The sequence below is a fragment of the Arthrobacter sp. ASL1 genome, assembly GCF_056680475.1.
On record NZ_CM155284.1, the window covers coordinates 3099927 to 3155037 of the forward strand.

Genomic DNA, 55111 nt, shown 5'->3' on the forward strand with positions numbered 1-55111 from the left:
CACCGACCGCGAGCAGGATCCACCATCGCGCGTCCGGCAGGTACCTGCCCAGCAGCAGGTCCAGCGCCAACCAGAGGCCCAATGTGGCGAAGATGCCCGACGCCGTGACCAGGTGGGCCCGTCCCCAGGCTCCGCGCACCTCGCGGGACTGTTCGACCACGGTGTCGGAGATGTCGTAGACGACGGCGGGGGGAGGGGCCTCGCTATTGCTGATGAGGGTGAGCCGGGCGCCGTCGTGGACCTGGGCCTGCGACAGTGACTCCTGGGCGGCGATGGGCTCGCCGGCAGCCGTCAGCAGCACCTTGGTGGAGACCCCGTCGCCGGGGGAATCCCCGAGCAGGTCGAGGATCTGGGGCATCAGTGTCCCCACGGCCTCCGTAGCCGGAAGGAGCAGATCGGCATTGCGGCGCTCTCCGACCAGGGTCACGCGTGTATAGGGCAGGGCCATGGCGGGTTAGCTCCCCATCCTTCCGGGGGTCGGGAAATCTGCCGGCAGCTGGTACCGGTCCGGCAGGACAAGGGTGTGGGCGGAGCGCTGCTGCAATTGCTCCTGCTGCTGCTGCTTCTCTTGCGCCCGGGTGGCGAGGAGGTTGGAGATGAAGGAGACCCCGACGCACACTGCGGTGATCAGTGCAGCGGCGACGAGGCTGAACAGGAACTGCTTCGTCGTGGCCTTCCAGCGGCGTTCGGTGGGGTTCGCTCCATAGAGGAGCGCGTCCGTCACCCGGTTGCGGCGGACGGCGACCGACTCGATGAGTTGGCTGTCGAATTCTGTCGCCACGTGGTCCTCCCAGTCGGCTGCATGGCTGTTGTGGGTCCATCATGTCAGGTCGATGGATGAAAAGTCGTCGAAACCCCCGGGGATGGGTAGTTCTCCCCATGCTGGACGCTTGACCGTGTTTGCCGCCGTGGCGTTAGCTGGTGATGAGCCACGGGGGACGGGACCACCGCCCCGCATCGACGAAGGGAAGAGGATATGAGCTTCAAGGGAAAGATGGACGTCAACGCCATCAACGACGCAGCCCAACAGTCCAGCGGTTCGGGCGACGAACTGGTTCGGCTCGTCGAGGAACTGGTCGACGGGGTCGAGGACCTGCGAACGACCTTCAAGGGCGCAGGTGCTGCCTCCTACCAGAACTTCATGGTCGAATCGCAGCGGGTCCAGAAGGACCTGATCACCGCACTGTCCGGCATCTCGCAGGGCCAGGCCCAGTCCGCGAAGGAATACGTCACCATGGACGACACCATGGAAGCCGGCGGCAAGGACGCCGAGGCCGTTGCCTCCGGTGCCAAGACCTCCTCCTTCAAATTCGGCCAGTAGCGGCTTCCGGGGCGCGCCCGAGCGGGCCCACCCCACGGCGCGGTAGCGCCCCACCACCAAGACCGGTCCACGCGGACCACCACGGAAGGATCTGAACATGGCAACAGGTAACGACGACGTCATCCAGTTCGACAGCGACCACGCCTCGCGGATCGAAGGCGACATCATCCGCATCGCCGGGCGCATCGAAAGCATCATCGGTGACCGCGAAGGTCAGGTGAAGTTCGTCAAGGACAACTGGGACGACAACAATGCCGGCGACACTTACTCCAGCGTCGAAAGCGACTGGATCGACGCAGCGGACGAGACACTGCAGCTCGTGCACAAGGCGCGCAAGCTGCTGGGCGAGAACAGCGTCACCGCCAAGGACGCCGGCGGCAGGGTCGTCGGCATCTGGAGCTGACCTCCAGCGCTGTGGGATACGGCGCGAGCCCGCATGAACAACCGCCAACGGGGCGGACGGCCAGCACGGCCGTCCGCCCCGTCCGTGTGTGCGCTCCCACAGGAATGCGCCACGCGGCCACGGTGCAATTAGACTAGGTGGCTGTGCGTTAATCCCCTTCAGGTCTGGCGCACCCCGTGGAGTACCGCCGAAAGGAAAACCAGTGTCCAACCCAGCTGCAGACCGTCCGCTGCGCGTCGCCATCATCGGGGCCGGCCCGGCGGGCGTGTACGCCGCGGACATCCTCACGAAGGCCGAGCGCGAATTCGAGGTCAGCATCGACCTCTTCGACGCCTACCCGGCACCCTACGGGCTGATCCGCTACGGTGTCGCCCCCGACCATCCGCGTATCAAGGGCATCGTCAAGGCACTGCACAAGGTGCTCGACCGCGGCGACATCCGCTTCCTGGGCAACGTCGCCTACGGCCGGGACATCACCCTGCGCGACATCCGCGACATGTACGACGCCGTCATCTTCGCCACGGGTGCCATCAAGGACGCCGACCTGTCCATTCCGGGCATGGAACTGGAGGGGTCCCACGGGGCCGCGGATTTCGTCTCCTGGTACGACGGACACCCCGACGTCCCACGCGAGTGGCCGTTGGAGGCGAAGGAGATCGCCGTCATCGGCAACGGCAACGTCGCCCTGGATGTCGCCCGCGTGCTCTCCAAACACGCCGAGGACCTGCTGGTCACCGAGATCCCCGAGAACGTCCATGCCGGCTTGGCCGCCTCGCCGGTCACCGACGTGCACATCTTCGGCCGCCGCGGCCCGGCCCAGGTCAAGTTCACCCCGCTGGAGCTGCGCGAACTCAGCCACTCCCGGGACGTGGACATCGTGCTCTACCCGGAGGACTTCGAGTTCGACGCCGCCTCCGACGAGACCATCAAGACCAACAACCAGGCCAAGACCATGGTCAACACGCTGACCAACTGGCTCGTCGAGCAGGAGGACCGCGAGGAGCAGGAAGAAGCAGGCACCCGAACCCCGGCCTCGCGCCGCCTGCACCTGCACTTCCTGCACACCCCGGTGGAGATCACCGGTGACGACGGCAAAGTCGAGGGCATCCGCTTCGAGCGCCAGGAACTCGACGGCACCGGCAACGTGCGCGGCACCGGCGAGATCGTGGACTACCCGGTCCAGGCCGTCTACCGCGCGATCGGCTATTTCGGCTCCGAATTGGCCGAGGTCGGATTCGACCCGCGACGCGGTGTCATCCCCAACGACGGCGGGCGGGTCCTCGGCGACGAGGGCGAACACGTGCCGGGCCTCTATGCGACCGGCTGGATCAAGCGCGGCCCGGTGGGGCTCATCGGCCACACCAAGGGCGATGCGCTGGAAACGATCGGCAACCTGCTCGAGGACCGGCTGGACCTCCCGGTGGCAGCACACCCCGACGAACAGGCGATCATCGACCTGCTCACCGAACGCGGTGTCGAGTTCACCACCTGGGAGGGCTGGATTGCGCTGGACGCCCACGAACACGCCCTGGGCGAGGCGGCCGGCACCATCGAGACCGCAGCGGGCCCGATCACCCGCGAACGCGTCAAGGTCGTCGAACGCGACGAGATGGTGCGCATCTCCCAGCAGTAGAGTGGCTCAACGCAGCAGCCCGGCCTCCCCACGGAGGCCGGGCTGCTGCGTTGTCACCGGAACGTTCCGGCGGCGGGGAGGCTAGGCCTTGCCGGCCATCTCCGACGCGCCATCGGTCGTCCCCAGGGCGCCGGCTGCGAAGCCATCGCGCAGGAGCTGGCCGAGGTTCGCGTCGACGTTCGTCCAGTACTGGAAGAAGCGCTCACGGATGTCGTCACGGGTGATGCCGCCGACCTGGCCGAGCAGGTTCTCGTGGAACCGCTCCTTGGATTCGGCGCTGAAGACGTCGCGGTACAGCGTCCCGGCCTGCCCGAAGTCGCTGTCCTCGGAGTGCAGGGTCTGCGCGGCGCGGACCATGGCACCGTCCGTTTCCCAGCCGCCCTCGGCGCCACGCACCGGGTCGGCCGCCGGGCCACCGTAGGAGTTGGGGGCGTACACGCGGGCGTCGGCACCGTTGAAGTGGTACTGCATGTTGCCCTCGTGCTGGTAGGTCTCCACGTGCGCCGCGTGCGGCTGATTCACCGGCAGCTGGTTGTAGTTGCTGCCGATGCGGTTGCGCTGGGCATCCGGGTAGGAGAACACGCGGGCCATCAGCATCTTGTCGGGGCTGATGTCGATGCCGGGAACCAGGTTCGACGGCGAGAAGGCAGCCTGCTCGATCTCGGCGAAGAAGTTCTGCGGGTTCCGGTTCAGCGTGAAGTGGCCGACCGGGATCAACGGGTAGTCGGCGTGCGGCCACACCTTGGTCATGTCGAAGGGGTTGAAGCGGTAGGTCTTGGCGTCCTCGTACGGCATGACCTGGACGAAGACGTCCCAGGTCGGGAAGTTCCCGGCTTCGATGTTCTCGTACAGGTCGCGGCGGTAGTAGTCGGCGTCGGATCCGGCCAGACGCTCGGCTTCCTCGTTGCCCATGTTGTGGACGCCTTGGCGGGACTCGAAGTGGTACTGCACCCAGAAGCGCTCGCCTTCGGCGTTGATCCACTGGTAGGTGTGCGAGCCGTAGCCGTTCATTTCGCGCCACGACGTCGGCAGGCCGCGGTCGCCCATGACGTAGGTGACCTGGTGGGCCGTCTCGGGCGAGAGGGTCCAGAAGTCCCACTGCATGTCGGCGTCGCGCAGGGCGGAACCGTTAAGGCGCTTCTGCGAGTGGATGAAGTCGGGGAACTTCATGGCGTCGCGCAGGAAGAACACCGGCGTGTTGTTGCCGACGATGTCGTAGTTGCCCTCGGTGGTGTAGAAACGCAGCGCGAAGCCGCGGACGTCGCGCCAGGTGTCGGGGGAGCCCTGTTCGCCGGCGACCGAGGAGAAGCGCGCCAGTGTTTCGGACTTCGCGCCGGGCTGGAACACCGCGGCCCGGGTGTACTTCGAGACATCTTCGGTGATGGTGAGTTCGCCGAAGGCGCCGCCGCCCTTGGCGTGGGGGTTGCGCTCCGGGACACGCTCGCGGTTGAACGAGGCGAGCTTCTCGACCAGGTAGCGGTCGTGCAGGGCGGTGATGCCGTCCGGTCCGGACGTCAGCGAGTGTGCGTCGCTGGCGACGGGGGAGCCGCTTTGAGTAGTGGTGAAGTTCTCAGACACGAGGTTCTCCTTCAGATGGTGGTTTGCTGGCTGGCTGGCTGGGTCTCAGGCGACGCGTTCGCGGGCCGGGGCCCGGGAAGCGGCGGCCTCGGCGGCCTGCGCCGCCTCGCGGCATGTGGCGCACACCCCCTGGTAGACCACGTCGGCAACCTGGATGCTCATGCCGTGCGAGTCGGAAGGCGACAGGCAGGGTGCGTGGCCAACCGCGCACTCCACGTCTTCGATCCGACCGCAAGACATGCACACCGCATGGTGATGGTTGTCGTCCACGCGCGTCTCGTGCAGAGCTGCGGAGCCTGGCGGGGTGAACCGCCGTAGCATCCCCAGCGCCGTGAGGTCGTTGAGCACGTTATAGACGGATTGCATGGACATTTCCGGCAACTCATCGCGCACCCCGGACACCACGGTGTCGGCGGAGGAATGCGGATGTGTCTCCAGGAAGCGGAGCACGCCCAGGCGCTGGCGCGTGACGCGCAGCCCGTGGTCGTGCAGTTGCTTCGTGTAATCCATGTCTCCCATTCAACGCGTTATTTTGATGAAGTCAAGATAGGGCAGGCTAAGTTTGCGCTCGGGCAAACACCAGGCGATCCGGCCCCGGGCCCGCCCGCGGCGCCGGCGTTGACGCGGCTACAATCATGCGGTGGCCCGACTCCTTGCCGACCTCGCGCCGTTGCGCGTCAGCCCCGCCTTCCGACGGCTGTGGCTCGGCAACGCGCTCTCGGCCGTCGGCAGCCAGTTGACGCTCATCGCCGTCAGCCTCGAGGTCTACAAGCTGACCTCGTCGAGCTTCCATGTCGGCCTGCTCGGGCTCTTCGCCCTGGTGCCGCTGGTCCTCACGGGCCTCTATGGCGGGGCAGTTGCCGATGCGTACGACCGGCGCAAGGTCGCCCTGGGCTCCGCAGTCGTGTTGTGGTTTGCGACGGCGGCCATCGCCGCCCAGGCTTGGCTGCAACTGGACAATGTGTGGCTGCTCTACGGGTTGATCGCCGTGCACTCCGGGGCGACCGGCATCAACCAGCCGACCCGGGGCGCCATCATCCCCGCACTGCTGGGTGCCAAGCTGCTTCCCTCGGCCAACTCGTTGAACATGGTAACGTTCGGCATCGCGATGATGGTGGGGCCCCTCCTGGGCGGAGTCCTCGTCGCCCAGGTCGGTTATGCCTGGACCTACACGATCGACGTCGTCACATATCTGGCGGCAGTGGTCTCCGTCTATCTCCTTCCGTCCCTGCCGCCCCGTGGCGGGGTTTCCCGGGCGGGCTTCAAATCCGTGGTCGAGGGTTTCGGCTTTTTGGCCGGCCAACCGAACCTGCGCATGACCTTCCTGATCGACCTGACGGCGATGATCCTCGCCGCGCCACGTGCACTGCTGCCTGCCATCGGTGCAGTGCTGATCGGTGGAGGTGCGACCACCGTGGGGATCCTGCTGGGGGCCACCGCGCTCGGTGCGTTCCTGACCGGGCTGTTCTCTGGCCCCTTGGCGTCCATCCATCGCCAGGGGGTTGCCGTCTTCTGGTCCGTAGCCGCCTGGGGGATCAGCATCGCGGCCTTCGGCGCGGTCGTCCTCGGTGCCGTCCGCGCGGGACCGGCCCCCGCGGATGGCAGTTCTTCCGGATGGCTCTGGGCTGCAGCCGCCTGCATGGCTGCGGCAGGCATTTCGGATGCGATCAGTTCCGTCTTCCGGACCACGATCCTGCAGACGGCAACACCCGACCACCTCCGCGGTCGCCTCCAAGGTGTCTTCATCGTCGTCGTCGCCGGCGGTCCGCGCGTCGGCGAATTGTTTTCCGGAACGCTGGCCGGTGGCGTGGGCGAGGGGTGGACGTTGCTGGCCGGCGGCCTGGCCTGCGTGCTGGTGGCCACGCTGCTGATGAGGTTCACCCCGGGCTTCCTGCGCTACGACGCGCGGAACCCGGTGCCATAGAATGGATGGGACCGGTGCCGCCGCGTCCCCGGTGCGGGTGTGATCCGCGGCGCAACCGGAACACCATGCGCGCATGAGTCGTTATGCAGGGAACCCACCGTGATCACGGATGGGCGGAGCACTACCAAGGAGTGGAACCCGGTGCACAACCATTTCAACGGTGTCAAGACTGCAGCCCTGCTCGGGGGCATGTTCGCCCTGCTGCTGGTCATCGGATCGCTGATTGCCTCCGGGACCGGAAACTCGGCATTCATCTGGATCTTCGCCCTGATCGGGCTGGGCACGACGGCCTACGGTTACTGGAACAGCGACAAGATCGCCATCAGGTCCATGCAGGCCTACCCGGTCTCCGAACAGGAACAGCCGGCCATGTACCGCATCGTGGGTCAGCTCTCGCTGAGCGCGGGCCAACCGATGCCGCGCCTCTATGTCTCACCGACGGCCGCGCCGAATGCGTTCGCCACCGGCCGCAACCCGCAGAATGCCGCCGTCTGCTGCACCGAGGGCATCCTGAACCTGCTGGATGAACGCGAACTGCGCGGTGTTCTCGGCCATGAGCTGATGCATGTCTACAACCGTGACATCCTCACCTCCTCCGTGGCCGCCGCGGTGGCCGGCGTCGTGACCTCGGTTGCCCAGTTCATGCTCTTTTTTGGCGGTGGAGACCGCCGCAACGCCAACCCGCTGGCCATGATCGCCACCGCCCTGCTGGCACCCCTGGCTGCATCGCTGATCCAGATGGCGATCAGCCGCACCCGCGAGTACGACGCCGACGAAGACGGGGCGACGTTGACCAACGACCCGCTGGCCCTGGCTTCGGCCTTGCGCAAGCTCGAGACCGGTGTCCAACGGGCGCCGCTGCCGGAGGAGCAGCGCCTGGTCAACACCTCGCACCTGATGATCGCCAACCCGTTTCTGGGGGGAGCGAAGAAGCTCTTCTCCACGCACCCGCCGATGGCCGATCGCATTGCCAGGTTGGAGAAGATGGCCGGCAGGCCGCTCGGCTGACAATTCGCGGCCAGAACACCAGCACGCCCCGGAGGAGGAGCCCGCGGCCGGGCCGTGCCACCGTCGCAGTCGTGCGGAACGGCGGATCGGCCGGCCCCTTGCCTGTCCATTCCCACCATCGCAGGAGGTGTGACGCGGCACGACATTCATTTGGTCATTGCGCAAGACGGGCGTAACGTCAGCAAGCAAGGCAAGCCTTGCCTGAACCTGACCGACCACACGGAAGCCCACCATGATCGCGAATTTCCTGATCGGCCTGCGCGAAGGACTAGAAGCCGTCCTCATCGTGGTCCTCTTGCTCGCCTACCTCCGCAAGACCGGCCGCCAGCATCTGGTTCCCCGCATCATGCTCGGCGTGGCGGTCGCCGTGGTCGTTTCCCTCGCCTTCGGTGCGCTGCTGACCTTCGGGCCGCGGGGCCTGACCTTCGAGGCGCAGGAAGCCATCGGCGGAGGGTTGTCCATCATCGCGGTCGGATTCGTCACGTGGATGATCTTCTGGATGGCACGCACCTCCCGCTTCCTGGCCGGCAATCTGCACCACAAGGTCGATGCCGCAGCCGACGGTAGCGCCTGGATGCTGGTCATCGTTGCCGCCTTGTCCGTCGGTCGCGAGGGCTTGGAAACGGCGCTGTTCATCTGGGCCGCAGCCCGGGCCACTGGCGAGACCTGGCAGCCGATCGTCGGCGCCGCCGCCGGCCTGGCCATCGCCGTCGCCGTGGGGGCGCTGATCCACCGCGGCGCCATCCGGGTCAATCTTTCGGCCTTCTTCACCTGGACCGCCGCGGCGCTGATCATCGTCGCGGCTGGCGTGCTCGCCTACGGCATCCACGACCTCCAGGAAGCCGGATTCCTTCCCGGCCTCAACCACCTCGCCTTCAACGTCTCGGCGGCCATCCCGCCATCGAGCTGGTACGGCACCCTGCTCAAGGGCATCTTCAACTTCTCCCCGGCGACCACGTGGCTCCAGGCCATCGCCTGGACCGCCTACGTCGTCCCCGTGTCCTATTTCTACGTCCGCGGTTTGCGTGGCCGGACGTCATCCGTCCGCGGCATCAAGACGGCCGCCAACGCCTGAGCCGCCGGCCCACCCACCGAACCACCACCACCACCACCGAGGAACCCCATGACCCGAAACCGCCCGCTGACCGCCCTGGCGGCCCTCGCCGTGGCCTCGCTGGCCCTGGCCGGCTGCACCGACAACAACAGCGCCGACGCCGCCGCCGACGGTGCCATCGGTGTCAGCAGCACCGCCGATGCCTGCACCGTCAGTACCGACACCGCACCGGGCGGGACCATGAAGTTCACGGTAAAGAACGAGGGCACCCAGGTCACCGAGTTCTACCTGCTCGCCGAGGACGGGCTGCGCATCGTGGCAGAAGTCGAGAACATCGGCCCGGGCCTGAGCCGCGACCTGGTCGCCACCGTGCCCGAAGGCAAGTACTTCACCTCCTGCAAGCCGGGCATGGTCGGTGACGGCATCCGGTCCGTCTTCACCGTGACCGCGCCGCCCGCCGGCGAGGAGGTCAGCGCCGACCGCGCCGCACTGCAGAAGACGGCGACGACCCAGTACGCCAGCTATGTGAAGGACCAGTCCGAACAGCTGCTGGCAGGAACCCGGAAATTCGCCGCAGCCTACGCGGCGGGGGACGAGGCGCAAGCCAAGGACCTCTACGCCACCACGCGCACGCACTGGGAACGCATCGAACCCGTTGCCGAATCCTTCGGCGACCTCGACCCCATCCTCGACGCCCGCGAGGCGGATCTTGAAGACGGTCAGAAGTGGACGGGCTGGCACCGGGCCGAAAAGGACCTGTGGCCGCCGAAGACCGGGTACACCGCGCTCAGTGCCAAGCAGCGCACCGTGCTGGCCGAGCACCTGGTCGCCAACACCGAGGAGCTTACCCACCGCACGAAGTCCGTCGAGTTCTCGGCCGACAAGCTCGCCAACGGCGCCAAGGCCCTCCTGGACGAGGTCGCCAGCGGCAAGGTCACCGGTGAGGAGGAGATCTGGTCGCACACCGACCTGTGGGATTTCCAGGCCAACATCGACGGCGCGCGCATTGCCTATGAGGACCTCCGTCCGCTGCTGGCCGAGAACGACAAGGACTTGGACGCCACCCTGGAGAAGAACTTCGCCCAGCTGCAGGAACTGCTCGACCAGTACAAGCAGGGGGACGGCTTCGTCTCCTACACGGACCTCAGCAAGGCCCAGGTCAGGGAACTCAGTGCCGCCGTGGATGCCCTGGCCGAACCGTTGTCCCGGCTAACCGCCGCAGTCGTGAAGTGACCATGGATTCCCAGCACGACGGCGGAACCCCCTCCGCGGAGCCGGCTCCATCGCGGAAGGGACTGAGCCGCAGGTCACTGATCACCGTGGCAGGCATCGGCGGCGTGGTCGGCGCCGCCGCAGGTGCGGCCGGTGCCGAGGCCCTGGACCGCCGGGCCGCAGGGCAGCCGGCCAACGACATCGTGCCCTTCCGCGCGGAGCACCAGGCCGGCATCGACACCACGGCGCAGGACCGGATGCACACGGCAGCCTTCGACGTCAGCGCCCCGGACCGCGACGGGCTCATCTCATTGCTGAAGGACTGGACCGCGGCCATCGAGCAGATGACCGCGGGCCAGCCCGTCGGCGGGCCCGGAGGGGCGACCGGCGGAGTATACGAGGCACCGCCGGAAGACACGGGCGAGGCGCTGGGTCTCTCGGCCAGCCACCTGACGGTCACCGTCGGCTTCGGCCGGACGCTGTTCGCCCGGGACGGCAAGGACCGTTTCGGAATCGCCGATCGGCTCCCCGGGGCGCTCATTGACCTGCCGCACTTCCCGGCGGACGCGCTGGAGGAGGCCCGCAGCGGTGGTGACCTGGTGGTGCAGGCCTGCGCCGATGACCCGCAGGTCGCCGTGCACGCCATCCGCAACCTGGCCCGGATCGCCTTCGGCCGGGCGACGGTCCGCTGGAGCCAGATCGGCTTCGGCCGCACCTCCTCGACCTCCCGTGACCAGGCCACCCCGCGGAACCTCTTCGGCTTCAAGGACGGAACGGCGAACATCAAATCGGAGGACTCCGAGGTGCTGGCAGAGCATGTCTGGGTCTCCGGTGCCACGGGCGCCGAGTCGTGGATGAACGCCGGCACCTACATGGTCGTCCGCCGCATCCGGATGCACATCGAAACCTGGGACCGCACGTCGTTGCGGGAACAGGAGCAGGACATCGGACGGACCAAACGGGACGGGGCGCCGCTGTCGGGCGGCACGGAATTCACCGAGCCCGACCTGGCCATGCGGGGCAACGCTGGGCCGCTGATCCCCGCCGACTCCCATGTCGCCCTGGCCCATCCGAGCCGCAACAAGGGTGTCCAGATGCTGCGCCGGGGCTTCAACTACACGGACGGGTCCGACGGGCTGGGCAGGCTGGACGCCGGGCTGTTCTTCATTGCGTTCGTCGTTGACCCCCGGACCCACTACGTGCCCATGCAAACTGCCATGGCCAAGCACGACCTGCTGGCCGAATACCTCAGGCATACCGGCTCCGGCCTGTTCGCCGTGCCACCGGGCCTGCCCGGCTCTGGCGGCTACCTGGGCGAGACGCTTTTCGCGGCCTGATCCCGCCGTCGCCGCACTCCCCGGCCAGTTCCCCAAGCGCGAACACCGCGCCCCGAGCGCGGCGCGGTGTTCGCGGGTGGAGCGGTGTCCGGTTCAGCGCATGTTCACGAATTGCAAGTCGGCATCCTCGAACTTGCGCAGCAGCTCCATGGTCGCCTGGAGGTCGTCCCGGGACTTCGAGGAGACGCGCAGCTCGTCACCCTGGATCGTGGACTTCACGCCCTTGGGGGCCTCATCCCGGATGAGCTTGTTGATCTTCTTCGCCACGTCCTGGGCAATGCCCTCCTTGATGGAGGCCTCGATGCGGTACTCCTTGCCGGAGGCAAACGGCTCGCCGGCATCCAGGGACTTCAACGAGATCTTGCGCTTGACCAGCTTGGACTGGAAGACGTCCAGGACCGCGTTGACGCGCTCCTCCGAGTTGGCCTTCATCAGGATGGTGTCGCCGCTGAAGTCGAGCTCGGCGCCGATGCCCTTGAAATCGTATCGCTGGGCGATTTCCTTCTGGGCCTGGTTCAGTGCATTCGAGACTTCCTGGCTGTCGACCTTGCTCACGACATCGAACGTGGATTCGCTGGCCACGGGTCCTCCTCGGTAGGTTGCTGTTTGTCCAACAGCCTATCCGCACCGCAGCACGCGGGCACGTCCGGCTGCGCGACGACGTCCGGCATGGGCGGGCACGTGGCGGTTCGGGCGCCGATTCGATTCCTGGCCAAAACTTCGGTAAAGTTTCTACTCGTTCCACGCGGAACGTTCGGCAGATTACCCGAGCGGCCAAAGGGGGCTGACTGTAAATCAGCTGGCATTGCCTTCACTGGTTCGAATCCAGTATCTGCCACACCCGGTCCCGGCCAGGACCGACAAGAACCCCGGACTCACCAGTCCGGGGTTTTTGCTTGCCCGCCGGACGGTTCAGGCGGCCAGTTCATTGCCGACCTGCCGGACGTAGACGTCCCACAAGATCAGGTGCGCATCGCGCGATGCATTCATGACGGCGTCGTAGTGGGCCCACTGCCACGCGGTCGCCCCGTTCGAGTCCGGGGGAGCGGACGGGCAATCGCCGGGGGTGCGCCACCCCGCCCCCGTCCAGATCGCCTGGATCTGGCCCGCGCTCGTGGCGGCGGAGGTGGCATCGTCCAATGGGCGCGGCAACCGCATGCGCCGTTGGATACGCGGAGCCTCACCCACTGCAAACAACTCGGAAGCCGATACCTCCATCACGTTCGGCAGCAGGCGCTGATAGGCATCGGCCAGGTCCAGGCTCATCCGGATGGACTCACGCAGGAGCTCGCCCTCGATCACGAACAACAAGGTGCAGCGCGGCATGTGGTCCTCCTCAGGTGTGCCGAGTGTGCATATGCCGAGCCTAGGCGGGCCTCCAGGCCGCGCGACAGGGGCCCGCAGCACTGTGGATAACTGCGCGGGAGAGGCCGCGGCGGGAGACATGAAGCGGTAGGGGCGACTACCGTGGAGGCATGGCTACCATCGACATCACCGAAGACCAGTTCCAGCAGACCATCGAAGGCAACGACATCGTCTTCGTCGACTTCTGGGCCTCCTGGTGCGGACCGTGCAAGCAGTTCGCGCCGGTCTTCGCCCAGGCAGCCGAAAAGCACGCCGACATCGCCTTCGCCAAGGTCGACACCGAGGCCGAGCAGGGCCTGGCCGCCGCGGCCGGCATCACCTCCATCCCCACCCTCATGGCCTTCCGTGACCGTGTGCTGGTCTTCTCCCAGCCCGGGGCCATCGGTGCGGCGCAGTTCGACGACCTGATCGAGGCCGTCAAGGGGATCGACATGCAGGAAGTGCACGCGCAGCTGGCCGATCAGTCCCAGGGCAACTAGCCGGGCACCAGGGGGCGCACCGCCGTCGGAACCGGGCCCGGACGGCTGGTATGTTGTGGATCACATACCTGTTCGAGACCCATGAAAGGTGCCATCCATGTCCCCTGAAGACAACGTGGCAAATGTTGAGTCCTACACGCATGGGGGAACTGATCCCGGCGTCCTGACGGAGACCATCGGGGCGAACTTCCGGGCGACGGCTGCCCGTTTCCCGGACAGCCAGGCACTGATCGAGGTGGCGACCGGGCGTAGCTGGACCTATGCGGAACTGGACCGCATCACGGACGAGGTAGCCCGCGCCCTGATCGGTATTGGTGTGGGCCCCGGTGAGCGCGTGGGGATCTGGAGCCCCAACTGCGCCGAGTGGACGATCCTGCAGTACGCCACCGCCAAGGCCGGGATCATCCTGGTCAACGTGAACCCGGCGTATCGCCTCGAGGAACTCTCCTTCGTGGCCGCGCAGTGCGGGATGCGCGCCCTCGCCGTGGCTCCCTCGGATGCGCAGAGCGACTTCACGGGCATGGCTCGCACCGTCGCGGCCCAGGACAACCCGCTGCGCGAACTCATCCATTTGCCGGCGCCCGAAGGCCATGCCGCGGGGCAGACCGGAACGGTGGGCGGGGACGTGCGCGAATTCGACTGGGACGAACTGCTCGACCAGGCAGCAGAGGTGTCGGCGTCCCGGCTCGAGGAGGTCCTGGCCTCCCTGGACACCCACGACGCCATCAACCTGCAGTACACCTCGGGCACCACCGGCTTCCCCAAGGGTGCCACCCTGAGCCACCACAACATCCTGAACAACGGCTTCCACATCGCCGAGATGCTCTCCTACACCGAACGGGACCGCGTCGTGCTGCCCGTGCCGTTCTTCCACTGCTTCGGCATGGTCATCGGCAACCTCGCGGCGCTCTCGCACGGGGCGGCCACCATCCTTCCCGGACGATCATTCAAACCAGCGGAAACGCTGCGGGCCGTGCAGGAACACCGCGGAACGAGCCTGTACGGGGTGCCGACGATGTTCATCGCCGAGCTGGCCCTGGCGGACTTCGCCGACTACGACCTCTCCACGCTGCGCACCGGGGTGATGGCCGGATCGACCTGTCCCGTGGAGGTCATGGAGCGGGTCATCTCCGAGATGAACATGGGTGAGGTCGCCATTTGCTATGGCATGACCGAAACCTCCCCGGTGTCCACCATGACCCGGACGGACGATTCCCTGGAACGCCGGACCCAGACGGTGGGGCGGACGATGCCGCAACTCGAATCCAAGGTCGTGGACCCGGTCGGCGGCGGCATCGTGGCCCGCGGCGCGGTCGGTGAACTGTGCACCCGCGGCTACGCCGTCATGAAGGGGTACTGGAACGAACCGGAGAAGACCGCCGCGGCCATCGACGCCGACGGCTGGATGCACACCGGCGACCTGGCCTCCATGGATGCGGACGGCTACGTCCGGGTCGAGGGCCGGATCAAGGACCTGATCATCCGGGGCGGCGAAAACGTCTCCCCGCGGGAGATCGAGGAGTTCCTCTACCGCCATCCGGACATCCAGGACGTGCAGGTCATCGGCGTCCCCGATCAGAAGTACGGGGAGGAGATCATGGCCTGCATCATCCTCAACGACGGCGCCGCCGAGATGACGCTGGAGACCGTGCGGCAGTTCTGCACCGGGCAGATCGCCCACTTCAAGATCCCCCGCTATGTCCAGATCCGCAGCAGCTTCCCGATGACGATTTCCGGGAAGATCCGCAAGGTGGAGATGCGCGAGGAGGCCGTCCGGCTGGTCGCCGGCAGCTGAACCGGGTCCGGCTCAGCGGCCGCGGTGATCCAGCGGCGCCAGCCGCGGGCCGAACATGGGCTTGCGGAACCCGGTGAGGCCCACCAGGCGGACCACGCGCTGGCGGTGTCCGGCATAGGGGGCCAACAGTTCGAGCATCCCGGCGTCATCGGTGGCCCGGCCGGTCAGGGCATGGCCGATGTAGGCGGCCAGGTGGAAGTCCCCGACCGATACCGCATCCGGGTGGCCGTGGGTGCGCTGCAGGGTCTCCGCAGCGGTCCAGGGGCCGATCCCCGGGATCGACTGCAGTTTCCGCCCCGGGTCCTCCTCCAGGGCCACGGCGCCGAGCCGGTTGATCCCGGAAGCCGCCTCGGCCGCGCGCAACAGGGTACGACGGCGGGAGTCATCCACGCGGGCCGCATGCCAGTCCCAGCCGCCGATGCGCCGCAGCCGGTGCGGGCCCGGGGCGATGGCCATCCTGGCCGGCGCGGGCCCCGGGGCCGGTTCGCCGAACCGCGACGCCAGGTACCGCCACGCGTGGCGTGCCTCGATCGTGGTGACCTTCTGCTCGAGGATGACCGGCACCAGCGCGTCGAAGACCCTCCCGGTGGCGGGCAGGCGGATCCCCGGGTTCCGCCGTCGTGCCTCGGAGATCCACCGGGGCAGCAGGACCCGCGGGCCGGCGTCGAACCCGGACCAGTCGTCCCCGGCACCGAGCATTCCCGGAGCCGAGGCGATCGCCGAAACCGCCCCCGGGCCCCAGGCCCGCAACCGCACCGCGGGGCCGGCGGCCTCGTCGGCCGGGGCCGGTTCCACGGTGGCCAGCAGTGTCGCCGGGCCTCCGTCGCTGGCGAAGCACAGCCAGGCCCGGTCGGCCCCGACGCGGGTGCACGGGTCATGGGTGCCGCGCTGCAGCACACCCAACGTCGAGCGCAGGTCGAACCCGGCCGGTGCGCTCCAGGTGTCCTCGGCGTCCGGTGCGTCCACGGGCCCACCCGGCCGCAGCAGGTCGGCGGCCGCCAGGGGGGTGCGGCGCGTGGAGGAGGTCATCCATCGATGATCCCACCTGGTGCCGACACCGTGCACACCCTCACGCCCCCGACGATGACCCCGGGTTTCGTTCGACCGGGTGCGGGCCGGGCGGCGGCGGTAGAGTCGTTCCCATGAAATACGCTGAATCCGTCCTTGAACTCATCGGCAACACCCCGCTGGTCAAGCTCTCGAAGGTCACCGAGGGCATCCGCGCCACCGTCCTGGTGAAGCTCGAATACTTGAACCCCGGGGGGTCCATCAAGGACCGCATCGCGCTGAAGATGATCGAGGAGGCGGAGAAGTCCGGCGAACTGCAGCCCGGCGGCACCGTCGTCGAGCCGACCTCGGGCAACACCGGCGTCGGGCTGGCCCTGGTGGCCCAGGCCAAGGGCTACAAGACCATCTTCGTCACCCCGGACAAGGTCGGTGAGGAAAAGCGCGACGTGCTGCGTGCCTACGGCGCCGACGTCGTGGTCACCGCCACCTCGGTGGCCCCCGATTCGCCCGATTCCTACTACGGGGTCTCGGACCGGCTGGTCCGCGAGATTCCCGGCGCCTACAAGCCCGACCAGTTCAACAACCCCGCAGCCCCGGACAGCCACTACGAGTCCACCGGGCCCGAGATCTGGAACGACACGGATGGCCAGCTGACCCACGTGGTCATCGGCGCCGGCACCGGCGGCACGATCACCGGCACCGGCCGCTATCTCAAGGAGGTCTCCGCCGACCGCGCCTCCGGGCCCGTGAAGGTCATCGGCGCGGACCCGGACGGCTCCGTCTACTCCGGCGGTGGCGGCCGGCCCTACTTCGTCGAGGGCGTCGGCGAGGACATGTGGCCGGGCAACTACGACCCGTCGGTCCCCGACGAGGTCATCTCCGTCACCGATGCCGACTCGTTCGCCATGACCCGCCGGCTGGCCCGCGAGGAGGGCCTGCTGGTCGGCGGCTCCTCCGGCATGGCCGTCGTCGCCGCATTGCGTGCGGCGAAGGACCTGGACGAGGACGACGTCGTCGTGGTCATCCTGCCCGACGGCGGCCGCGGGTACCTGGGCAAGATCTTCAACGACACCTGGATGAAGTCCTACGGTTTCACCGCCGACGGCGAGGAGGCAACCGTCGCCGACGTGCTGGCCGCCAAGGCCGCGGGCCTGCCGGAGCTGATCCACACCCACCCGGGGGAATCGGTGCGCGACGTCATCGACATCATGAACGAATACGGCGTCTCCGTGCTCCCGGTCCTCTCCGCCGAGCCGCCCGTGCGCCTGGGCGAGGTCGTCGGCGCCGTCGACGAACGCACCCTCACCGCCCACCTCTTCGCCGGCGAGGCAACCCTCACGCAGGCCGTCGAGGAGCACGTGGGCGAGCCCATGCCGCTGATCGGCGCCCGGGAGTCGATCGCCGCGGCCCGCATCCGGCTGCAGGACGCCGACGCCCTGCTGGTCACGCGCGACGGCGGCCCCGTCGGGGTGCTGACCCGCCACGACCTGCTGAACCACCTGACCCACTGACGTAACCACACCCAGCGAAAGGGAGAACACCCATGAGCACCCAGGGAATCGGCTTCAACACCCGCGCCATCCACGCCGGACAGGCGTTCGAACCCCACACCGGCGCCGTCGTGCCGCCCGTGCACTTCTCCACCACCTACGCCCAGGACGGCATTGGCGGGCTGCGCAACGGCTACGAGTACGGCCGCGGCACCAACCCCACCCGCGACTCGCTGCAGGAACAGCTCGCGGCGGTGGAGAACGGCACCCATGCCTTCACCTTCGCCTCCGGGTTGGCCGCCGAGGACTCGCTGATCCGCGCACTGATGCGCCCGGGGGACCACATCGTGCTCGGCAACGACGCGTACGGTGGCACCTACCGGCTCATCTCCGGGATCTTCGGCGACTGGGGCATCGGCAACACCCCGGTGGACATGGCCGACCCGCAGGCGCTGGCCGCCGCGATCGCCGCACAGCAGACGCGGCTGGTCTGGCTCGAGACCCCGTCGAACCCGATGATGAAGATCACCGACATCGCAGCGGTCGCACAGGCCACGCACGACGCCGGGGCCCTCCTGGTCGTGGACAACACCTTCGCCACCCCCTACCTGCAGCAGCCGCTGGACCTGGGCGCCGACATCGTGGTCCACTCCACCACCAAGTACATTGGCGGGCACTCCGACGTCGTCGGCGGCGCGGTCATCGTCAAGGACGCCGGCCTGGCCGAGAAGATCGGGTTCCTGCAGTTCGCTGCCGGGGCGGTCAACGGCCCCATGGACGCGTTCCTGACCACCCGCGGGCTGAAGACCCTCGGCGTGCGCATGGACCGGCACTCCGAAAACGCCCAGGCCGTGGCCGAATGGCTGCAGGGCCGGCCCGAGGTCGAGAAGGTCCTCTACCCGGGCCTGCCCGACCATCCGGGACATGAACTGGCCCGGAAGCAGATGAAGCGCTTCGGCGGCATGGTCTCCGTCCAGTTCACCGGCGGGGAGGCAGCCGCCCGCACGATCGCCGAATCCACCCGGGTCTTCACCCTGGCCGAATCCCTCGGCGGCATCGAATCGTTGATGAACTACCCCTCGGAGATGACCCACGCCTCCGTGAAGGGCACCGAGCTGGCCGTCCCGGAGAACCTGCTGCGCCTGTCCTGCGGCATCGAGGACGTCGAGGACCTGATTGCCGACCTCGAACAGGCCTTCACCCGGCTGTAGGCCGAAAACGCCGGGGCCATGACCTCGGCGGATGACGCCGGCCCCCGGCCTGCGCCCGAGGGGCGGCAGGCCGGGGGCCGGCTCTTTCCGGGACCTACAGGCCCAGCGTCGCGAACTTGGCGGCCCGGCGCCGCCGCCGCGCCCCGGCCGGCACGGCGGCCGCCACGGAGAGCTCGTACTCGATCGCCACCGCCAGGCCGGCGCAGAAGCCGCGGGGATCCACCGCGGCCTCGCGCTCCTCGGGGACGATGTGGTCGACCAGCCCGATCCGGTGTAGCGATGCCACGTTGACGCCCTGCTCCGCGGCCAGCTGCGGGGCATGGGCGGCGTCCCGGTACACGATCGCGCTGGCGCCCTCCGGCGGCAACGGCGACAGCCAGGCATTCTCGGCCGCGACCACCCGGTCGGCCGGCAGCAGGGCCAGTGCCCCGCCGCCGGAGCCCTGCCCGAGCAGGACCGCGACGCTGGGGGCAGCCAACCCGATGAGGCTGTTCAGCGACCGGGCGATCTCCCCGGCCAAACCACCCTCCTCGGCCTCGGGGGAGAGGTCGGCACCGGCGGTGTCGATGACGGTCAGCAACGGCAGCTGGAGCTCCTCGGCCAGCTGCATGCCCCGGCGCGCCTCGCGCAGCGACCCGGGACCCATCTCCGGGCCGCCGTGCCGGGGCCGCTGGTGGCCCAACACGATGCACGACTGTGTGCCGAAGCGGGCGAGGGCGAGTCCCAGTCCGGGATCGTTTTCGCCTTGGCCGGTGCCGTTCAGCGGCAGGGCGTCATCGGCACCGGCCGCCAGCAGCCATCGCAGGTCCGGGCGGCGCGGGAGCCGGGAGATCTTGATGGACTCCCAGGCGTCCAGCGTCCCGGGTCGCGCGCTGGCACTGGCCGGAACCGGGAGGTTCCCCGCCGGCTGGGTCGGCAGCAGGATCCGCAGGGCCCGGTCGATGATGTCGGGGAGGTCCTCCGGGGGGACCACCGCGTCGATGAGTCCACACCGGTAGAGGTTCTCCGCGGTCTGCACTCCATCGGGGAAGGGACGGCCGTACAGGGTCTCGTAGACCCGCGGGCCGAGGAACCCAAGCAGGGCACCCGGCTCTGCGACCGTCATGTGCCCCAGCGAACCCCAGGAGGCCATCACGCCGCCGGTGGTGGGGTGGCGCAGGTAGACCAGATAGGGCAGGCCCTTCTCCTTGTGCCGGCGCACGGCGTCGGTGATCGCCACCATCGAGAGGAACGCCAGGGTCCCCTCTTGCATGCGGGTTCCGCCGGAGGCGGGCCCGGCCAGCAGCGGCAGCCCCTCGGCGGTGGCCCGCTCGACGGCCTCGGTGATCCGTTGGGCCGCGGCGCGGCCGATCGATCCGGCCAGGAAGGTGAACTCGGAGACGATCACGGCCACCCGGCGGCCTCGGATCCGGCCTTCCCCGGTGAGCACCGATTCGTCGTGGCCGCTCTTGGCGCGCGCGGCTTCCAGATCGGCGGTGTACTTCGCCCCGGCCTGCGGCTGTTCGGCGGGGGCGTCCCAGGAGCGGAACGATCCCTCGTCCAGCACGATGTTCAACAGGGCGGTTGCCGTCAGCCGCCGCGTGGTCGTCGGTGCCATGGCTAGGCCCGGGGTCCGGTGGCGTCATCGTCACCGGCGGCCAGCCAGGAGCGGATGGATGCGGCGTCGGCGTCGAGGCCGGGGGGTGCAGTGTGGGCGGTGCGGGTCCGCTCCTCGGCGGTCTCGGCGTCGAAGAAGCGCAGCGGCGGGCCGGGCAGCGTGATGTTGCCCAGTACCGGATGCTCCACGTCCAGGAGCAGCCCCTGGGACTTCACCTGGTCCCAGGCGTAGACCTCGTCGAGCGTGCGGACCTTGCCGGCGGGCACCCCCGCCTCGTTCAGCTTGTCCAACAGGCTGGCCGGATCGTAGGCGCTGAAGGCGTCCTCGATGACTCCGATGAGCTTGTCCCGGTGCGCGACGCGGTCGGCGTTGGTGGCGAAGTCCGGATCGGCGGCGTCGATGCCGAAGGCGCCGGTCAGCGCCTTCCAGAGCTTGTCGCTGCCCACGCTGATCTGGACGTTGCCCCCGCGGCAGGCGAACAGGCCGTACGGGGCGATCGAGGGGTGGTGGTTGCCCTGTGCCCGCGGGACTTCCCCGGCCACGGTGGCGCGGGTGCCCTGGAACGCGTGGACCCCGACAACGGAGGCCAGCAGCGAGGTGCGCACGACCTGGCCGCGGCCGGTCTTCTCGCGCTCGAGCAGGGCGGCCAACACGCCGTACGCCCCGTACATGCCCGAGAGCAGGTCGGAGATGGGCACGCCCACCCGCTGCGGGTCATCGGGTCCGGACCCGGTCAACGACATCAGACCGGCCTCGCCCTGGACGATCTGGTCGTAGCCGCTGCGTTTCGCCTCGGGACCGTCGTGGCCGAAGCCGGTGATGGAGAGGATGACCAGGCGCGGGTTGATCCGCTGCAGCTCCTCCATCGAGAAGCCCAGCCGGTCCAGCACCCCGGTCCGGAAATTCTCCAGCAGGGCATCGGAGCGGTGGATGAGCGCCGTGAGCGTTTCGCGTCCCTCGTCGGACTTCAGGTCCAGCGCGATGGATTCCTTGTTGCGGTTGCACGAGAGGTAGTAGGTCGCCTGCCGGTCATCCTCCGGGCCGACGAACGGCGGGCCCCAGCTGCGGGTGTCATCACCGGTGCCGGGGGTTTCCACCTTGATGACGCGGGCGCCGAGGTCCCCGAGCATCATGCCGGCATGCGGGCCGGCCAGGGCTCGCGTCAGGTCCAGGACGGTGTAGCCGGCCAGGGGGCCGGTGGAAGGGGCGGGGGCCGTTGATGATGCAGTCGTGGGGTTCACGAAGGCTCCTTTCGGGGCGGGGAAGAGCGGGGGAAACAGGCCCGGGAGGGCCCACGGTGGGTCCTCCCGGGCAGCGTATCGCGAGCGGTCAGAGCCAGCCGGGGACGACGAGCGTCACCCAGGCCAGCACCGGGCCGACGACGACGACGATGCCGCCGTACGCCAGGATCTGCTTGTAGAACCTGTCGGCGTCGATGCTCTCGGGCGCATTGGCGAGCACCAGGGCGCCGTTGGTGGAGAAGGGCGAGACGTCGACGACGGTCGAGGCGATGGCCAGGGCGCAGACCACCCCGACGGCGCTGACGGCACCCGAATCCAGGAACGGGATGGCCAGCGGGATGAGGGCCGCCAGGATCGCGGTGGAAGAGGCGAAGGCGGAGACCACGGCGCCGATGTAGCAGATCATCAGCGCGGCAAGCATCGGCATGCCCATCTGGGCGACGCCGTCGGAGACGTAGGTGATGGTGCCCGCCTCCTCCAGCACGCCGACGAAGGTCAGCATGCCGCAGATCAGCAGGACGGTGGACCAGCTGATCTTGTTGACGGCGCCCTTCTGCGCCTGCGGGGACACCAGGGCGAGGATGACGGCGATGGTGATGGAGACGAATCCGACGTCGACCTTGAATCCCAGGGCGATGACGGCCAGGGCGATGAGGCCGATGACGGTGGCGATCTGCGGGAAGGTGACCGGGCCTGCTGCGGCACCGGAGGGGCCGTCGCCGGCGGGGTCGCGGGGGCCGTAGGTGCCGCTGCCGGCACCCTTGTAGTCGACGCCTGCGGCGCGGGAACCGACCGAAGCGCCCATGCGGGCCTCGGAGACGCTTTCTGCGAAGTGCGCGACGCGGCTGCCGGCCAGGGCCTTGCCACCCAGGACGAAGTAGAGGATGACGGCGATGACGGTATTGAAGATCAACGAGCTGAGGAACAGAGCCGTGGGGCTGAAGTCGAAGCCGGTGTCGGCAATGAGCCCGTTGACGATCACTCCGTAGACGGCGATGGGGGAGAACCCGCCGGCCTGGGCGCCGTGGACGATGAGCATGCCCATCATCAGCGGGTTGATCTTGTACCGGGCGGCGAAGCCCAGGCCGATGGGGGCCATGATGGCCACGGCGGCCGGGCCGAGGGCGCCCACGGAGGTGATGACAGCGGTGATGATGAACATCACCCACGGGATCAGGGCGATCCGGTTGTCCACGAGTTTCACGGCCTTGCGGATCAACAGGTCGATGGTCCCGTTGCCCTGGGCGATGGCGAACAGGTAGGTCACCCCGACCAGTGTCAGGAACAGGCCGCCGGGGAACTGGGCGAGGATGTCCTTGGTGTCCATCCCCAGGAAAAGCGCCCCGAGGACGAAGGCGCCGACGAAGGCGAGCGCGCCCATGTTGATGGGCAGCACCGTGGCGAGCAGGAACATCACCGCCAACACGATGATGGAAAGGATCGGAGCAGACATGGGGGGAGCCTCCAGAAGTTCGGGTGCGGGTGCGGGTGTGCAGTTCGTCACTCTCAGTGGCCTAGCCTCCTAGACCCTCTGTCACTTTGTCAATAGGATGTCGTGTGTACTGTGGGGGAACACGACGAGGAGGTGCACCATGCGGGACCCGGGCAAGGCGACGACGTTGGGCAAGGTGGCGCGTCCGCGCCTCTACGAACAGCTCATGGAGCAGATCCTCGGCTACGTTGAATCCGAGCAGCTCGGGCCCGGCGACCGGCTCCCGGCCGAACGAGACCTGGCCGACCAGCTCGGGGTCTCGCGCGCCACGCTCGCCCAGGCGCTGGTCGCCCTCGAGGTCCTCGGTGTCATCGACGTCCAGCACGGCACGGGTGCCGTGCTGGTCTACCGGCCGAGCATGGCGGCGCTGTTGCGCAAGCTCCGCGAACACCAGAACCGCCTGCCGGAAATCGTCGAGGCGCGCAGCACCCTGGAGGTCAAGCTGGCCGCGCTGGCGGCGGAACGGCGTACGCCGGAGGATCTGGCCGCGATCGACGAAGCACTGGCGGTGATGGCCGACGAGATCGCCCGGGGCGAACGGGGCGTCCACGGCGACGAGCTGTTCCACCAGGCCATCACCGCGGCCGCCCATTCGGCGGTGCTGGCCCAGATGATGGGCTTCATCGGGGAGATGATCCTGGAGACCCGCATCGAATCACTGGGCCAGCCCGGACGCCCACAGATCTCGCTGGCGGCGCACCGGGGCATCACGGAGGCCATCCGTGCCGGGGACCCGGACGCCGCCGCCGCGGCCATGGGCGGGCACATCGCCGTGGTCTCCGACGTGCCCCTGCTGCACTAGGCGACCGGCAGCTTCCGGTCCACGACGACGGGAAGGCGGGTTTCGGCGTCGTACTCCATGACTTGGCGGCCACCGATGAACACGCGCAGGGCCCGCTGCATGACATCCAGCGGGTCGCCCGACCAGAGGACCAGATCGGCGTCCTTGCCCGGTTCGATGGAGCCGATGCGGTGCTCGAGCCCGAGGACCCGCGCCGGGTTGATGGTGATCGAGCGCAGGGCCGCCACGGGGTCCAGCCCCTCCTTGATGGCCAGCGTGCACTGGTGGACCAGGAAGTTGATCGGGATGACCGGGTGGTCGGTGATGATGGAGATCTCCACACCGGCGTCGTGGAGCTTGCCGGGGTTGGCCAGCGAGCGGCCGCGCAGCTCGACCTTGGACTTGGTGGTGAACAGCGGACCGATGAGCACCGGGATGTTGCGTTCGGCGATGACGTCGGCGATCACGTGGGCCTCGGTGCCGTGGTCCAGAACCAGGTCGTAGCCGAACTCCTCGGCCAGGCGCAGGGCGGTGGCGACATCGTCGGTGCGGTGGCAGTGCTGGCGCCACGGGATCTCGCGGCGCAACACCATCGCCAGGGCCTCCATGCGCGGGTCGATGGCGTCCGGGTCGGCCTTGGCCATGTAGTTCCGGGCCTCAATGAAGGCCTTGCGGATGACCATCGCGGTGCCCAGGCGGGTGGACGGGGTCTGCTTCTTCTCCCCGTAGATCCGCTTCGGGTTCTCGCCGAGGGCCGATTTCAGGCCGCTGGGGGAGCGCAGGACCATCTCGTCGATATAGCGCCCGTGCGTGTGGATGGCCACGGCGAGCCCGCCCACCGGATTGCCCGAGCCCGGGTTGACGTTGACCGTGGTCACACCGCCGGCCAGGGCGTCGTCAAAGCCGGGATCGAACGGGTCCACGGCGTCGATCGCCCGCACGGCGGCCATGATCGGGTCGGTCATCTCGTTCACGTCCGCTGTCGAGCCGGACTCGCCCTCGGGGTGCATGCCCAGGTGCACATGCGCGTCGACGAAGCCGGGCAACAGCCACTGGCCGCCGCCGTCGAGGACCTCGGCGTCGTCAGGTGCCTGGACGTCGGGACCACAGGCCTCGATCTTGCCGTCGCGGACGATGACCGACCCGTCGTACGGATCCCCTTCGATCGGGACGACGTGGACGTTCGTGATGGCCAGCAGACTCATGGTGGGAGCCCTTTCGAAAAGACGGGGTGGATGTCCCGAGCCTATCGCTGCGCGGTGATCCATCCCACATTGGCCCGCCGGACAGGTGGCCCGCTCAACGCCGGGGCAGGCCCTTCGCGGCACGGCGCTCCGCCTGGCGGGCCGACCGCGCCGCCCGCGACTGCTCCTTGAAGTAGGCCATGCTCTGCGGCAGCCACAAGAGCACGACCCCGATGAGCAGGGTCGCGCCCAGGACCCCCAGCCGCGGGCCGCGCAGCACCAGCGGGATGCCGCCGATCAGGCCCATCGTCGTCAACCAGGCCCGGCCCGCCAGCTGGCCGCGCAACAACCGCCAGGCGCCGTAGCCCACGCCGACCGCCAGCAGGGCCAGCAGCAGCGCCAGGGCGATCAGCCCGGACCGGCTGCCGCCGACCAGCAGCCGGGAGTTGCCCCAGGAGGCGATGCCGAATCCGAGCAGGACCAGGGCCAGCACGGCCCACCAGATGACGGCCACGCGCAGGGCGACGGGAAGTTTCTTCACGCCAGCCAGCCTACTGGGTGTGCCCAACCGCACAGGCCCCGCCTCGTCGTCGCGCCCCATGCTCCTGTAGACTGGGATCTCACCGATATCCGGCTTCCCTCGCATCCTGCCCAATTCTTGAGGCAGGAGCTCATCGTGTGTGAGTCCGCAGCGTGCGGGCAGTTTCTTCATAGGGGAGCGGCCGGACTGGTGTTTGAGTCCGAATGTGCCGCGGATCCCGCCTCGTAACGAGTGCCGGGTCTTCCGCCCCTATGAACGAGGTAATTCTTTATGTCTTCCGACATGTCCACCAATGTGCCCGAAACGCCCACCGCAGAAGCTTCCGTGAAGTTCGCTGACCTCGGCATCGACGGCCGCGTCCTCGCCGCCGTCGAGGACCTGGGCTACGAAACGCCCACCCCGATCCAGTCGGCCACCATCCCGCTGCTCCTGGAGGGCCGCGACGTCGTCGGCCTGGCCCAGACCGGCACCGGCAAGACCGCCGCCTTCGCGATCCCCGCCCTGTCCCGCATGGCCGAATTGGCCGATCAGAACGGCACCGCACGCAACACGCAGGTCCTGGTCCTCGCACCGACCCGCGAGCTCGCGCTCCAGGTCGCCGAGGCCTTCACCTCCTACGCCAAGCACATGGGCGACTTCACCGTCCTGCCCGTCTACGGCGGCTCCCCCTACGGCCCGCAGCTCTCCGCGATGCGTCGCGGCGCCCAGGTCGTCGTCGGCACCCCGGGCCGGGTCATCGACCACATCAACAAGGGTTCACTGGACCTTTCGCACCTGCAGTACGTCGTGCTCGACGAGGCCGACGAGATGCTGCGCATGGGCTTCGCCGAAGAGGTCGACAAGATCCTCGAGGCCACCCCCGAGGACAAGCAGGTCGCCCTCTTCTCCGCCACGATGCCCGGCTCCATCCGCCGCATCTCCAAGCAGTACCTGCGCAACCCGCAGGAGGTGTCGGTGAAGTCCAGCACCACCACCGGCAAGAACACCCGCCAGCGCTACGTCCAGGTCATGGGAGCACACAAGCTCGACGCCATGACCCGGATCCTCGAATCCGAGGCCCACGAAGGCGTCATTGCCTTCGTGCGCACCAAGATGGCCACCGAGGACCTCGCCGACAAGCTGAAGGCCCGCGGATTCACCACGGCCGCCATCAACGGCGACATCCCGCAGCAGCAGCGCGAACGCACCGTGGAGAACCTGCGCAGCGGCAAGATCGACATCCTGGTCGCCACCGACGTCGCCGCCCGCGGCCTGGACGTCGAGCGCATCAGCCACGTCATCAACTTCGACATCCCGCACGACACCGAGTCGTACGTGCACCGCATCGGCCGCACTGGGCGTGCCGGCCGCCAGGGCGACGCGATCCTGTTCATGACGCCGCGTGAGAAGCACATGCTGCGCGCCATCGAGAAGGCGACGCGTCAGCCGGTCGAGGCCATGACCCTTCCGAGCGTCGACATCGTCAACGACAAGCGCCTCGAGAAGTTCGCCGGCCAGATCTCCGAGACGTTGGCTTCCCAGGAGCTGTCGGTCTTCCGCAACCTCGTCGAGAAGTTCGAGGCCGAGCATGACATCTCGGCCGTGGAGATCGCCGCGGCCCTGGCCCACATGGCCCAGGGCGGCCGCCCGCTGCTCATGCAGGAGCTCCCCACGCCTCCGGCCAAGCAGGCCCGCATGTCCAAGGGCGCCAAGGACGGCTTCGGCTCCCGCGGCCCGACACGCACGCTCACCGAGGGCAACGCGACCTACCGCATCGCCGTCGGACGCCGCCAGCGCGTCATGCCCGGCTCGATCGTCGGGGCACTGGCAAACGAGGGCGGCTTCAACTCCGGCCAGATCGGCGGCATCGACATCCGTGCCGACCACACCCTCGTGGAGCTTCCGGCCGAGCTGTCGCAGGACCAGTGGAACGCCCTGTCGCGCACCCGTGTCGGCGGCGAGCTGATCCGCCTGGAGCTGGACACCGGCCGTGCACCGCGCCGTGACCGCGAGGGCGGCGACCACGGCGGCTACCGCAAGGACCGTGGCGGCTTCGACGGAAACCGTGGAGACCGTGGCGATCGTGGCGGTTTCCGCAACGACGACGGCAACCGCGGCGGTTCGCGCAAGCCCCGCACGTCCTCGCGCAGCTTCGAGGGTGGACGCGGCCGCAGCTACTAGCAGCCACTGGTCCCGTCCGTCGGGACCGCCACCGTGACGCCATCGGAAGGCCGGGCATTTCCCTGTGGGGGATGGCCCGGTCTTCCGGTCGTTAAGCCCCGCTCCCAGGGGTGCTCGACACCCCCGGAGCCCGGATTCACGGCGTTCCTGTGGCGTCAGCCACAAGGGGCGGTCCCGATTTCATCCGGGCGGAAATTGCTGGTAAAGTTTTTTTCCGTTGCCCCCCTAGCTCAGTGGTAGAGCGCGTTCTTGGTAAGAACGAGGTCACCGGATCGATTCCGGTGGGGGGCTCTGAGTAGGAAAGCCCGCGTCCGTGTCGACTCGCGAGAGAAACCGACGCCTACGCGGGCATTCCCATTCGTGGCGGTGTAGCTCAGCTGGTTAGAGCGCACGACTCATAATCGTGAGGTCCCGGGATCGAGTCCCGGCACCGCTACTACAGGAATCCGTCCCGCACTGCGGGGCGGATTTCGTCATTTCAGGGCCCGCGCTCCGGCTGCCCGCCTATGCTTGATGCATGGATCCAGCGGCCGACATCGTTCCCACCCGACCGGCCGCCGACGCCACCGCAGCCACCGTCCTGCTCAGCTCAGGCATCGACTGGCCCGCCGACGGCTCGACGCCGCGATGGGCCCTGCAGGCAGTCAACGGGGCACGCGCCGACGTCGTGCTGGAGCCCGGGACGCGCTGCTCCTTCGCGGTGGAACCCGGGCGGTGGTGCCTGGGGCACACCCGCGTTGACGGCGTCGAGGACTGGGCCCACGTCGACTGCCCCGACGCGGCAGCGGCGGCGCGCGGAACCCAATGCGCCTCCTGCCTGGCCCGGGACGACGCCCGCCACATGCACGACTTCCACCGCTCCGGCATCGCACCTCCCGGGTTGCGTGCCTACCTCGCGAAGCCACAGTGGCTCTACGTCGCCACGTTCGCCCACGGCGCCTCAAAGATCGGCACCGCGGGCCAGGGCAACAAATGGCGCCGGCTGGCCCAGCAGGGGGCCGTCATGGCCTCCTATGTGGCCCTGGCGGCCGACGGACGCATCGTCCGGGTCCTCGAGGACCTGGTGACCGACCGCCTCGGCCTGGGGCAGGCAGTGCGCGCCTCCGCCAAGACCGCTGGGCTCACCGACCCCGGGCAGGGCGGGCCCTCGGCGTCGGGGGTGTACGACGCCGGATCCCTCGCCACGATGCACCGGGCCCAGGTGGAGGGGGTCCGCCGACTACTCGCCGACGACCCGGAAGCGGCCGGGCTGGACGTCCAACCTGCCGACGGGGACTTCGAGCCTTCCGCCCCGGCCGGCCCGCTGCTCTGCGCCTGGAATGCCGGGGACCTGCACCCCTATCCTGGGTGGCTCAGCGCCAGCAGCCACGGCTTCACCGTCGAGGCCGTCCTGGGCCAGACGCTGGGTGTCAGGTTGGACGGATCCGAGCGCTTGTACGCCGCGGATGCCTCGGTGCTCAAGGGCCGGCGGGTGGTGCCCGGCGAGCACTCAACTGCGGTGCCCGCGGCGCAGGACTCGCTGTTCTGAACCGATAGACTTGATGGCATGATCAGCACACCCTGGGAATCGGCGTCGGGCCTCTACAAGGTCCTGGTGATCGCCTCGATGGCCGTCTCCGGCCTGGGCATCATCCTGGCGCTGGTCGGCGCCAACACCGGGAACCGGCCGCTGATGTACACGGCCGTCGGGATCATCCTGGCCGGACTGCTGACCCACGTCGCCGGACTGGTGGTCCGCGGACGCGACGTCAAGACGTACCGGAAGCAGAATCCGCCCGTGCCGAAACAGCGCCAGGGCCGCTAGGGTAGCTGCCTGGAAGCATCCGCCGCACGGTTTTCCGCGACGTGCTTGCGTGCATGCGCCACGGCGGGTTCCAACTCCTCGAAGACGTGCCGGTAGTGCCGCAGGGCCTCGATGACGCCGACGGTTTCGGCCATCTTGGAGTGCTCGGGGCGGATGCCCTTGACCAGGACCGTGATCTTGCGTCGCTCCAGGGCCCCGATGATGTCGACCAGTGCGCGGGCGCCGGTCGCGTCGAGCATACGCAGGCGCGACAGCCGCAGGATGACAACTTCCACGCCGGTCACCGCCTGGACGTCCGTGAGGATCTTTTCGGCCGCCCCGAAGAACATGGCACCGTCGAGGCGGAAGAGCGCAATCCGCTCATCATCCGGGTGGGCGTCACCGGGCAGTTCCTCGCGTGCGGCGCCCGAGGCCTTGGCCACCGAGCGCAGCGCGAAGAAGGCCGCGACCAGCACCCCGATCTGGATCGCCTCGATGAGATCGAAGGCCACGGTGATGATGGCCGTGACCACGAACAAGGTCGCCTCGGAACGGCCCGAGCGCAGGATCGATGCCGCCGTATGGCGGGAAACCATGCGGGTGGCCGTCACCATCAGGATTCCGGCCAGTGCGGCCAGGGGGATGCGTCCGACCAGTTGTGAACCGGCGTAGACGATCACCAGCAACAGCAGGGCGTGGACGATCGAGGCCAGCCGGGTGCGGGCCCCGCTGCGCACATTCACCGCGGTGCGGGCGATGGCGCCGGTGGCCGGCATGCCCCCGAACAGGCCGGCCGCTATCGACGCCAGCCCTTGTCCGGCGAGTTCGCGGTCCGGGTGGTATTGCCCCGTGGTCGAACCGTGGGGCCCCACCAGCCCCGCGGCGACCCGCGCAGAGAGCAGCGATTCGATGGCGGCCAGGGCGGCCACCGCCACGGCGGGGCCGGCCAGCTCTGCCATCAGGGGCAGCGAAGCCGGCGGCAACGCCGGTGCCCCCAGGGCCGCGGGCAGTGCGCCGATGCGGGGGATGTCCAGGTGCAGCCACTCGGCCACGACGGTGACCAGGGCGATGGCGATCAGGCTTGCCGGTAGCCCGGGGTGCAGGCGCGGGGCGGTGACCATCAGGGTGGCCACCACGGCCACGATGGCCACGGTGATGCCCGCCGTCGGCCACTGCGCACCGCCGGCGGAGATCCAGGCGGCAACGACGGTATTCAGCCCAGACGGTGCCTCGGTGCCCGTGGCCAACGGCACTTGTTGGAGAAAGATGATGGCGCCGATCCCCAACGTGAAGCCCTCGACCACCGGCCACGGGATGAAGGCGACGGCCCGCCCGACGCCGGCCAGGCCAATGGCCAGGACGATCACTCCCGCCATGATGCTCAACAGGGCGATGGACCCCACGCCATGGGCCGCGACGATGGGGGCCAGGATCACCACCATCGCGCCCGTGGGCCCGGAGACCTGCACCGGGGAGCCGCCCATCACGGCGGCGACCAGCCCCGCAATGACGGCGGTGACGAGGCCGGCGGCGGCTCCCACGCCGGAGGTCACCCCGAAGGCCAGTGCGAGGGGAAGCGCGACGATGCCGACGGTGACGCCGGCCAGGATGTCGACCCGCCAGCTCGAGGGCAACAGCGCATAGTCGTCGGCGCTGGGCAGGAAAGCGCGCAGGGAGGGGCGTGCCATCAGTGGGCCGCCGTCTGGTGCTCGGCGTTAGCGGCGCCGCGGGCGGACGCCATCCGGTCGTTGAGGAATCGGCGGGCGATGGCCAGTAGTTCTGCCACCCCGGGATGGGCCAAAGTGTAGTCGACGTGGCTGGCCCGCCGTCTCGACGTGACCACGCCGTGCCGGCGCAGCACGCGCAGGTGCTGGGACAGGTGGCTGGCCTCGATCTCCATGGCTGCCAGCAGCTGGGCGACCGTGGCGGACTGCTCCGGGGAGTCGACGAGGATCTCGAGCGCGCGGATGCGGGCCGGGTGGGCCAGGGCCTTGAAGAGGTTCGCCTTGATCTCATACAGGGGCAACTGCTCGTCGTCCAGGAACATGGTTTCCTTTCCGGTGGAGTGGAATGATGTTTTCATCATATCGGAGGCCCGGCCCGGCACCGGCAGCGGCCGCCGTGCCTTAAGCTGGAAACCGCGCACGCGCACCCACCGACCCGCCCGACAGCGAGGACACCATGAGCATCAACCCGGCCCTGGAAGGGCGCAGCTACCCGGCGGGGGAGGCCTACGTGGTCTCCCGCGAGAAGATCCGCGAGTTCGCCGCGGCGACCAAGGCCACCCACCGGTCCCACTACGACCAGGAGGCCGCCGCCGGCCTCGGCCACGCCGACCTCGTCGCCCCTCCCACCTTCGCGATCATCGTCGCCCAGCGGGCCGATGCCCAGCTGATCGCCGACCCGGAATCGGGCATCGATTTCTCCCGGGTCGTCCACGCCGACCAGCGCTTCACCCTGCACCGTCCCATCGTCGCCGGCGACGAACTCGTGGCCGAACTGCACGTGGACAAGGTGCGCGCCATGGGCGGCGGCGCGATGATCACCACCCGGTCGGAAATCAGCACCACCGACGGGGCCGCCGTCGCCACCACCACCTCGTCGATCCTCGTCCGCGGGGAGGAGGCAGCATGACCCCCATCGACTTCGCCACCCTCGAAAAAGGCCAGGACATCGGCAGCACCACACTGCACGTGAACCGCTCCGACCTCATCCGCTACGCCGGGGCCAGCGGCGACTTCAACCCCATCCACTGGAACGAACGGTTCGCCACCGAGGTCGGGCTGCCCGGCGTCATCGCCCACGGCATGTTCACCATGGGCGCCGCCGTCACACTGGTCGAGGACTGGACGGGTGACCCCGGGGCCATCGTCGACTACCAGACCCGCTTCACCAAGCCCGTCATCGTGCAGGACCCGGAGGGCACCAACCCCTCCGATGCGCCCGGGACGGCCCTGGAGGTCACCGGTGTCATCGGGGCCCTCGACGAGGCGGCGCGGACCGCCCGGGTGGACCTGACAGTGGTCGCCGACGGACAGAAGGTCCTCGTCAAGGCGCAGGCCCTGGTCCAGTTCTGATGCAGAAGCTGCTGTCCGGGCTGACCACCACCGAGGTCGGTGGACCCGCCTCCGACGTCGTCGAGGCGACCACCGAGGCGGAGGTCCTCTCGGCCGTGCGCGCGGCGGACGACGCCGGGACCAGGCTGCTGCTCGTCGGCGGCGGCTCCAACCTGGTCATCTCCGACGACGGGTACGACGGCACCGTGCTGCGTATCGCGACGCGCGGTGTGGACATCGTCCCCGGCACCGATGGCACCCCTTCCCGGGTCACGGTCGCCGCGGGTCATCCGTGGGACGACGTGGTGCGGACCACCCTGGACGCCGGACTCGCCGGGCTCGAGGCGCTCTCCGGCATCCCGGGATCCACCGGGGCCACCCCCGTGCAGAACGTCGGCGCCTATGGCGCCGACGTGTCCAAGAGCCTCGAATCGGTCCGGGCGTGGGACCGCCACGAGTCCCGGCTGGTGGACTTCGTCGCCGCTGACCTGGCGTTCGGCTACCGGGATTCGCTGCTCAAGCGCACCACGGTGGAGGGGTCCCCACGTTACGTCGTCCTGGACGTCACCTTCACCTTGGAGGCCTCGACGCTCGGAGCGCCCATCGCCTACGCCGAACTCGCGCGCACCCTGGGTGTGCAGGCCGGCGAGCGGGCCGAGGCAGCAGCCGTCCGCTCCACCGTACTGCGCCTGCGCGCCGGCAAGGGCATGGTCCTCGATCCGTCGGACCGCGACACCTTCAGTACCGGGTCCTTCTTCACGAACCCGATCGTGGACGCGGACACCGCCGCGTCCCTTCCCGCCGACGCCCCGCGCTTCCCGGCCGCCGGCGGCACCAAGCTCTCCGCAGCCTGGCTGATCGACCGGGCAGGGTTCGCCAAGGGGTATGGCCTGCCCGGTACCGCAGGAGCCGGGCTGGCCGGCGGCCGGGCCTCGCTGTCCAGCAAGCACACGCTGGCCATCACCAACCGCGGCGGCGCCACCGCGCAGGACATCCTGGTTATCGCCCGCGCCGTGCGCGACGGGGTCCGCGAACATTTCGGCATCACCTTGCACAACGAGCCCCTCCTCATCGGGATCGACCTCTGAGATGAGCGCCCCGCCCGCCCCGCGCATCGTCGTGGCGCGGGCACGCCTGTCCACGCTGGGCCTGCTCGCCGCTCCCGGGGCGGGGGCCACCCCGGCCTCCGTCGTGCGGCACCTGGGGCTCGTCCAGGCCCAGGATCTCGGACAGGCGTTCTGGGCCCTGGGCGTCCGGGCCCCCGACAGCACCGCGTCAACGGTCCGCGCTGCATTCGACGCCGGAACCATCGTGCGCACCTGGGCGGCCCGCGGCACTCTGATGCTGGTCGCCCCGGAGCTGCTCGACGACGTCCTCACCGTCACCGGACCGCGCATGCGCGCCCAGACGGCCACCGGTTTCCGCAGCTCGGGCATCGATCCGGCCGACGTCTCGGCACTGGCGCCCGTCGCCATCGAGCGCTGCGCCGACGGTGCCACGCGCGGACAGCTCCTGGAAGCCATCCGCACCGCTGGCCAGGACACCTCCGGGCAACGCGGCTACCACCTGCTGATGGCCCTGTCGCTGGTCCGCGCCATCGTCCAGGGGCCGATGGCCGACGGCGGGGGAGTCCGCCAGCTCTTCGTCCCCTACCGGGCCGTGATCCCCGGCACCGGGAACGACGGCGGGGACCCGGAGGCGTCCCTGGCGCGCCTGGCACTGCGGTACTTCGCCGGCCACGGCCCGGCCACCGTCGGTGACTTCGCCTGGTGGCTCGGCCTGCCGCTGACGCCGGTCCGCACGGCCCTGGCCGACCTGGAAACGGCCGGTCGCCTGGCCCAGCGGCGGCTGGGGGCAATCGACCACTGGATGGCGCCCGGCACCGCCGCTGGCCTCGACGCCGGTGCGCCGGGGCCCGGGGCACGTACCGTGCTCGCGCTACCCGGTTTCGACGAGTTTCTCCTGGGCTACCGGGACCGCAGTGCCAGCCTGCCTGCGGAGCACGCACAACAGGTCGTTCCCGGCGGAAACGGGGTGTTCCGCCGGACCATCGTGCACGGCGGGGCCACCATCGGGACCTGGGATGGCGACGGGACAACCGTTCCCTTCGGCGGGACCCTCGGGCCCGCGGCATCGCGTGCGTGCGCCGCCCGGCTGCGCGAATACGCGCGCTTTTGGGCACGGTGAGGTCACAATTAAGCCCCCGTGCAAGTCACCGTGGACTTTTGCTCCGGCACTGACGCACTATGGAGGCATGGAACACGAGACAAGCCTGGAACACGCGATGGATCTGGCCGAGGGCAACATGAAGGAAGCCAAGCGCCTGCTCGATCAGGGCAAGGCGGCACACGCCGCCGGGGATATCACCGATGAGCGCATGGCCTCTTTGCAACGCCTCTACGACACGGCCAACGAGGACGTGGGACGCGTCCGCCACGACAACTGATCCGCCGGCGTCCCCTGGGCGGGACGCCTCAAGACCAGGGGCGCCACGGGTACCTGAACTGCTCCCCCGGGGGTTGGACTGAAGAATTCGGTTCCAACCATTCGGGGGAGCAGTTCAATCCGGTGGTGTCCCTGTCCTTTGTGCGGTGCCGGACCCGCCTGATCGATCACCCGAGCGCCGGTTCGACCGCGGAGAAGACGGGCTCCTGGCCGCGGGTGAAGACCCCGACAGTTGCCGGGGGGATTTCCATCCAGTGCCGTTTGCTCCAGTGCAGCTCCAGGGGTTCCGAGGCCACCAGCTGCGCGTCCGGAGGCAGTTCCTCCGAGAGCCCCGTGCCCGGCCCGAACCCCTCGCCCACGTGGAGGGTCACCTGTCCAAAGGAGTGGAACAACGACGGGGCCACCGCCTGGGGCGCCTCCGGGCTGACCCAACGGAGGACGATGAGCCGGTCCCCGTCGGAGGCCGCGATAGTCGCCCGGAACGGTTCCGCCTGGCCGCTGTCCCGCCGGGCCCGTTCCACACGCGAGACCATCCGGGTCAGTGCCCGGACGGGATCGTCGCGCAGCCCATAGGTCAGGGCCAGGAAGAAGCAGACCTCGGTGTCGCCGTTGCCCTTGATGTGGGGGTAGAGCGCGGGATCGACGTCGAGGGTCAGTTCCCTCTTGAGGTCGGGAAACCCGTTGATCTCCCCGTTGTGCTGGAACATCCAGCCGTCGTGGACGAACGGGTGGCAGTTCTCCTGCGCGATCGTTCCCCCCGGTGCCGCGCGTACATGGGCCAGGAAGCACCCCGATTCGATCTGGGCCGCCAGATGGCGCAGGTTCTGGCTGTCCCATGCCGGCGTGATCTCCCGGTATTGCCCCAGCTTGCCCCGCAGGCCGGACCATGCCAGGCCAAACCCATCGCCATTGGTGGGGAAGGCCCGGTCACGGAACTGGGAGCTCATCGCCCTGTGGGGCAGGTAAAGGCCCCGGGCGAGCAGGCTCTGGTCCAGCAGTGAGTGGTTTGGCTTGGTCAGCACCGTCTCCAAGGTGATCGGTGATCCCAGATAGGCAAGCCAACGGCACATGGTTCCCTCCGGCGATGGACTTTCGGTTCGATCTCGACCCTAGTGCCCCGCCGGCTGGTGGCCTACAGCCGGCCGAGGGCGATGGCGAGCATGCGGCGCAGCGGTTCGGCGGCACCCCAGAGCAGCTGGTCGCCGACAGTGAAGGCCGAAAGGTACTGCGGGCCCATCTCCAGCTTGCGCAGCCGCCCCACCGGGATGTCGAGGGTGCCGGAGGCGGCGACCGGGGTCAGCTGGTTCATCGTGGCGTCCTTGGAGTTCGGCACCACGGTGGCCCACTCGTTGTCGGCGTCGAGCAGGCGCTCGATCTCGTCCAGCGGCACGTCCTCGGTCAGCTTCAATGTCAGGGCCTGCGAGTGCGAGCGCATGGCGCCGATCCGCACGCACAACCCGTCGAGCATGACGTGGTTGTCCGCGTCAGTGCCCAGGATCTTGTTGGTCTCGACCCCGGCCTTCCACTCCTCCTTGGACTGCCCGTTGCCCAGGTCCGCATCGATCCAGGGGATCAGCGAGCCGGCCAGCGGGACGCCGAACTCGGTGGCATCCAGGCCGCCGCGCTGGGTGGCCAGCACCTTGCGGTCGATCTCCAGGATCGCCGAGGCCGGGTCGGCCAGCTCGTCGGCCACCGAATAGTTGATGTCGCCGAACTGGTTGATCAGTTCGCGCATGTGGCGGGCGCCGCCGCCGGAGGCCGCCTGGTAGGTCATCGCGGTGCCCCATTCGACCAGGCCGTTGCGGAACAGGCCGCCCAGGCCCATGAGCATGCAGGAGACGGTGCAGTTGCCGCCGACGAAATCCAGGGTCCCTGCGGCCAGCCCGGCGTCGATGACCTGGCGGTTGACCGGGTCCAGGACGATGATGGAGTCGTCGTTCATGCGCAGCGTCGAGGCCGCGTCGATCCACAGGCCCTTCCACCCACGGGCCCGCAATTCGGGGTGGACGCGTTTGGTGTAGTCCCCGCCCTGGGCGGTGACCAGGATGGGCAGCTTGGCGAGCTCGTCGATGTCATGCGCATCCTGCAGCACGCCAGCGCCGGAGGCGAAGGCCGGGACCGGCCCACCCGGGTTGGACGTCGAGAAGAAGACCGGGTCGATGCCCTCGAAGTCGCCCTCGTCGAGCATGCGTTGCATGAGCACGGAGCCAACCATGCCTCGATAACCAATGAATCCAACGGAAGAAGTCATTCATCCATCGTAAGGCGACAACGGGGTCGAACCCCAGCCGGGTTACGTGTGGAGGGCGCCCATGCCGGGGATCGGGCGGCTTCGGATCCCGTCGCGCGGGGTCCCGGGCTACTTCCCGGAGAGCAGTTTGGCCCGCCGGTTGATGGCCCAGAACGCGCCGAGCGCGAAGGCCTGCGTGATCGTGAAAAGCACGATGATGCCGCCGATGACCGCGCCGGTGATGATCATCCACAGGCCCAGTGCCGCGCAGATCAGCCCCAGCAGCGGGAAGAGCATGAAACCGAGTGCGAAGAGCGGTTCCGGCGTGGAGGTCAGTTCCCTGAAGGCTTCCTTCACCTAGCTGCGCTCCCAGAGTTCGTGGCGGTATTCGGTCCCGTTGGCGCCCGTCAGCCAGCCCTCGGCCGGCTCGCGCAGCGCGAGGTTCCAATCCTCCGGCAGCCGGGGCGCGTGCGTATCACCGGCCACGTGGGAGTTGATGATGGTGACCATGGCGGTGTCGGCCAGCGGCTCGTAGGCGGCGTAGACCTCTCCGCCGCCGCAGATCCAGATCTCCTCGGCGCCATCGGCGCCGGCAGCGGCGTCGAGCCCCTCCTGCAGCGAGTGAACGACGACGGCACCGGCGTCGGTTGCCTCGGCTGCGGTCGTGTCATCTGAGGTCAGCACGATGTTGGAGCGCCCGGCGAAGGGCCGGAACCTGGCCGGGATGGAATCCCAGGTGCGCCGGCCCATGATGACCGGGTGGCCCCAGGTGGTGTTCTTGAAATGGGCCATGTCCTCGGGCAGGCGCCAGGGCATGGATCCCTCGTGGCCGATGACCCCGTCCACGGTCTGCGCCCAGATCATGCCGACGCGTGCCGTGCCGGGGGAGTTCTCCGCCCGGTGGCCGGGGGCTTCGGCGGCTGCCGGCGTAGCGGCGTGGCGGCTCATACGGCCACCGGTGCCTTGATGGTGGGGTGGTGCTGGTAGCCGATGACCTCGAAGTCCTCGAGGGTGTAGTCCAGGATGCTTTCCGGGGTGCGCGCCAGGCGCAGGCGCGGGGAGTCGTAGGGTGTGCGGCCGAGTTGTTCGTTGACCTGCTCGAGGTGGTTGTCGTAGATGTGCACGTCGCCGCCGGTCCAGATGAAATCGCCGACCTCGAGGCCGACCTGCTGGGCAACCATGTGGGTGAGCAGGGCATAGGAGGCGATGTTGAACGGCACGCCGAGGAACATGTCGGCGCTGCGCTGGTAGAGCTGGCAGGAGAGCTTGCCGTTGGCGACATGGAACTGAAAGAACACATGGCACGGCGGCAGGGCCATGTTCTCCAGTTCGGAGACATTCCACGCGGAGACCAGATGGCGGCGCGAATCCGGGTTGACCTTCAGGGCCTCAACCACTTGGGTGATCTGGTCGATGTGTCCACCATCGGGGGTCGGCCACGAACGCCACTGCACACCGTAGACCGGGCCGAGCTCGCCGTTCTCGTCGGCCCACTCATTCCAGATCCGCACGCCCTGTTCCTGCAGCCAGGACACATTGGACTCCCCGCGCAGGAACCACAGCAATTCGGCGGCCACCGATTTGAAGTGGACCCGCTTGGTGGTGATGAGCGGAAAACCGGCGCCGAGGTCGAAGCGGATCTGGCGACCGAACACACTGCGCGTCCCGGTGCCGGTCCGATCGGACTTGGGGGTGCCGTTCTCCAGCACGTCGCGCAGCAGGTCCTCGTACGGGGTAGGAATAGTCACGCCCGACAGTCTACCGGCCGTGGCTACCCCGCACCCAGCGCACCCAGTGGGACGCCGACCAGCAATCCCACGGGCAAGCCGACGACGACCAGCAGGATGACCGCCACGGTCCATCCGCCTCCACGGCTCCCGACGTTCACTGTCAGGCCCATGCCGGTGCCCTCACGTTTGGGGACCATCATCTGGGGATCGGCGGGGTTGTTGTAGAGGATTCCACCCCAGAGCCACAGTCGCTCCTCGGCGGCCTCCTCGGCATCCGGGTGGACCCCGACGGCAGCGGCCCGGCGCCGGGCCCAGCGGGAGCCGCACCGGAACGCCCATCCGATGACCACCAGTGTGATGCCGGCGAAGGTCAGGGCAAACCACCCGCCCACATATCCGGGGCGGAGCCAGCCCTCGATCGCCAGGCCGGAGAACAAGATCGCCAGCAGCACGGTGGCGGCTCCCAGGCCCTCCTTGCTCCCGCGGACCATTCCCTCGCGCTGGAACCTGCGGTATGGCGAGGGCCGTGTCCGGGCCGGGGACAGAGCCGGGACGATGGCGGCCAGGAAGGCCATCAGGACGGTGATCCCGAGGCCGACCCACAGCATGCCGAAGACGGTACCCGGGGACTCAGGATGGCCGCAGCCACGGGGCAGGGGAGCCAGAGCAGCCGCCGGCCGCGCATGAGCTCCTTCGCGCTGACCGTCCCCATGCCGCCGAGTCTACGTCGCGTCCGGCGCCCGTCTGGATCGCATCAACCGGCCCCGGACCAAGTCAACAACGGTTTCATCGTCGAACGGCGAGTCCCGGGCAGCTTCCACCAGGGCCTCGACCGCCGCTTCCAACGCCGGGTACCCGGCGGGATTTGTCCCGGTTCCAGCCTTTGCAGCTGCCGCCGTCGGCCGGCCGGACGAGACGATGGTACCCAGCCGGCGGCGCGACTCCAGCGCCCCGGAAGCCTCCAGCTCCTTGTAGGCCCGGCTGACGGTGCCGATGGCGACGCCCAGGTCGGCGGCCAGCGCGCGGACCGTGGGCAGCCGGTCTCCGGGACCCAGCTCGCCGATGGCGATGAGCGAGGCGATCTGCCGGCGGATCTGTTCGAAGGGAGGGACCGCGCCGTCCAGGTCGACGGTGATCGATGTCGTCATGGCCGGGGCCCGCTACCGGCCCGGCCGGTGAGGGTTCCGCCCGGGCCCGTACCCGCCGACGGCCCGGCGCCCGGTTGCCCCGTCCGGGAGAACTCCGCCGAGGGCAGGAAGATGGCCAGCGCCGTCACGATGAACAGCACGGAACTGCTTGTCCAGCGGATGGCCTGCCAGGCCAGCGGGCCGCCGTCGTTGCCGAGCACGGCCGCCCCATGGAACCAGGAAGCCGAATCCATCAGCACGATCATTCCGGCGGCCATGAACAGGTTCGCCGCGCCCAGACGGAGGATCCGATGCCGGCTGAGGGTACGTAGCCGGGCGTCTTCGCCGATGCTTGCCCGTCCCAGATCGGATCGCCGTCCCACCACCAGCCACCAGCCGATGGCGGGGAGGGCGGCGATGGCCAGGCCAAGGGATGTCGACAGGACGAGCGAGCGGTCGCCGTGGGGTGTGGCCAGGGACAGGACGAGCACCACCACGTACACGATGGCGCCCGAACGCCAGGCAATGGTCGGAACGATTGGCTTCGGTCCGCCCGACGGGGCATGGCGCTCGCCGGGGTGCAGGCAGTGGCCGCGACGCAGCAGCGCCTCGACCCCGAGCATGCACGCGAAGTAGAACGCAAAGGGCAGGCTCGCGGCAACCAGCGGCCCCTCGACCCCGGTCAGGTCGGGTGCCGGGAATCGCATGTTGGGTCCGACGTCACCGGGCAGGGCCAGCAGCGCGATTGCCAGCGGGACCGTCAGCGCCGCCGTGGCCAGGGCGTGGGACCGGGTGAGCAATTGACGCGCGGCACCGAAGCTGCCGGGGAGGTATGCCGTACCCAGCGGGCTGAACCGATCGCCCACGGCGACCAGCCGCGGTGGGGCTGCCGCCGCCATGGCAACCAGCACAACATATTGTGCGATCACCAGTGTCGTGACCAACCATCCCCACGGCTTGTCCACGCCGGAGGCGGCGGCGCCGACCATCAGCCCGCCGCGCCCGCTCCACGCTTCCTGGCTCAGCGCCGCATGCTGGGCCGCGGCCAAGGCCGAGCCGGCGGCCGTGAGCATGATTCCTCCCAGGACGAGGATGGCGGTGCGCAGCAGGCGGTTGAGTCCGATCAGCCGGATCGTGTGGTTGTCGGAACCGGACAATCCGGCCAGGGGGCGCCGCTTGACGATGACCAGGGCCGCGATCCAGGTGGCGGCAACGGCCACCAACAGGGCCGCCAGCAGCCACGGCCCGGATTCGGAACCGGCCCGGAGCCCATCAACGGCCGGGATCGACTCGGAGCCGGGCGTTTCGCCGGCCGACACATCCAGGCCGGGGATGGGTGGAACGGCAGGGCTTGACCACGCCCAGGCGATGGCGGCCAGTCCGAGGGCGGTGAAGGTGGCGAAAATGCCCGCCAGGACGCGCGGGAGGTGGTCGCGAAGGGCTCTGGCGTCCAGCGAGGCGCTCCTGATGCGCGCATGGGGCCGCGGCCAGGTGAACTGGGCCAGGATGTACACGAGGCCGAGCCAGAACCCGGGGGAGGCGGTCGCCCACGCCAGGCCGAGGACCGAATGGCCGGACGGGTCGATCGAGGTCCAGTTGGAGCCGTTGCCGTCGTGGACATACGTGGGGGCGGCGACCCGCACCAGATCCTGCAGGCCCGAGGTGCTGGAAGCGAAGAACGCGATGACGGCGGTCCACAAGGCGTGGCTCCTGGCCGAACGGGTGGGGTCTCCGGATGCCGGGGTCCGTGCCTGCAGGCGCAGGAACCCGTAGAGCAAGGCGGCGCCCACCGCGACGGCGAGGGCGATGGCGGGCCCTTCGCCCGTGTTGGTCCATCCGGTCATGATGCATCCTTCCGCTGTTTGCACCAATGTATCGAATCATTGATACAAAAGTACAGCCACGGAGGGTGCGGGCCAGCGGCAGGAGGCGCCGGCGTCGTGCGCCGCCTATTCGGCGAGCATGTCCTGGTATTCGGGGTAGCGGTCGAGATAGTCCTGCACGTAGCTGCATTCCGGGATGATCTTCTTGCCGTCCGCCCGAAGTTCGTCCAGCACCATCGTGACCAGGGCGCGGGCATAGCCGCGGCGGCCATGTGCCTCGTCGATGATGGTGTGCTGCAGGGTCACGATGCCGGTGGCCGGATCCGTGCTGTAGCCGACGATCCCGATGAAGACGTCGCGATGCCACAGTGCGTAGCGTCCCCGGTCCGGGTCGTGCTCCATGCGCAGGTCCTCGTGCACGATCTTCTCCGGGCGTTGGCCCGGCACGGCCGGCTGACCTGGGTGGTCGGCGTTCACGTTACCTCCTGGAGGGGCTGATACCTGGTCCCCCGAGCCTACTCGGCGGCCCGCCATCGCGACCAGCCTCGGGCAGGATCAGTCATCGAAGGTCTCGAAGACCTCCACGGACACCGGTTTGCGCAACTTGGCGAGCGGCTGGTGGACGACCACGATCGCACCCGGCCGCAGGAAGGGGTCCTCGGCCGGCAGGAAGGAGGCCAGCCGATCCGGCAGGCGATCCGCCAGGACGGCGAAGACGGTCGGCAACACGGGGCGATGGGTGCAGACCGCCTGGGGGATTCCCTTCTTCATCAGCTTCAGGATGGTCTTGCGCACGTTGTCCGGCTTCCGCCGACCCTCGCGCTCGGTCAGGGCCGGGGCGAGCTTGACGCCCAGGTCGTGGCGCTTCAGGTACGGGGAGACCGTTTGGATACAGCGCTTCCAGGGGCTGCTGGCCACGCGGCCCGGCTTCCATGCCGAGAGCAGGGCGGCGACTTCCAGGGCCTGGCGCTTCCCGGTGGCCGCGAGCGGGCGCTTGCCCTCCTCCTGGGTCCAGCTGGCCCGCGGCTTGGCCTTGGCATGGCGCACGACGATGAAGGGCACGGTCGCCAGCCGGCCGGCGATGTGGGCGGCCTCGAGGGCGTCCAGCGGATCGATGTCCGACGGATTGGCCAGCCAACGCCGCGCCTCGGCCGGGGCGACCCAGCGGCACGAATCGACCTCGCGCCCATCCGGGACCGCGTGTTGGCCCGAGACGTCCGCGGCCCAGTAGTAAACCACCTTTTGGCCGGAGCCCACGGGGTAGCGGATCGCCGGCAACGGGATGCCGAGGGTGATGTCCAGCCCGACCTCCTCGCGGACCTCACGGACCGCGCATTGCGGGAGGGTCTCCCCGGCGTCGAGCTTGCCCTTGGGCCAGGACCAGTCGTCGTACTTGTCGCGGTGGATCAGCAGGACCTGGAGGCCCTCCTCTCCCACACGCCACGGCACGGCCCCCGCGGCCAGCACCTGCGCGGCACCCCCGGTGACGATCGGGTCGTCGGAGGAACGAAGGACAAGCGACATCAGCGGTGTGCCGCCCGCCGCTGGCGCGACTCGAGCAGCCAGGACTGGACATCGGACAGCGGCTCGCCGTCGGGGCCGAGGTGGTGGCGGGTCCAGCCGCCTTCGGCGTCCAGGTGCCAACTGGCCGTGCGCTCGTCGAGGTAGCGGTCCAGGATGCGCTGCAGTTCGGCGATGTCGTCCTTGTTGGACAACCGCACCAGGGCCTCCACCCGACGGTCCAGGTTGCGGTGCATCATGTCGGCGGACCCGATGTAGATGACGTGTTCGCCGCCGTTGTGGAAGGCGAACACCCGCGAGTGCTCCAGGAAGCGGCCCAGGATGGAGCGGACCCTGATGTTCTCGCTCAGTCCCGGGACGCCGGGGCGCAGCGAGCAGATGCCGCGCACGATCACGTCGACCTGGACGCCGGCCTGGCTGGCGCGGTAGAGGGCGTCGATGATGGCCTCGTCGACCATGGAATTGACCTTGATGACCACCCGGGCGTCGCGGCCGGCCTCCCGGTGCTGGATCTCCTGTTCGATCCGGTCGAGCAGCCCCGAGCGCAGCGAGCGCGGTGCCACCAGCAGGCGCTTGAACGTGGAACGCGGGGCGTAGCCCGAGAGCTGGTTGAACAGCCGGGAGAGGTCCTCTCCGACCTGCTCGTCGGTCGTCAGCAGGCCCAGGTCCTCGTAGTAGCGGGCGGTCCGCGGGTGGTAGTTGCCGGTGCCGATATGGCAGTAGCGCCGCAACCGGTCGCCTTCGCGGCGGATGACGAGCGAGAGCTTCGAGTGCGTCTTGAGCCCCACGATGCCGTACACGACGTGGACCCCGGCCTCCTCGAGCTTGCGGGCCCAGGAGATGTTCGCCTGTTCGTCGAAGCGGGCCTTGATCTCCACCAGGGCCAACACCTGCTTGCCGGCCTCCGCGGCGTCGATCAGGGCATCGACGATGGGCGAATCGCCGGAGGTCCGGTAGAGCGTCTGCTTGATGGCCTGCACCTTCGGGTCCGCTGCCGCCTGCTCCAGGAACGCCTGGACGGACGTGGAGAACGAATCGTAGGGGTGGTGCAGCAGGATGTCACGGCGCCGCATCGCGGCGAAGACGTTGGCCGCCTTCGAGGTCTCCGACTCGTTGAGGAACCGGCTGGTGTGGGCCAGCTGCTTCGGGTAGTGCAGGTCGGTGCGGTCGATCCCGGCGATGACCGAGAGCCCGCGCAGGTCCAGCGGTGCCGGCAGCGAGTAGACCTCGTCCTCCTCCACGCCGAGTTCGCGCATCAGCAGGTCGCGGATGGTCGGGTTGATGTCGCTGGCGACCTCCAGGCGCACCGGCGGGCCGAAGCGGCGGCGCAGCAGCTCCTTCTCGAGGGCCTGCAGCAGGTTCTCGGCGTCGTCCTCCTCGACCTCGAGGTCCTCGTTGCGGGTGACCCGGAACGTGTGGTGTTCGACGACCTCCATCCCCGGGAAGAGATATTCCAGGTGTTGGGAGATGACGTCCTCGAGCGAGATGAAGCGCGCGAGCCTGCCTGCCGAGTTCCCGGCGCGGGGACCGTCGACGGAGATCAGCCGCGGCAGCACGCCGGGGACCTTCAGCCGGGCGAAGAGCTCCTTGCCGCTGACCGGGTTGCGGACGATCACCGCCAGGTTCAACGACAACCCGGAGATGTAGGGGAACGGGTGTGCGGGGTCGACCGCCAGGGGGGTCAACACGGGGAAGACCTGCGCGACGAACCAGCGGCTGATCTCCTCCTGGGCGGCCTGGTCCAGCTGCTCCCAGCGGGTGATCTGCAGCTGTGCGGCGGCCAGGGCCGGACGCAGTTCCTCGGCGAACACGCGGGCGTGGCGCAACTGCAGGTCCCTGGCACGGACCAGGATCTCCTGGAGCTGGTCGATGGGGCTCACGCCGGCGGCGGAGGGCACCGCCAAGCCGGTGGCGATGCGGCGCTTCAGGCCGGCGACGCGGACCATGAAGAACTCGTCGAGGTTGGACGCGAAAATCGACAGGAAATTGATCCGCTCCAACAGGTACAGGTCGGGATCCTCCGCCAATTCCAGCACCCGGGCGTTGAAATCCAGCCAGCTCGTCTCCCGGTCCAGGAAGCGGTCGAGGCTGAAATCGCCCTCCGGTGCCAGCGGCGGGTCGAACACCGGCAGCTCGATGCGGTCCTGGGTCGCCCGGGCCGAGGGCATGTCGCCGTCGCCGAAACTCGCTGCGGTGGTGGGGGTCGTGTCCATCGGGTCCGTCCTCACGTGCACATCGTCTGGGGGAGTAGCAGGAACCGTCGTGCCCACACCACCGGCGCAGGCGCGACGATGCGTCCGAAAATACCTTACCCGGCGGCCGTGGTCCCGTGTGCGTACATCACATCGACATCCCAGCGGGTGAAACCGAGCTTGCGGTAGAGGCCGACGGCGGCCGTGTTGTCGGCATCGACATAGAGCATGACGGCGGTGAGCCCGCGCGAGCGCAGGTGCTCGATGCCGGCCACCGTCAGGGCACGGCCGAGCCCGGTGCCCTGGGCTGACGGGACCACCCCGACGACGTAGACCTCCCCGACGGCCTGGTGCTCCCCGGTCGTCGGGCTCTTCATGGCCGGGTGGACCTTCGTCCAATGGAATCCGGCGATCGAACCGTCCTTGGCCTCGGCGATCAGAAAGCCCTCGGGCTCGAACCAGTCCTCTTCCATGCGGGCGCGCAGGTCGCCGGCGGTGAGGGCGCCCTGCTCGGCGTGGTCGGCGAAGGCCGCTGCGTTGGCTGCGAGCCAGGCCTGTTCGTCCTGCCCCGGCACGAAGGCGCGCAGGTGGTAGCCGGAGGGCATCCGGGCCGGCGGCAGGCCGGCGTCGTGCACCAGGCGCATCCTCCAGAGCTCGCGCACCGGGGCGAACCCGTGGTGCTGGGCCAACCGGGCGGCGGCCTCGTGGTTTCCGTGCGACCACGCCTGCAGCGATTCCAGCGGTGTCTGCGTTCCGAGGGCGGCCACCAGGGCGGCGGCGATCCCGTCGTTGCGGTATTCGGGGTGCACGACGATCTCCAGGGTGCCCGGCTCCCCATGGGGGGCGGCGACGGCGACGGCCACTCCCACCAGCTCGCCGGAGGGCCCTCCCTCGTCGTCGGCCAACCAGGCGGTGACGACCAACAGGGCGTCTGCTGCCTCGTCGGAGCGCAGGTCCACGAGGGTCTGTTCACTCAGCGGCGGGTTGCCGTCGGTATCCTCGGCCGCGGAGGCCAGGGACGTGATCCGGTCCAGCAGATCGACGTCGGGCCGGCCGGTGGCGGTGGTGATGGTCCAATCGGTGCTCTGGGTCGCGCTCATGGAACCAACATAGCCGCGCTCAGCCCCCTTGTGCAGCCGGGGCCTCGTCCTCGGCGCGTGCCGGGGCGAACCGGTACCCGACGTTGCGCACCGTGCCGATGAGCTGCTCGTGGTCGGCACCGAGCTTGGCGCGCAACCGGCGCACGTGCACGTCCACGGTGCGGGTGCCGCCGTAGTAGTCGTATCCCCACACCTCGTGCAGCAGCTGGTCGCGGCTGAACACGAGCCCGGGGTGCAGGGTGAGGTGCTTGAGCAGCTCGAACTCCTTGTAGGTCAGGTTCAGCGGCGCACCGTGCACGCGGGCGGTGTAGCTGGCCTCGTTGATGACCACGCCGCCGGCGCGGATCTCGGTGGCCTCCTGGTTTGCCGCAGCGGCCGACAGGGAGGTGACCAGCCGCAGGCGGGCCTCCACCTCGGCCGGCCCGGCGGTTTCCAGGACGACGTCGTTGGCCTGCCACAGGGCGGAGACAGCGGCCATGCCGCCCTCGGTGAGCACCAGGATGATGGGGGTCTCGACGCCGGTGGTGCGCGCCAGCTGGCACAGCGAGCGCGCGGTGGCCAGGTCCTTGCGGGCATCGAGCATGATCGTGTCGACGGCGGGCAGCTGCAGCAGGGTCGCCGAGGCCGCCGGCAGGATCTTCACCTCGTGGGAAAGCAGCTCCAGGGCGGGCAGCACGCCCACCGACGAGCCGGGCGCATTCGTCAGCAGCAGGATGCTGGCCATGCGGCGACCTCCTTTCCCATGTCCCTCTGGACCGATGCGCGACGTTGGGACCGGAAGTTGTGGACAGTATATGTGGAGCGTCCCCCGCGCCCACAGCCAACGGCCGATGAGGCAGGATGTATGACGTGAGAACCAAAACCTTTGCCGCCTCGTCGCTCCTGGCGATTGCCGCCCTCATTGCCTCAAGTTACGCCGGTCCGGCGGCCGGGAGCTGGGCCATATGGGCGGTCCTGTGCGCGTGCGTCGTGGTCTTCGCCGGGGGCTTGCCGCGGCTCATCGGGTTGCCGGCCCCGCTGCCGTTGGCGATCGTCATCGCGCTCGCCGGCGTCGGGTCGGCCACGACCGCCGTCGTGGTGCCGATGCCCTCGCCGCTGCAGTGGATGGGGGCCTTTTGCGCCGTCGGGGTGATCCTGGTCTTCCTGACGCAACTGCTGCGCGGCACCGGCGAACGCCAACGTCTCGAATCGACGTTGGGAGGCTGCGTCGGCGTGCTCATCGCCGTGTTCGGCAGCGGGTGGGTCGGGGCCGACCGCCTGGCCCCCAACGCCGCGGATGGCTCGATGATGCTGCTTTCCGGACTCAGCCTCGCCGCCGCCGTGCTGGTTTCGTCGCTGCGCTGGCCGACACGCATCACCGCGCCGCTGGGATTCGTGGCAGCGGTCCTGGTGGGCGGCATCGCCAGCGCCGTGTCCACCGACGTGACGGTCGTCCCCGGCATCGTGGTCGGGGCCGTCGTCGGAGCCGTGGCCGTGTGCCTGCGCGTGATGTTGGTCTCCGAGGCCTCGGTGCTGCGTGGAAGCGCGATCACCGCGGTGGCCCCCGGGGTCCCTGGGACGCCGACGGACCACCCGGCCGGTGAAGGCGCCCCGGGGAAGACCGTGCTGGATCTCTGGGGGGCCATTGCCGGCGGTATCGCGGCGGTGATCGCCTCCGGTGCGCTGGTCTATTACACCGAGCGGCTGCTGCTGCGCTGAACCCGTCCGCCACCGGCTGTCACCGAATCCGTTTCCCGGCGGCGCGGCGTTAGGATGGTGCCATGGAATCGAATTACATGGCACTCGAGATCTTCTTCATCACCCTCCTGGTGCTGGCCGGGCTCGGCATGGCCGGCTTCGCCGGCCTGGTCGTCACGCGCCTGTTCAAGGGCCAGAAGTAACCGGGTTCGTACTGCATGCCCACTGAGATCCCCACGGACCTGACCCCCGAGCTCGTCCCCCTCTCCTGGCTGATCGGGACCTGGGAAGGTGTTGGACGGCTCGGTGAAGGCGAGGGCGAGGACGAGCACTTCATCCAGCGCATCGAGTTCACCCACGACGGCGCCCCATACCTGTCCTACCGGGCGGAGAGCTGGCTCGGCGACGAGCAGGGCAACAAGCTGCGCCCGCTGACCACCGAACAGGGCTACTGGTCGCTGGACCGGCCCCTGCAGGACGCCGACGGCGGGCCCGGCATGGTCCCGGGCGAGATCGTCCCGGCACTGCGCTCGGCGGACGACGTCGAGGCACTACGGGCCCCCGAGGGCGGCTTCAACATCGTGGTGAACATCGCCCACCCCCGTGGGGTGAGTGAGCTGTACTACGGCAACATCAACGGGCCGCGCATCGAACTGGCCACCGACATGGTCGTCCGGGGGCCCCACTCCCGTGATTTCACCTCGGCCACACGCATGTACGGCCTGGTCAATGGCCAGCTGTTCTGGCGCTGGGACGTCGCTGTCGGCGGCGAGCCGCTGTCGGCCCATGCCTCCGCAGCCCTATCGAAGCAGGTTTGAGATGACGTGGCGTTCACCCCTGCTGGACCGGCCCGGTGCCGTGGAGGGAACCGGCCGCGACGCCGGAGTGGCGGCCCACTACGGCGAGCCGCTGCCGGAGCAGCGCCGGCTCGACCGTGGCGAAGCGGTGGCGGATCTGTCCCATCACGGGGTCGTCACCGTCTCCGGTCCGGACCGGCTGTCCTGGCTGAACAGCCTGTCGAGCCAGCTGCTGTTGGGGATGGAGCCGGGGCAGAGCACCGAGGCCCTGTTCCTGACGCTGCAGGGCCGGGTCGAATACGACTGCCGCGTCATCGACGACGGCGAGGCCACCTGGCTACTCGTTGAGGACGATGAAGCCGGCCCACTCGCCGCGTGGCTGGATTCCATGCGGTTCATGCTCCGCGTCGAGATCCACGACGTCACCGCCGACTGGGCCGTTCTCGGCGCCGGGGCGAAGATCCCCTCGCTGGCCGGGCGCCAGTCGTGGCAGGATCCCTGGCCCGGCGTAAGCCATGGCGGCTACGCCTACTCCGCCGGCGAACACCCGGGGACCGGACGGGTCTGGATCGAGTACCTGGTTCCCCGCGGCGAACTGGAATCCGCCGTCGGTGAGCTGCCGTTGGCCGGGACCATGGCCGTCGAGGCGCTGCGCATCGCCGCCTGGCGGCCGCGCGTGAGCACCGACGCCGACGAGAAGACGATTCCCCATGAGCTGGACCTGTTGCGCACCGCGGTCCACCTCGAGAAGGGGTGCTACAAGGGCCAGGAAACGGTCGCCCGCGTCCACAACCTCGGGCACCCGCCACGTCGGATCGTCTTCCTGCACCTGGATGGCAGCGTGCACACGCACCCCGCCGCCGGCAGCGAGGTTCGTCTGGGGGAGAAGGTTATCGGCAAGGTCACCTCGGTGGCTCTGCACTACGAGGCCGGACCGATCGCCTTGGCGACGATCCGCCGCAACACCGATCCGACGGCGACGCTGACCGTGCGCGACGGTGACGAGGACTACGCGGCGAACCAGGAGACCATCGTGGCGACCGACGCGGGCCAGGTCGTGGGCCGGGCCACCGGATTCCTCCGCCCGCCGCGCTAGCCGCAGCTGGCGCGGTAGCCGGCCCACCGCCGTCGTGCGCCTTTACTCGTCGCCCAGGCTGGCCCGGGTCAGCGATCCGGTAAGCGTGAAGCCCAGCGCGTCCGCCATGAGCTGGGCTGCCTTGTTGCTCACCTCGGCGGAGAACTGCGCCACGAACCCCTCGGCCAGCGCATTATCCGCGGCGATCGCCGCGATGTAGGTGCCCAACCCGTGGCGTCGAAGCGCGGGGGCGGTGAGCACCACCAGATCGGCGACGAGCCCCTCCCACACCGTGTACCCGGCACCGGCCAGGGGGGCATGACCCTTCTCATCCACCAAGGTGAAGGCCTTGGCCCGTTCGGCCAGGTGCACCCCGGCCAGGTCGTCGCGCGGGCACAGGGCCTCCAGCTCGATGGCCGTGGCCGGATCGTGCGACACCAGCGTCGTCGTCGACTCCTCGAGGACCGGAGGGTGGTCGGCGTAGTACAGGAGCGACTCGCCCAATCCGCGGGCGGCGACATCGCCATGGGAGCGGATCAGCCCCAGCAGTGTGGATTCGGCGGCGAGCTCCTCGTCGTGGATCCCGGCCGCAGCACGGAGCAGCCACTGGGGGCCGGCCAGGACCGAGCCGCCCATGAACCGCACGAAGGTCACCGCGGTCGCGTCGTCGTCCCGGTGGTTGATGCGGCCCGCGTCGACCCCCATCGCCACGGAGGCGAGCGCGGAGTCGGCCATGTGCAGGCGCCGCGCCCACGCCAGCGCGATGATGGCACGGGTGCCGGTATCCAGTTCCATGAACCCCAGCCTACTAACCTGCCGGGGGCTGGCCCCGGAACCGGCTAGCCGAAGAGCACTGCCGCCTCGTCGTAGCGGTGCTGTGGGACCCGCTTGAGGTTGTTCAGGGCAGCCTGGAACGGCACCCGGTGGATGTTGGTGCCACGCAGGGCGACCATGTTCCCCCAGGCCCCCTCGTGGACGGCATCGACCGAAGCCATGCCCAAGCGCGTCGCCAGGACCCGGTCGAACGCGCTGGGGACACCGCCGCGCTGGATGTGGCCGAGCACGGTGGCCCGGGATTCGATCCCCGTGTCCGTCTCGATCCGGAAGGCCAGCTGTTCGCCGATCCCGCCTAGCCGGGGGCGGCCGAAGGCATCCAGCCCGCGGTCCGAGTAGGCCTCGTCAGCTCCCTCGGGAACGAAGCCCTCGGCGACGACGACCAGGGGTGCACGGCCACGGTCCAGGGCCTCTCGGACCCAGGCGTTGATCTGCTCCATGGTGACCCCCTGCTCGGGGATGAGGATCGCGTGAGCGCCCGCGGCCATGCCGCAGTGCAGGGCGATCCAGCCGACATGGCGGCCCATGACCTCGGCGACCATGCAGCGGTGGTGGGATTCGCCCGTGGTGCGCAGGCGGTCGATGGCCTCGGTGGCGATCGCGACTGCGGTATCGAAGCCGAAGGTGTAGTCGGTGGCGTCCAGGTCGTTGTCGATCGTCTTGGGAACGCCGACGATCTTCAGCCCGGCATCGGTCAGCCGCTTGGCCGCCGCCAGGGTCCCCTCCCCGCCGATGGCGACGACCGCGTCGACGCCCAACCGATCGAGGGTCGCGGAGATCCGTTCCGGGCCGCCGTCCTCGCCGTCGAACGGGTTGGTGCGTGAGGTGCCCAGGATCGTTCCGCCCTGCTTGGAGATGCCGCGGACGCGTTCGCGGGGCAGAGGGACCGTCTCGCCCTCGACGACGCCGCGCCATCCGTCCAGGAAGCCGACGAATTCGTGGTCGTAGCTCTTGATGCCGTTCAGGACCGCCCCGCGGATGACGGCGTTGAGGCCCGGGCAGTCTCCGCCGCTGGTCAGGATTCCGATGCGCATGGTGATGGTGTGTGCTTTCGTCAGGTTCACGTCCCGGCTGGGGGGACCTTGCTCGGAGCGCGACGCTGAGCTCATCACCGTCGATGCTAGCAAGTGGCAGGTGAGACGGCCACCACAGCTGCGGCGGTGGCCGTCACAGGCCGGGTACGAACTGCCCGACGCCGCAGGATCCTGCTACCGGCGTCGTTGTCCACCGATGATGCGCTCCAGTGGGATGGAGCCATCGTCGTAGGGCAGCACCAGCCAGAGGACCAGATACAGGGGCAGGCCGATGAACGGCAGCAGGAAGCTCAGCAGGATGGCGATCCGCACGATCGTCACATCCCAACCGGTGGCGCGGGCGATGCCGCCGCCGATGCCGGCGACCACGCGCTGCGGGCCGCGGCGGAACGAGATGGAGCGGAGGGTTCGGTAGACGGATTCCATGGGAAGTCCTTTCATGGGGTGGGACGGGGTGGGAGACGGTCGGAGACCGAGGGTATCAGGACCCGCTGGAGGTCGCCCCGGGCGAGCGGCGGGCGGCGACCAGGCCGCCGATGACCAGGACCAGGCCGGCGCCCAGGAACAGGGAGATAGCGACGGCGCTGCCGCTGAGGGTGATGTCGTAGAAAACGGACACCAGGATCAGCAGTCCGAGGGCCACCACGACGAGTCCGAAGACGAGCGTGCCCAGCGGTACTCCGCGGGGTTCGTCGGGGACCGCAGCGGCCTCATGGGCCTCGTAGTGGGATGCCCCGACGGTTTCCGGCCAGTCCGCCTCCGGGATGGTTTCGGTCGGGGTGCGGGGGGTGGCGGGGGAGCGGTCCGGCTCCGCCGTCGTGTCCGGCCCGGTGGAGCCGATCGGTTCGGTCGGGTTCGACGGGCGGAGGGGCTCGGTCGGCTGGCCCGTCCCCGTCACGGGCTGCTGGCCTGCGGGGCGTTCGGGGTCGTGTCCGGTGGTGGGCTCGCTCATGGCGTGACCTCCTGTGAGGTGATGTAGATGGAATTGAACGCCCCGTCGATGTCCAGGCGCAGGACCGGGCCGGAGGCATCGGGGTTGATGTTGATGGTGTCGCTCCGGGCGACGCCGGAGTACTTCTGGGCTCCGTCCGTGTCGTGGACTTCCAGCGAATAGAACGCCGAGTCACCGGTGACGAGCACCGGGATGTCGTCCGGGACGGTGACGTTGAGGCTGCTGAAGACATTGGTGATGGACAGCGTCGTGTCAGTCGTCAGGTCGCGGGAATAGTGGGTCAGGTCGAGGTTTCCCTCGTTGAACACGTACGTGTAGTCGTTGCCCGAACGTTCCGCCACCGGCCCCGGCCAGCCTCGGTCCGCCGAACCGCTGTAGCCCAGGCCGCCGACGAGGACGGTCGGCACCAACAGGGCGATGGTGAAACCGGTCAGCGCGCCCCCGCGGATCCTCCGGATCGAGGCGCCGATGAGCCCGGCACCGAGCACGGTGATGGCCGCGGCCAACGCGACGGTGATCTCGCGGCCGCCGTAGTCCAGCAGGCCGTTCATCGCGGTCAGGATGACGGCACCGGCCACCAGGACGGCAAGCCCCAGGATGATCGCGACGGCGTGGCCGGGCACGGCGGCCCGGCGGGGAACCGGCGCTCGGCGCGGTGCCGGAGCCGGGCGGTAGGCCGGGTCCCAGCCCGCAGACGGTGCGGTCCCGGGTGCGGTCCCCGGTGCGGATTCCGGGCCCGGCCCGGCGTCATGGCCGGGGCCAAAGGAGGGGGCGTAGGTGGAGCCGCCATCCGCGGTGCTCCACGCGGGGGCAGCATACGGGTTCGAGTGGTCCCGCGGAGGCTCCGGGGAGCTCTCCGGGGCCCCGGCAGGGGAACCCGGAGCGGTGCCGCCGTCGTGCCCGGTGCCCGTGCGGCGGGACTGGCGGGTGGTGAAGAACCAGATGACCGCGCCCACGACCAGTACGGTCCAGACGAGCTCGCCCCACCAGGAATCGCCGTTGTCGAAGCGCCAACCGCCGAGCACCAGGGGCCCGTTGAGGAGCCCGATCGCGGCGAAGACCACTGCGCCGGTCATGCCCGAGCTCCACCGGCCGCGCCCGGCCTCTTGCAGGTGGATGCGCCCGTCCGGGCCGGGCAGCAGCGCCCAGGCCGCGCCGTAAAGCAGCAGGCCGACGCCGGAGAAGATGACGATGAGCAGGACGAGGCCGCGGGACAGGGCGGTGTCGATGCCGAAGCGCCGGCCCAGGCCCGAGGAGACGCCGCCGATCCAATGGCGTTCGCCGCGCTGGATGCCCAGGCCCCGGATCCAGCGGAAGAAGGAGTTTTCTGCAGGTGCGTGGTTCATGTCTTCCATCCTTCCGTGCGGCCGGGGCCGCCGCCATCGGGGTCTGCCCTGAACGGCCCCTGATCCTTCCCCCCACAACCCCTGTTCGGGGGCGTGGACACCGGTGGGGCGTGCTTGGATGGGACCATGACCGAATTCCCCACCAGGCCCCCGCTCGTGCGCGCCGAACCGCGCGTGCTGGGCGGAGTCTGCGCCGGGCTCGCGCTCCATCTGGGCCAGCCCGTGCGCACGATCCGGATCGGCATGGCCCTGCTGACCCTGGTCGCCGGGGCCGGGATCGTGCTCTACGCGTGGCTATGGGTGATGGTCCCCTCCCGCGAGGACGCCCTGCAGGATGCCGAACGTGGGCGGGCCGGCCGACCCGTCTCGCTGGCCCGGGAAACCGGCGGCGAGGGCACGACGGCGGGGCCCGGCTCGCCCGCAGCGGCGGGACCGGGTGCCGGGTACCGCCCGTGGAGCCGGCCGGGGCTGCGGCTCGGCAGCCTGGCGGGACGCGAGATCATGGCCGGTGCCGGGCTGCTGCTGCTCGGTGTCCTGATCTTCGCGCAGATGCAGGGCCTGCCCGTGGCCTGGGG

The 55111-nt window shown here is 69.1% G+C and carries 57 protein-coding genes and 3 tRNA genes (2 of these 60 only partly in view); 28 read left to right on the forward strand and 32 right to left on the reverse strand.

Annotated features, from left to right (window positions below):
- Both eccD and AC1MEQ_RS14670 read right to left on the reverse strand, forming a co-directional pair.
- Positions 1-448: the beginning of a type VII secretion integral membrane protein EccD gene (gene eccD, locus AC1MEQ_RS14665; protein WP_479791703.1), read on the reverse strand. The gene continues 899 nt to the left of window position 1, outside the view; only the first 448 of its 1347 coding nucleotides appear in the window; its start codon is at positions 446-448; the stop codon falls past the left edge of the window.
- A 6-nt stretch (positions 449-454) separates the two neighbouring features.
- A complete protein-coding gene (locus AC1MEQ_RS14670; protein WP_479791704.1) occupies positions 455-781 on the reverse strand; it encodes a hypothetical protein in 327 nt (108 codons plus the stop codon).
- Positions 782-976: 195 nt separating this feature from the next.
- On the opposite strand from AC1MEQ_RS14670, the gene AC1MEQ_RS14675 reads away from it, so the two are divergent.
- From AC1MEQ_RS14675 to AC1MEQ_RS14685, 3 genes are all read left to right on the forward strand, one after another.
- Entirely contained in the window at positions 977-1321 is a 345-nt protein-coding gene (locus tag AC1MEQ_RS14675; RefSeq protein WP_479791705.1) for a WXG100 family type VII secretion target, read from the forward strand.
- Positions 1322-1418: 97 nt separating this feature from the next.
- Complete coding sequence (locus AC1MEQ_RS14680; protein ID WP_479791706.1) at positions 1419-1724, forward strand: hypothetical protein; 306 nt, start codon at positions 1419-1421, stop codon at positions 1722-1724.
- Positions 1725-1926: 202 nt separating this feature from the next.
- Positions 1927-3357: an FAD-dependent oxidoreductase gene (locus AC1MEQ_RS14685; RefSeq protein ID WP_479791707.1), complete on the forward strand. Its 1431-nt coding sequence runs from the start codon at positions 1927-1929 to the stop codon at positions 3355-3357.
- An 81-nt stretch (positions 3358-3438) separates the two neighbouring features.
- On the opposite strand, the gene AC1MEQ_RS14690 is transcribed toward AC1MEQ_RS14685, so the two are convergent.
- The gene (locus AC1MEQ_RS14690; protein WP_479791708.1) at positions 3439-4935 is read right to left on the reverse strand and encodes a catalase; all 1497 of its coding nucleotides are present in this window, start codon (positions 4933-4935) and stop codon (positions 3439-3441) included.
- Between the two features lie 45 nt (positions 4936-4980).
- Positions 4981-5454 (reverse strand): Fur family transcriptional regulator, encoded by a 474-nt coding sequence (locus AC1MEQ_RS14695; protein ID WP_479791709.1) that lies wholly within the window; start codon positions 5452-5454, stop codon positions 4981-4983.
- Positions 5455-5575: 121 nt separating this feature from the next.
- On the opposite strand from AC1MEQ_RS14695, the gene AC1MEQ_RS14700 reads away from it, so the two are divergent.
- The 5 genes from AC1MEQ_RS14700 (at position 5576) to efeB (ending at position 11470) form a co-directional block, all read left to right on the forward strand.
- Positions 5576-6859, forward strand: coding sequence for an MFS transporter (locus AC1MEQ_RS14700; protein ID WP_479791710.1), 1284 nt, complete (start codon positions 5576-5578; stop codon positions 6857-6859).
- Positions 6860-7000: 141 nt separating this feature from the next.
- Positions 7001-7867 (forward strand): zinc metalloprotease HtpX, encoded by an 867-nt coding sequence (gene htpX / locus AC1MEQ_RS14705; protein WP_479791711.1) that lies wholly within the window; start codon positions 7001-7003, stop codon positions 7865-7867.
- Between the two features lie 232 nt (positions 7868-8099).
- Positions 8100-8942, forward strand: coding sequence for an iron uptake transporter permease EfeU (efeU, locus tag AC1MEQ_RS14710; protein WP_479791712.1), 843 nt, complete (start codon positions 8100-8102; stop codon positions 8940-8942).
- A 48-nt stretch (positions 8943-8990) separates the two neighbouring features.
- Positions 8991-10154 carry an iron uptake system protein EfeO gene (gene efeO, locus AC1MEQ_RS14715; protein WP_479791713.1) on the forward strand — a complete coding sequence of 388 codons (1164 nt, stop codon included), beginning with the start codon at positions 8991-8993 and terminating at the stop codon, positions 10152-10154.
- 2 nt (positions 10155-10156) lie between these two features.
- Entirely contained in the window at positions 10157-11470 is a 1314-nt protein-coding gene (efeB, locus tag AC1MEQ_RS14720) for an iron uptake transporter deferrochelatase/peroxidase subunit (protein ID WP_479791714.1), read from the forward strand.
- Between the two features lie 93 nt (positions 11471-11563).
- Here the strand turns inward: efeB and AC1MEQ_RS14725 are convergent, their stop codons facing one another.
- Positions 11564-12052 (reverse strand): YajQ family cyclic di-GMP-binding protein, encoded by a 489-nt coding sequence (locus tag AC1MEQ_RS14725; protein ID WP_479791715.1) that lies wholly within the window; start codon positions 12050-12052, stop codon positions 11564-11566.
- Between the two features lie 174 nt (positions 12053-12226).
- Between AC1MEQ_RS14725 and AC1MEQ_RS14730 the strand changes: the two genes are divergently transcribed.
- A tRNA-Tyr gene (locus AC1MEQ_RS14730) sits at positions 12227-12308 on the forward strand.
- 74 nt (positions 12309-12382) lie between these two features.
- On the opposite strand, the gene AC1MEQ_RS14735 is transcribed toward AC1MEQ_RS14730, so the two are convergent.
- Positions 12383-12796 carry a hypothetical protein gene (locus AC1MEQ_RS14735; RefSeq protein WP_479791716.1) on the reverse strand — a complete coding sequence of 138 codons (414 nt, stop codon included), beginning with the start codon at positions 12794-12796 and terminating at the stop codon, positions 12383-12385.
- A 149-nt stretch (positions 12797-12945) separates the two neighbouring features.
- Between AC1MEQ_RS14735 and trxA the strand changes: the two genes are divergently transcribed.
- Both trxA and AC1MEQ_RS14745 read left to right on the forward strand, forming a co-directional pair.
- Entirely contained in the window at positions 12946-13314 is a 369-nt protein-coding gene (gene trxA, locus AC1MEQ_RS14740; protein WP_479791717.1) for a thioredoxin, read from the forward strand.
- Positions 13315-13411: 97 nt separating this feature from the next.
- Entirely contained in the window at positions 13412-15109 is a 1698-nt protein-coding gene (locus tag AC1MEQ_RS14745) for an AMP-binding protein (protein ID WP_479791718.1), read from the forward strand.
- A 12-nt stretch (positions 15110-15121) separates the two neighbouring features.
- Here AC1MEQ_RS14745 and AC1MEQ_RS14750 read toward each other — a convergent pair whose 3' ends face one another.
- Positions 15122-16138, reverse strand: coding sequence for a DNA-3-methyladenine glycosylase family protein (locus AC1MEQ_RS14750; protein ID WP_479791719.1), 1017 nt, complete (start codon positions 16136-16138; stop codon positions 15122-15124).
- Between the two features lie 113 nt (positions 16139-16251).
- On the opposite strand from AC1MEQ_RS14750, the gene AC1MEQ_RS14755 reads away from it, so the two are divergent.
- On the forward strand, positions 16252-17628 hold the full coding sequence (locus tag AC1MEQ_RS14755) for a cystathionine beta-synthase (RefSeq protein ID WP_479791720.1): 1377 nt from the start codon (positions 16252-16254) through the stop codon (positions 17626-17628).
- A gap of 32 nt (positions 17629-17660) precedes the next feature.
- Complete coding sequence (locus AC1MEQ_RS14760; RefSeq protein ID WP_479791721.1) at positions 17661-18818, forward strand: cystathionine gamma-synthase; 1158 nt, start codon at positions 17661-17663, stop codon at positions 18816-18818.
- Between the two features lie 94 nt (positions 18819-18912).
- Here the strand turns inward: AC1MEQ_RS14760 and AC1MEQ_RS14765 are convergent, their stop codons facing one another.
- The 3 genes from AC1MEQ_RS14765 to AC1MEQ_RS14775 form a co-directional block, all read right to left on the reverse strand.
- Positions 18913-20415 (reverse strand): carboxyl transferase domain-containing protein, encoded by a 1503-nt coding sequence (locus tag AC1MEQ_RS14765; RefSeq protein WP_479791722.1) that lies wholly within the window; start codon positions 20413-20415, stop codon positions 18913-18915.
- A 2-nt stretch (positions 20416-20417) separates the two neighbouring features.
- Complete coding sequence (locus AC1MEQ_RS14770; protein WP_479791723.1) at positions 20418-21656, reverse strand: CaiB/BaiF CoA transferase family protein; 1239 nt, start codon at positions 21654-21656, stop codon at positions 20418-20420.
- An 88-nt stretch (positions 21657-21744) separates the two neighbouring features.
- The gene (locus tag AC1MEQ_RS14775; RefSeq protein WP_479791724.1) at positions 21745-23109 is read right to left on the reverse strand and encodes an SLC13 family permease; all 1365 of its coding nucleotides are present in this window, start codon (positions 23107-23109) and stop codon (positions 21745-21747) included.
- A gap of 139 nt (positions 23110-23248) precedes the next feature.
- Between AC1MEQ_RS14775 and AC1MEQ_RS14780 the strand changes: the two genes are divergently transcribed.
- A complete protein-coding gene (locus AC1MEQ_RS14780) occupies positions 23249-23950 on the forward strand; it encodes a FadR/GntR family transcriptional regulator (RefSeq protein WP_479791725.1) in 702 nt (233 codons plus the stop codon).
- Here AC1MEQ_RS14780 and AC1MEQ_RS14785 read toward each other — a convergent pair.
- Together AC1MEQ_RS14785 and AC1MEQ_RS14790 are read right to left on the reverse strand one after the other, a co-directional pair.
- Complete coding sequence (locus tag AC1MEQ_RS14785; RefSeq protein WP_479791726.1) at positions 23947-25134, reverse strand: amidohydrolase; 1188 nt, start codon at positions 25132-25134, stop codon at positions 23947-23949. The genes AC1MEQ_RS14780 and AC1MEQ_RS14785 overlap by 4 nt on opposite strands.
- 94 nt (positions 25135-25228) lie before the next feature.
- The gene (locus AC1MEQ_RS14790) at positions 25229-25654 is read right to left on the reverse strand and encodes a hypothetical protein (protein ID WP_479791727.1); all 426 of its coding nucleotides are present in this window, start codon (positions 25652-25654) and stop codon (positions 25229-25231) included.
- A gap of 282 nt (positions 25655-25936) precedes the next feature.
- Between AC1MEQ_RS14790 and AC1MEQ_RS14795 the strand changes: the two genes are divergently transcribed.
- The 5 genes from AC1MEQ_RS14795 (at position 25937) to AC1MEQ_RS14815 (ending at position 29618) form a co-directional block, all read left to right on the forward strand.
- The gene (locus AC1MEQ_RS14795; protein ID WP_479791728.1) at positions 25937-27814 is read left to right on the forward strand and encodes a DEAD/DEAH box helicase; all 1878 of its coding nucleotides are present in this window, start codon (positions 25937-25939) and stop codon (positions 27812-27814) included.
- Between the two features lie 219 nt (positions 27815-28033).
- Positions 28034-28105: transfer RNA gene (locus AC1MEQ_RS14800), tRNA-Thr, on the forward strand.
- 71 nt (positions 28106-28176) lie between these two features.
- Positions 28177-28250 (forward strand) — tRNA-Met (locus tag AC1MEQ_RS14805).
- A gap of 81 nt (positions 28251-28331) precedes the next feature.
- Complete coding sequence (locus AC1MEQ_RS14810) at positions 28332-29342, forward strand: DUF2797 domain-containing protein (RefSeq protein WP_479791729.1); 1011 nt, start codon at positions 28332-28334, stop codon at positions 29340-29342.
- Positions 29343-29360: 18 nt separating this feature from the next.
- Entirely contained in the window at positions 29361-29618 is a 258-nt protein-coding gene (locus AC1MEQ_RS14815) for a hypothetical protein (RefSeq protein ID WP_479791730.1), read from the forward strand.
- Here AC1MEQ_RS14815 and AC1MEQ_RS14820 read toward each other — a convergent pair.
- A complete protein-coding gene (locus AC1MEQ_RS14820; RefSeq protein ID WP_479791731.1) occupies positions 29615-31285 on the reverse strand; it encodes a SulP family inorganic anion transporter in 1671 nt (556 codons plus the stop codon). The two genes, AC1MEQ_RS14815 and AC1MEQ_RS14820, sit on opposite strands and share 4 nt — an antisense overlap.
- Positions 31285-31683 carry an ArsR/SmtB family transcription factor gene (locus AC1MEQ_RS14825; protein WP_479791732.1) on the reverse strand — a complete coding sequence of 133 codons (399 nt, stop codon included), beginning with the start codon at positions 31681-31683 and terminating at the stop codon, positions 31285-31287. Before AC1MEQ_RS14825 ends, AC1MEQ_RS14820 begins: the two co-directional genes overlap by 1 nt.
- 95 nt (positions 31684-31778) lie before the next feature.
- Here AC1MEQ_RS14825 and AC1MEQ_RS14830 point away from each other — a divergent pair, with 95 nt between their 5' ends.
- The 5 genes from AC1MEQ_RS14830 to AC1MEQ_RS14850 all read left to right on the forward strand — a co-directional run bounded on the left by AC1MEQ_RS14830 (position 31779) and on the right by AC1MEQ_RS14850 (position 35099).
- The gene (locus tag AC1MEQ_RS14830) at positions 31779-32231 is read left to right on the forward strand and encodes an FAS1-like dehydratase domain-containing protein (RefSeq protein WP_479791733.1); all 453 of its coding nucleotides are present in this window, start codon (positions 31779-31781) and stop codon (positions 32229-32231) included.
- Complete coding sequence (locus AC1MEQ_RS14835) at positions 32228-32674, forward strand: MaoC family dehydratase (protein ID WP_479791734.1); 447 nt, start codon at positions 32228-32230, stop codon at positions 32672-32674. Before AC1MEQ_RS14830 ends, AC1MEQ_RS14835 begins: the two co-directional genes overlap by 4 nt.
- Positions 32671-33741: a UDP-N-acetylmuramate dehydrogenase gene (locus tag AC1MEQ_RS14840; RefSeq protein WP_479796147.1), complete on the forward strand. Its 1071-nt coding sequence runs from the start codon at positions 32671-32673 to the stop codon at positions 33739-33741. Before AC1MEQ_RS14835 ends, AC1MEQ_RS14840 begins: the two co-directional genes overlap by 4 nt.
- Position 33742: 1 nt before the next feature.
- Entirely contained in the window at positions 33743-34840 is a 1098-nt protein-coding gene (locus AC1MEQ_RS14845; RefSeq protein ID WP_479791735.1) for a winged helix DNA-binding domain-containing protein, read from the forward strand.
- A 67-nt stretch (positions 34841-34907) separates the two neighbouring features.
- Entirely contained in the window at positions 34908-35099 is a 192-nt protein-coding gene (locus tag AC1MEQ_RS14850) for a hypothetical protein (protein WP_479791736.1), read from the forward strand.
- Positions 35100-35265: 166 nt separating this feature from the next.
- On the opposite strand, the gene AC1MEQ_RS14855 is transcribed toward AC1MEQ_RS14850, so the two are convergent.
- The 13 genes from AC1MEQ_RS14855 to AC1MEQ_RS14915 all read right to left on the reverse strand — a co-directional run bounded on the left by AC1MEQ_RS14855 (position 35266) and on the right by AC1MEQ_RS14915 (position 47545).
- Positions 35266-36168 carry a class II glutamine amidotransferase gene (locus AC1MEQ_RS14855; RefSeq protein WP_479791737.1) on the reverse strand — a complete coding sequence of 301 codons (903 nt, stop codon included), beginning with the start codon at positions 36166-36168 and terminating at the stop codon, positions 35266-35268.
- Positions 36169-36230: 62 nt separating this feature from the next.
- Positions 36231-37313, reverse strand: coding sequence for an aspartate-semialdehyde dehydrogenase (asd, locus tag AC1MEQ_RS14860; protein WP_479796148.1), 1083 nt, complete (start codon positions 37311-37313; stop codon positions 36231-36233).
- 144 nt (positions 37314-37457) lie between these two features.
- Entirely contained in the window at positions 37458-37685 is a 228-nt protein-coding gene (locus tag AC1MEQ_RS14865) for an NF038396 family protein (protein WP_479791738.1), read from the reverse strand.
- Positions 37686-38276 (reverse strand): dihydrofolate reductase, encoded by a 591-nt coding sequence (locus AC1MEQ_RS14870; RefSeq protein WP_479791739.1) that lies wholly within the window; start codon positions 38274-38276, stop codon positions 37686-37688.
- Complete coding sequence (locus AC1MEQ_RS14875; protein ID WP_479791740.1) at positions 38273-39076, reverse strand: thymidylate synthase; 804 nt, start codon at positions 39074-39076, stop codon at positions 38273-38275. The genes AC1MEQ_RS14870 and AC1MEQ_RS14875 overlap by 4 nt, the downstream gene beginning before the upstream one ends.
- A gap of 23 nt (positions 39077-39099) precedes the next feature.
- Positions 39100-39666, reverse strand: coding sequence for a hypothetical protein (locus AC1MEQ_RS14880; protein WP_479791741.1), 567 nt, complete (start codon positions 39664-39666; stop codon positions 39100-39102).
- Positions 39667-39780: 114 nt separating this feature from the next.
- Positions 39781-40206, reverse strand: a complete 426-nt coding sequence (locus AC1MEQ_RS14885; protein ID WP_479791742.1) for a GntR family transcriptional regulator — start codon at positions 40204-40206, stop codon at positions 39781-39783.
- Entirely contained in the window at positions 40203-42029 is a 1827-nt protein-coding gene (locus AC1MEQ_RS14890) for a hypothetical protein (protein ID WP_479791743.1), read from the reverse strand. Before AC1MEQ_RS14890 ends, AC1MEQ_RS14885 begins: the two co-directional genes overlap by 4 nt.
- A 105-nt stretch (positions 42030-42134) precedes the next feature.
- Complete coding sequence (locus AC1MEQ_RS14895) at positions 42135-42485, reverse strand: GNAT family N-acetyltransferase (RefSeq protein WP_479791744.1); 351 nt, start codon at positions 42483-42485, stop codon at positions 42135-42137.
- Between the two features lie 78 nt (positions 42486-42563).
- Entirely contained in the window at positions 42564-43532 is a 969-nt protein-coding gene (locus AC1MEQ_RS14900) for an NUDIX hydrolase (RefSeq protein ID WP_479791745.1), read from the reverse strand.
- Positions 43532-45742: an RNA degradosome polyphosphate kinase gene (locus tag AC1MEQ_RS14905; RefSeq protein ID WP_479791746.1), complete on the reverse strand. Its 2211-nt coding sequence runs from the start codon at positions 45740-45742 to the stop codon at positions 43532-43534. The genes AC1MEQ_RS14900 and AC1MEQ_RS14905 overlap by 1 nt, the downstream gene beginning before the upstream one ends.
- A gap of 95 nt (positions 45743-45837) precedes the next feature.
- Entirely contained in the window at positions 45838-46821 is a 984-nt protein-coding gene (gene mshD, locus AC1MEQ_RS14910; RefSeq protein ID WP_479791747.1) for a mycothiol synthase, read from the reverse strand.
- Between the two features lie 19 nt (positions 46822-46840).
- The gene (locus AC1MEQ_RS14915) at positions 46841-47545 is read right to left on the reverse strand and encodes a winged helix-turn-helix transcriptional regulator (protein ID WP_479791748.1); all 705 of its coding nucleotides are present in this window, start codon (positions 47543-47545) and stop codon (positions 46841-46843) included.
- Between the two features lie 125 nt (positions 47546-47670).
- Between AC1MEQ_RS14915 and AC1MEQ_RS14920 the strand changes: the two genes are divergently transcribed.
- From AC1MEQ_RS14920 to ygfZ, 3 genes are all read left to right on the forward strand, one after another.
- A complete protein-coding gene (locus AC1MEQ_RS14920) occupies positions 47671-48519 on the forward strand; it encodes a hypothetical protein (protein WP_479791749.1) in 849 nt (282 codons plus the stop codon).
- Positions 48520-48716: 197 nt separating this feature from the next.
- Positions 48717-49316, forward strand: coding sequence for a heme-binding beta-barrel domain-containing protein (locus tag AC1MEQ_RS14925; protein ID WP_479791750.1), 600 nt, complete (start codon positions 48717-48719; stop codon positions 49314-49316).
- Position 49317: 1 nt separating this feature from the next.
- The gene (gene ygfZ, locus AC1MEQ_RS14930) at positions 49318-50391 is read left to right on the forward strand and encodes a CAF17-like 4Fe-4S cluster assembly/insertion protein YgfZ (protein WP_479791751.1); all 1074 of its coding nucleotides are present in this window, start codon (positions 49318-49320) and stop codon (positions 50389-50391) included.
- Positions 50392-50433: 42 nt separating this feature from the next.
- Here the strand turns inward: ygfZ and AC1MEQ_RS14935 are convergent, their stop codons facing one another.
- The 5 genes from AC1MEQ_RS14935 to AC1MEQ_RS14955 all read right to left on the reverse strand — a co-directional run bounded on the left by AC1MEQ_RS14935 (position 50434) and on the right by AC1MEQ_RS14955 (position 54536).
- A complete protein-coding gene (locus AC1MEQ_RS14935) occupies positions 50434-51165 on the reverse strand; it encodes a GNAT family N-acetyltransferase (RefSeq protein WP_479791752.1) in 732 nt (243 codons plus the stop codon).
- A 44-nt stretch (positions 51166-51209) separates the two neighbouring features.
- Positions 51210-52238 (reverse strand): 6-phosphofructokinase, encoded by a 1029-nt coding sequence (locus tag AC1MEQ_RS14940; protein ID WP_479796149.1) that lies wholly within the window; start codon positions 52236-52238, stop codon positions 51210-51212.
- 174 nt (positions 52239-52412) lie between these two features.
- Complete coding sequence (locus tag AC1MEQ_RS14945) at positions 52413-52664, reverse strand: PspC domain-containing protein (RefSeq protein ID WP_479791753.1); 252 nt, start codon at positions 52662-52664, stop codon at positions 52413-52415.
- Between the two features lie 55 nt (positions 52665-52719).
- Positions 52720-53190 carry a TIGR04086 family membrane protein gene (locus AC1MEQ_RS14950; RefSeq protein ID WP_479791754.1) on the reverse strand — a complete coding sequence of 157 codons (471 nt, stop codon included), beginning with the start codon at positions 53188-53190 and terminating at the stop codon, positions 52720-52722.
- Positions 53187-54536 (reverse strand): PspC domain-containing protein, encoded by a 1350-nt coding sequence (locus tag AC1MEQ_RS14955; RefSeq protein WP_479791755.1) that lies wholly within the window; start codon positions 54534-54536, stop codon positions 53187-53189. Before AC1MEQ_RS14955 ends, AC1MEQ_RS14950 begins: the two co-directional genes overlap by 4 nt.
- A gap of 126 nt (positions 54537-54662) precedes the next feature.
- Here AC1MEQ_RS14955 and AC1MEQ_RS14960 point away from each other — a divergent pair, with 126 nt between their 5' ends.
- Positions 54663-55111: the 5' portion of an ATP-binding protein gene (locus tag AC1MEQ_RS14960; RefSeq protein WP_479791756.1), read on the forward strand. Its footprint extends 877 nt past the window's final position; only the first 449 of its 1326 coding nucleotides appear in the window; it begins with the start codon at positions 54663-54665; the stop codon falls past the right edge of the window.

What these genes read in the sequence shown, in the direction of transcription:
- AC1MEQ_RS14935 (WP_479791752.1), bottom strand. Translation starts at nt 51,165, where the DNA reads ATGGAACTGGATACCGGCACCCGTGCCATCATCGCGCTGGCGTGGGCG.
- AC1MEQ_RS14885 (WP_479791742.1), bottom strand. Translation starts at nt 40,206, where the DNA reads ATGACGACATCGATCACCGTCGACCTGGACGGCGCGGTCCCTCCCTTC.
- AC1MEQ_RS14940 (WP_479796149.1), bottom strand. Translation starts at nt 52,238, where the DNA reads ATGCGCATCGGAATCCTGACCAGCGGCGGAGACTGCCCGGGCCTCAAC.
- AC1MEQ_RS14845 (WP_479791735.1), top strand. Translation starts at nt 33,743, where the DNA reads ATGAGCGCCCCGCCCGCCCCGCGCATCGTCGTGGCGCGGGCACGCCTG.
- ygfZ (WP_479791751.1), top strand. Translation starts at nt 49,318, where the DNA reads ATGACGTGGCGTTCACCCCTGCTGGACCGGCCCGGTGCCGTGGAGGGA.
- AC1MEQ_RS14765 (WP_479791722.1), bottom strand. Translation starts at nt 20,415, where the DNA reads ATGGCACCGACGACCACGCGGCGGCTGACGGCAACCGCCCTGTTGAAC.
- AC1MEQ_RS14870 (WP_479791739.1), bottom strand. Translation starts at nt 38,276, where the DNA reads ATGAGCCGCCACGCCGCTACGCCGGCAGCCGCCGAAGCCCCCGGCCAC.
- AC1MEQ_RS14855 (WP_479791737.1), bottom strand. Translation starts at nt 36,168, where the DNA reads ATGTGCCGTTGGCTTGCCTATCTGGGATCACCGATCACCTTGGAGACG.
- AC1MEQ_RS14775 (WP_479791724.1), bottom strand. Translation starts at nt 23,109, where the DNA reads ATGTCTGCTCCGATCCTTTCCATCATCGTGTTGGCGGTGATGTTCCTG.
- asd (WP_479796148.1), bottom strand. Translation starts at nt 37,313, where the DNA reads ATGGTTGGCTCCGTGCTCATGCAACGCATGCTCGACGAGGGCGACTTC.
- AC1MEQ_RS14950 (WP_479791754.1), bottom strand. Translation starts at nt 53,190, where the DNA reads ATGAGCGAGCCCACCACCGGACACGACCCCGAACGCCCCGCAGGCCAG.
- AC1MEQ_RS14925 (WP_479791750.1), top strand. Translation starts at nt 48,717, where the DNA reads ATGCCCACTGAGATCCCCACGGACCTGACCCCCGAGCTCGTCCCCCTC.
- AC1MEQ_RS14915 (WP_479791748.1), bottom strand. Translation starts at nt 47,545, where the DNA reads ATGGCCAGCATCCTGCTGCTGACGAATGCGCCCGGCTCGTCGGTGGGC.
- AC1MEQ_RS14795 (WP_479791728.1), top strand. Translation starts at nt 25,937, where the DNA reads ATGTCCACCAATGTGCCCGAAACGCCCACCGCAGAAGCTTCCGTGAAG.
- AC1MEQ_RS14745 (WP_479791718.1), top strand. Translation starts at nt 13,412, where the DNA reads ATGTCCCCTGAAGACAACGTGGCAAATGTTGAGTCCTACACGCATGGG.
- AC1MEQ_RS14675 (WP_479791705.1), top strand. Translation starts at nt 977, where the DNA reads ATGAGCTTCAAGGGAAAGATGGACGTCAACGCCATCAACGACGCAGCC.
- AC1MEQ_RS14780 (WP_479791725.1), top strand. Translation starts at nt 23,249, where the DNA reads ATGCGGGACCCGGGCAAGGCGACGACGTTGGGCAAGGTGGCGCGTCCG.
- efeU (WP_479791712.1), top strand. Translation starts at nt 8,100, where the DNA reads ATGATCGCGAATTTCCTGATCGGCCTGCGCGAAGGACTAGAAGCCGTC.
- AC1MEQ_RS14785 (WP_479791726.1), bottom strand. Translation starts at nt 25,134, where the DNA reads ATGAGTCTGCTGGCCATCACGAACGTCCACGTCGTCCCGATCGAAGGG.
- AC1MEQ_RS14760 (WP_479791721.1), top strand. Translation starts at nt 17,661, where the DNA reads ATGAGCACCCAGGGAATCGGCTTCAACACCCGCGCCATCCACGCCGGA.
- AC1MEQ_RS14905 (WP_479791746.1), bottom strand. Translation starts at nt 45,742, where the DNA reads ATGGACACGACCCCCACCACCGCAGCGAGTTTCGGCGACGGCGACATG.
- efeB (WP_479791714.1), top strand. Translation starts at nt 10,157, where the DNA reads ATGGATTCCCAGCACGACGGCGGAACCCCCTCCGCGGAGCCGGCTCCA.
- trxA (WP_479791717.1), top strand. Translation starts at nt 12,946, where the DNA reads ATGGCTACCATCGACATCACCGAAGACCAGTTCCAGCAGACCATCGAA.
- AC1MEQ_RS14755 (WP_479791720.1), top strand. Translation starts at nt 16,252, where the DNA reads ATGAAATACGCTGAATCCGTCCTTGAACTCATCGGCAACACCCCGCTG.
- AC1MEQ_RS14680 (WP_479791706.1), top strand. Translation starts at nt 1,419, where the DNA reads ATGGCAACAGGTAACGACGACGTCATCCAGTTCGACAGCGACCACGCC.
- AC1MEQ_RS14880 (WP_479791741.1), bottom strand. Translation starts at nt 39,666, where the DNA reads ATGCTGTGGGTCGGCCTCGGGATCACCGTCCTGATGGCCTTCCTGGCC.
- AC1MEQ_RS14815 (WP_479791730.1), top strand. Translation starts at nt 29,361, where the DNA reads ATGATCAGCACACCCTGGGAATCGGCGTCGGGCCTCTACAAGGTCCTG.
- mshD (WP_479791747.1), bottom strand. Translation starts at nt 46,821, where the DNA reads ATGAGCGCGACCCAGAGCACCGATTGGACCATCACCACCGCCACCGGC.
- AC1MEQ_RS14750 (WP_479791719.1), bottom strand. Translation starts at nt 16,138, where the DNA reads ATGACCTCCTCCACGCGCCGCACCCCCCTGGCGGCCGCCGACCTGCTG.
- AC1MEQ_RS14900 (WP_479791745.1), bottom strand. Translation starts at nt 43,532, where the DNA reads ATGTCGCTTGTCCTTCGTTCCTCCGACGACCCGATCGTCACCGGGGGT.
- efeO (WP_479791713.1), top strand. Translation starts at nt 8,991, where the DNA reads ATGACCCGAAACCGCCCGCTGACCGCCCTGGCGGCCCTCGCCGTGGCC.
- AC1MEQ_RS14850 (WP_479791736.1), top strand. Translation starts at nt 34,908, where the DNA reads ATGGAACACGAGACAAGCCTGGAACACGCGATGGATCTGGCCGAGGGC.
- AC1MEQ_RS14735 (WP_479791716.1), bottom strand. Translation starts at nt 12,796, where the DNA reads ATGCCGCGCTGCACCTTGTTGTTCGTGATCGAGGGCGAGCTCCTGCGT.
- AC1MEQ_RS14955 (WP_479791755.1), bottom strand. Translation starts at nt 54,536, where the DNA reads ATGAACCACGCACCTGCAGAAAACTCCTTCTTCCGCTGGATCCGGGGC.
- AC1MEQ_RS14830 (WP_479791733.1), top strand. Translation starts at nt 31,779, where the DNA reads ATGAGCATCAACCCGGCCCTGGAAGGGCGCAGCTACCCGGCGGGGGAG.
- AC1MEQ_RS14825 (WP_479791732.1), bottom strand. Translation starts at nt 31,683, where the DNA reads ATGATGAAAACATCATTCCACTCCACCGGAAAGGAAACCATGTTCCTG.
- AC1MEQ_RS14945 (WP_479791753.1), bottom strand. Translation starts at nt 52,664, where the DNA reads ATGGAATCCGTCTACCGAACCCTCCGCTCCATCTCGTTCCGCCGCGGC.
- AC1MEQ_RS14890 (WP_479791743.1), bottom strand. Translation starts at nt 42,029, where the DNA reads ATGACCGGATGGACCAACACGGGCGAAGGGCCCGCCATCGCCCTCGCC.
- AC1MEQ_RS14695 (WP_479791709.1), bottom strand. Translation starts at nt 5,454, where the DNA reads ATGGGAGACATGGATTACACGAAGCAACTGCACGACCACGGGCTGCGC.
- AC1MEQ_RS14820 (WP_479791731.1), bottom strand. Translation starts at nt 31,285, where the DNA reads ATGGCACGCCCCTCCCTGCGCGCTTTCCTGCCCAGCGCCGACGACTAT.
- AC1MEQ_RS14810 (WP_479791729.1), top strand. Translation starts at nt 28,332, where the DNA reads ATGGATCCAGCGGCCGACATCGTTCCCACCCGACCGGCCGCCGACGCC.
- AC1MEQ_RS14835 (WP_479791734.1), top strand. Translation starts at nt 32,228, where the DNA reads ATGACCCCCATCGACTTCGCCACCCTCGAAAAAGGCCAGGACATCGGC.